Annotated in this window: 66 protein-coding genes (1 of these 66 running past the window's edge); 52 read left to right on the forward strand and 14 right to left on the reverse strand. The window is 61.0% G+C overall.

Going from position 1 to position 53,493, the window contains the following annotated elements; all coding sequences use genetic code 11:
• Positions 1-385, forward strand: the final stretch of a protein-coding gene (gene ettA / locus AC0N03_RS09870; RefSeq protein ID WP_474288542.1) for an energy-dependent translational throttle protein EttA. Its footprint begins 1,268 nt before the window's first position; 385 of the gene's 1,653 nt are visible here — the last part of the coding sequence; its start codon lies off the left edge, out of view; it ends in the stop codon at positions 383-385.
• Positions 386-525: 140 nt separating this feature from the next.
• Here the strand turns inward: ettA and AC0N03_RS09875 are convergent, their stop codons facing one another.
• Positions 526-1,578, reverse strand: a complete 1,053-nt coding sequence (locus AC0N03_RS09875) for an aspartate-semialdehyde dehydrogenase (RefSeq protein WP_474288543.1) — start codon at positions 1,576-1,578, stop codon at positions 526-528.
• Between the two features lie 349 nt (positions 1,579-1,927).
• On the opposite strand from AC0N03_RS09875, the gene AC0N03_RS09880 reads away from it, so the two are divergent.
• Complete coding sequence (locus tag AC0N03_RS09880; RefSeq protein ID WP_474288544.1) at positions 1,928-2,689, forward strand: hypothetical protein; 762 nt, start codon at positions 1,928-1,930, stop codon at positions 2,687-2,689.
• 13 nt (positions 2,690-2,702) lie between these two features.
• Here the strand turns inward: AC0N03_RS09880 and leuB are convergent, their stop codons facing one another.
• The 3 genes from leuB to AC0N03_RS09895 all read right to left on the reverse strand — a co-directional run bounded on the left by leuB (position 2,703) and on the right by AC0N03_RS09895 (position 5,363).
• Positions 2,703-3,806: a 3-isopropylmalate dehydrogenase gene (gene leuB / locus AC0N03_RS09885; protein ID WP_474288545.1), complete on the reverse strand. Its 1,104-nt coding sequence runs from the start codon at positions 3,804-3,806 to the stop codon at positions 2,703-2,705.
• Between the two features lie 124 nt (positions 3,807-3,930).
• Positions 3,931-4,596: a response regulator transcription factor gene (locus tag AC0N03_RS09890; protein WP_474288546.1), complete on the reverse strand. Its 666-nt coding sequence runs from the start codon at positions 4,594-4,596 to the stop codon at positions 3,931-3,933.
• Positions 4,597-5,042: 446 nt separating this feature from the next.
• Entirely contained in the window at positions 5,043-5,363 is a 321-nt protein-coding gene (locus AC0N03_RS09895; protein ID WP_474288547.1) for a hypothetical protein, read from the reverse strand.
• A gap of 140 nt (positions 5,364-5,503) precedes the next feature.
• Between AC0N03_RS09895 and AC0N03_RS09900 the strand changes: the two genes are divergently transcribed.
• From AC0N03_RS09900 to AC0N03_RS09965, 14 genes are all read left to right on the forward strand, one after another.
• Positions 5,504-6,757: a flagellar hook protein FlgE gene (locus AC0N03_RS09900; protein WP_474288549.1), complete on the forward strand. Its 1,254-nt coding sequence runs from the start codon at positions 5,504-5,506 to the stop codon at positions 6,755-6,757.
• A 13-nt stretch (positions 6,758-6,770) separates the two neighbouring features.
• Positions 6,771-8,228: a flagellar hook-associated protein FlgK gene (flgK, locus tag AC0N03_RS09905; RefSeq protein ID WP_474288550.1), complete on the forward strand. Its 1,458-nt coding sequence runs from the start codon at positions 6,771-6,773 to the stop codon at positions 8,226-8,228.
• Positions 8,225-9,271, forward strand: coding sequence for a flagellar hook-associated family protein (locus AC0N03_RS09910; RefSeq protein WP_474288551.1), 1,047 nt, complete (start codon positions 8,225-8,227; stop codon positions 9,269-9,271). The genes flgK and AC0N03_RS09910 overlap by 4 nt, the downstream gene beginning before the upstream one ends.
• A gap of 41 nt (positions 9,272-9,312) precedes the next feature.
• Complete coding sequence (flaF, locus tag AC0N03_RS09915; protein WP_474288552.1) at positions 9,313-9,660, forward strand: flagellar biosynthesis regulator FlaF; 348 nt, start codon at positions 9,313-9,315, stop codon at positions 9,658-9,660.
• Positions 9,661-9,669: 9 nt separating this feature from the next.
• A complete protein-coding gene (gene flbT / locus AC0N03_RS09920; RefSeq protein ID WP_474288553.1) occupies positions 9,670-10,077 on the forward strand; it encodes a flagellar biosynthesis repressor FlbT in 408 nt (135 codons plus the stop codon).
• Between the two features lie 18 nt (positions 10,078-10,095).
• A complete protein-coding gene (locus tag AC0N03_RS09925; RefSeq protein ID WP_474288554.1) occupies positions 10,096-10,392 on the forward strand; it encodes a flagellar hook capping FlgD N-terminal domain-containing protein in 297 nt (98 codons plus the stop codon).
• The gene (gene fliQ, locus AC0N03_RS09930) at positions 10,389-10,655 is read left to right on the forward strand and encodes a flagellar biosynthesis protein FliQ (protein ID WP_474288555.1); all 267 of its coding nucleotides are present in this window, start codon (positions 10,389-10,391) and stop codon (positions 10,653-10,655) included. Before AC0N03_RS09925 ends, fliQ begins: the two co-directional genes overlap by 4 nt.
• 110 nt (positions 10,656-10,765) lie before the next feature.
• On the forward strand, positions 10,766-12,823 hold the full coding sequence (gene flhA, locus AC0N03_RS09935) for a flagellar biosynthesis protein FlhA (RefSeq protein ID WP_474288743.1): 2,058 nt from the start codon (positions 10,766-10,768) through the stop codon (positions 12,821-12,823).
• A complete protein-coding gene (locus AC0N03_RS09940) occupies positions 12,820-13,572 on the forward strand; it encodes a flagellar biosynthetic protein FliR (RefSeq protein ID WP_474288556.1) in 753 nt (250 codons plus the stop codon). Before flhA ends, AC0N03_RS09940 begins: the two co-directional genes overlap by 4 nt.
• Positions 13,573-13,574: 2 nt before the next feature.
• Positions 13,575-13,985, forward strand: coding sequence for a hypothetical protein (locus AC0N03_RS09945; protein WP_474288557.1), 411 nt, complete (start codon positions 13,575-13,577; stop codon positions 13,983-13,985).
• Between the two features lie 42 nt (positions 13,986-14,027).
• Positions 14,028-14,498: a rod-binding protein gene (locus AC0N03_RS09950; RefSeq protein ID WP_474288558.1), complete on the forward strand. Its 471-nt coding sequence runs from the start codon at positions 14,028-14,030 to the stop codon at positions 14,496-14,498.
• Positions 14,499-14,501: 3 nt separating this feature from the next.
• Positions 14,502-14,885: a flagellar protein FlgN gene (locus AC0N03_RS09955; RefSeq protein WP_474288559.1), complete on the forward strand. Its 384-nt coding sequence runs from the start codon at positions 14,502-14,504 to the stop codon at positions 14,883-14,885.
• Positions 14,879-15,325 carry a hypothetical protein gene (locus AC0N03_RS09960; RefSeq protein ID WP_474288560.1) on the forward strand — a complete coding sequence of 149 codons (447 nt, stop codon included), beginning with the start codon at positions 14,879-14,881 and terminating at the stop codon, positions 15,323-15,325. The genes AC0N03_RS09955 and AC0N03_RS09960 overlap by 7 nt, the downstream gene beginning before the upstream one ends.
• The gene (locus tag AC0N03_RS09965; protein WP_474288562.1) at positions 15,322-15,912 is read left to right on the forward strand and encodes a hypothetical protein; all 591 of its coding nucleotides are present in this window, start codon (positions 15,322-15,324) and stop codon (positions 15,910-15,912) included. Before AC0N03_RS09960 ends, AC0N03_RS09965 begins: the two co-directional genes overlap by 4 nt.
• A gap of 54 nt (positions 15,913-15,966) precedes the next feature.
• On the opposite strand, the gene AC0N03_RS09970 is transcribed toward AC0N03_RS09965, so the two are convergent.
• Positions 15,967-16,260, reverse strand: coding sequence for a hypothetical protein (locus AC0N03_RS09970; RefSeq protein WP_474288563.1), 294 nt, complete (start codon positions 16,258-16,260; stop codon positions 15,967-15,969).
• 223 nt (positions 16,261-16,483) lie between these two features.
• Between AC0N03_RS09970 and AC0N03_RS09975 the strand changes: the two genes are divergently transcribed.
• From AC0N03_RS09975 to AC0N03_RS10020, 10 genes are all read left to right on the forward strand, one after another.
• Positions 16,484-17,119 carry an N-acetyltransferase family protein gene (locus AC0N03_RS09975; protein ID WP_474288564.1) on the forward strand — a complete coding sequence of 212 codons (636 nt, stop codon included), beginning with the start codon at positions 16,484-16,486 and terminating at the stop codon, positions 17,117-17,119.
• A 376-nt stretch (positions 17,120-17,495) separates the two neighbouring features.
• Complete coding sequence (locus tag AC0N03_RS09980) at positions 17,496-17,876, forward strand: STAS domain-containing protein (protein ID WP_474288565.1); 381 nt, start codon at positions 17,496-17,498, stop codon at positions 17,874-17,876.
• Complete coding sequence (locus tag AC0N03_RS09985) at positions 17,876-18,241, forward strand: response regulator (RefSeq protein ID WP_474288566.1); 366 nt, start codon at positions 17,876-17,878, stop codon at positions 18,239-18,241. The genes AC0N03_RS09980 and AC0N03_RS09985 overlap by 1 nt, the downstream gene beginning before the upstream one ends.
• A gap of 22 nt (positions 18,242-18,263) precedes the next feature.
• A complete protein-coding gene (locus tag AC0N03_RS09990) occupies positions 18,264-20,420 on the forward strand; it encodes a chemotaxis protein CheA (RefSeq protein ID WP_474288567.1) in 2,157 nt (718 codons plus the stop codon).
• 5 nt (positions 20,421-20,425) lie between these two features.
• On the forward strand, positions 20,426-20,893 hold the full coding sequence (locus AC0N03_RS09995; protein WP_474288568.1) for a chemotaxis protein CheW: 468 nt from the start codon (positions 20,426-20,428) through the stop codon (positions 20,891-20,893).
• The gene (locus AC0N03_RS10000) at positions 20,890-21,786 is read left to right on the forward strand and encodes a CheR family methyltransferase (protein ID WP_474288569.1); all 897 of its coding nucleotides are present in this window, start codon (positions 20,890-20,892) and stop codon (positions 21,784-21,786) included. The genes AC0N03_RS09995 and AC0N03_RS10000 overlap by 4 nt, the downstream gene beginning before the upstream one ends.
• Positions 21,783-22,820 carry a protein-glutamate methylesterase/protein-glutamine glutaminase gene (locus tag AC0N03_RS10005; RefSeq protein ID WP_474288570.1) on the forward strand — a complete coding sequence of 346 codons (1,038 nt, stop codon included), beginning with the start codon at positions 21,783-21,785 and terminating at the stop codon, positions 22,818-22,820. Before AC0N03_RS10000 ends, AC0N03_RS10005 begins: the two co-directional genes overlap by 4 nt.
• A 5-nt stretch (positions 22,821-22,825) precedes the next feature.
• Positions 22,826-23,215, forward strand: a complete 390-nt coding sequence (locus AC0N03_RS10010; protein WP_474288571.1) for a response regulator — start codon at positions 22,826-22,828, stop codon at positions 23,213-23,215.
• Positions 23,212-23,787: a chemotaxis protein CheD gene (locus AC0N03_RS10015; RefSeq protein WP_474288572.1), complete on the forward strand. Its 576-nt coding sequence runs from the start codon at positions 23,212-23,214 to the stop codon at positions 23,785-23,787. The genes AC0N03_RS10010 and AC0N03_RS10015 overlap by 4 nt, the downstream gene beginning before the upstream one ends.
• Before the next feature lie 2 nt (positions 23,788-23,789).
• The gene (locus AC0N03_RS10020) at positions 23,790-24,161 is read left to right on the forward strand and encodes a hypothetical protein (protein WP_474288573.1); all 372 of its coding nucleotides are present in this window, start codon (positions 23,790-23,792) and stop codon (positions 24,159-24,161) included.
• Here AC0N03_RS10020 and fliI read toward each other — a convergent pair.
• On the reverse strand, positions 24,143-25,489 hold the full coding sequence (gene fliI / locus AC0N03_RS10025; RefSeq protein ID WP_474288574.1) for a flagellar protein export ATPase FliI: 1,347 nt from the start codon (positions 25,487-25,489) through the stop codon (positions 24,143-24,145). The two genes, AC0N03_RS10020 and fliI, sit on opposite strands and share 19 nt — an antisense overlap.
• On the reverse strand, positions 25,486-26,211 hold the full coding sequence (gene flgF / locus AC0N03_RS10030; protein ID WP_474288575.1) for a flagellar basal-body rod protein FlgF: 726 nt from the start codon (positions 26,209-26,211) through the stop codon (positions 25,486-25,488). Before flgF ends, fliI begins: the two co-directional genes overlap by 4 nt.
• A 165-nt stretch (positions 26,212-26,376) precedes the next feature.
• Between flgF and motA the strand changes: the two genes are divergently transcribed.
• The 22 genes from motA to AC0N03_RS10140 all read left to right on the forward strand — a co-directional run bounded on the left by motA (position 26,377) and on the right by AC0N03_RS10140 (position 45,059).
• Entirely contained in the window at positions 26,377-27,234 is an 858-nt protein-coding gene (gene motA, locus AC0N03_RS10035) for a flagellar motor stator protein MotA (protein WP_474288576.1), read from the forward strand.
• A gap of 26 nt (positions 27,235-27,260) precedes the next feature.
• Complete coding sequence (locus tag AC0N03_RS10040) at positions 27,261-28,193, forward strand: FliM/FliN family flagellar motor switch protein (protein ID WP_474288577.1); 933 nt, start codon at positions 27,261-27,263, stop codon at positions 28,191-28,193.
• Between the two features lie 30 nt (positions 28,194-28,223).
• Complete coding sequence (gene fliN, locus AC0N03_RS10045; RefSeq protein WP_474288578.1) at positions 28,224-28,559, forward strand: flagellar motor switch protein FliN; 336 nt, start codon at positions 28,224-28,226, stop codon at positions 28,557-28,559.
• Between the two features lie 21 nt (positions 28,560-28,580).
• Positions 28,581-29,603, forward strand: coding sequence for a flagellar motor switch protein FliG (locus AC0N03_RS10050; protein WP_474288579.1), 1,023 nt, complete (start codon positions 28,581-28,583; stop codon positions 29,601-29,603).
• Between the two features lie 13 nt (positions 29,604-29,616).
• Positions 29,617-30,696 carry an EscU/YscU/HrcU family type III secretion system export apparatus switch protein gene (locus tag AC0N03_RS10055; protein WP_474288580.1) on the forward strand — a complete coding sequence of 360 codons (1,080 nt, stop codon included), beginning with the start codon at positions 29,617-29,619 and terminating at the stop codon, positions 30,694-30,696.
• A gap of 82 nt (positions 30,697-30,778) precedes the next feature.
• Positions 30,779-31,150 (forward strand): flagellar basal body rod protein FlgB, encoded by a 372-nt coding sequence (gene flgB, locus AC0N03_RS10060; protein ID WP_474288581.1) that lies wholly within the window; start codon positions 30,779-30,781, stop codon positions 31,148-31,150.
• A gap of 10 nt (positions 31,151-31,160) precedes the next feature.
• The gene (gene flgC / locus AC0N03_RS10065; RefSeq protein ID WP_474288582.1) at positions 31,161-31,583 is read left to right on the forward strand and encodes a flagellar basal body rod protein FlgC; all 423 of its coding nucleotides are present in this window, start codon (positions 31,161-31,163) and stop codon (positions 31,581-31,583) included.
• Entirely contained in the window at positions 31,580-31,882 is a 303-nt protein-coding gene (gene fliE, locus AC0N03_RS10070; protein ID WP_474288583.1) for a flagellar hook-basal body complex protein FliE, read from the forward strand. The genes flgC and fliE overlap by 4 nt, the downstream gene beginning before the upstream one ends.
• A gap of 39 nt (positions 31,883-31,921) precedes the next feature.
• A complete protein-coding gene (gene flgG, locus AC0N03_RS10075) occupies positions 31,922-32,710 on the forward strand; it encodes a flagellar basal-body rod protein FlgG (protein WP_474288584.1) in 789 nt (262 codons plus the stop codon).
• A 6-nt stretch (positions 32,711-32,716) separates the two neighbouring features.
• On the forward strand, positions 32,717-33,202 hold the full coding sequence (flgA, locus tag AC0N03_RS10080) for a flagellar basal body P-ring formation chaperone FlgA (RefSeq protein WP_474288585.1): 486 nt from the start codon (positions 32,717-32,719) through the stop codon (positions 33,200-33,202).
• The gene (gene flgI, locus AC0N03_RS10085; protein ID WP_474288586.1) at positions 33,202-34,299 is read left to right on the forward strand and encodes a flagellar basal body P-ring protein FlgI; all 1,098 of its coding nucleotides are present in this window, start codon (positions 33,202-33,204) and stop codon (positions 34,297-34,299) included. Before flgA ends, flgI begins: the two co-directional genes overlap by 1 nt.
• Positions 34,300-34,392: 93 nt before the next feature.
• Positions 34,393-34,932 carry a MotE family protein gene (locus AC0N03_RS10090; protein WP_474288587.1) on the forward strand — a complete coding sequence of 180 codons (540 nt, stop codon included), beginning with the start codon at positions 34,393-34,395 and terminating at the stop codon, positions 34,930-34,932.
• Between the two features lie 8 nt (positions 34,933-34,940).
• Positions 34,941-35,609, forward strand: a complete 669-nt coding sequence (gene flgH, locus AC0N03_RS10095) for a flagellar basal body L-ring protein FlgH (RefSeq protein ID WP_474288589.1) — start codon at positions 34,941-34,943, stop codon at positions 35,607-35,609.
• Between the two features lie 8 nt (positions 35,610-35,617).
• Positions 35,618-36,130, forward strand: coding sequence for a flagellar basal body-associated FliL family protein (locus AC0N03_RS10100; RefSeq protein WP_474288590.1), 513 nt, complete (start codon positions 35,618-35,620; stop codon positions 36,128-36,130).
• Positions 36,127-36,882, forward strand: a complete 756-nt coding sequence (gene fliP, locus AC0N03_RS10105; protein ID WP_474288591.1) for a flagellar type III secretion system pore protein FliP — start codon at positions 36,127-36,129, stop codon at positions 36,880-36,882. The genes AC0N03_RS10100 and fliP overlap by 4 nt, the downstream gene beginning before the upstream one ends.
• A gap of 183 nt (positions 36,883-37,065) precedes the next feature.
• Positions 37,066-37,953 carry a flagellin N-terminal helical domain-containing protein gene (locus tag AC0N03_RS10110; RefSeq protein ID WP_474288592.1) on the forward strand — a complete coding sequence of 296 codons (888 nt, stop codon included), beginning with the start codon at positions 37,066-37,068 and terminating at the stop codon, positions 37,951-37,953.
• 121 nt (positions 37,954-38,074) lie between these two features.
• Complete coding sequence (gene fliF / locus AC0N03_RS10115) at positions 38,075-39,748, forward strand: flagellar basal-body MS-ring/collar protein FliF (RefSeq protein ID WP_474288593.1); 1,674 nt, start codon at positions 38,075-38,077, stop codon at positions 39,746-39,748.
• Positions 39,745-40,455, forward strand: a complete 711-nt coding sequence (locus AC0N03_RS10120; protein ID WP_474288594.1) for a hypothetical protein — start codon at positions 39,745-39,747, stop codon at positions 40,453-40,455. Before fliF ends, AC0N03_RS10120 begins: the two co-directional genes overlap by 4 nt.
• Positions 40,452-41,639, forward strand: coding sequence for a flagellar motor protein MotB (locus tag AC0N03_RS10125; RefSeq protein WP_474288595.1), 1,188 nt, complete (start codon positions 40,452-40,454; stop codon positions 41,637-41,639). The genes AC0N03_RS10120 and AC0N03_RS10125 overlap by 4 nt, the downstream gene beginning before the upstream one ends.
• A gap of 9 nt (positions 41,640-41,648) precedes the next feature.
• Positions 41,649-42,818: a hypothetical protein gene (locus AC0N03_RS10130; RefSeq protein ID WP_474288597.1), complete on the forward strand. Its 1,170-nt coding sequence runs from the start codon at positions 41,649-41,651 to the stop codon at positions 42,816-42,818.
• Complete coding sequence (locus AC0N03_RS10135) at positions 42,815-44,506, forward strand: flagellar hook-length control protein FliK (RefSeq protein ID WP_474288598.1); 1,692 nt, start codon at positions 42,815-42,817, stop codon at positions 44,504-44,506. Before AC0N03_RS10130 ends, AC0N03_RS10135 begins: the two co-directional genes overlap by 4 nt.
• 76 nt (positions 44,507-44,582) lie before the next feature.
• Complete coding sequence (locus AC0N03_RS10140; protein WP_474288599.1) at positions 44,583-45,059, forward strand: transglycosylase SLT domain-containing protein; 477 nt, start codon at positions 44,583-44,585, stop codon at positions 45,057-45,059.
• Between the two features lie 75 nt (positions 45,060-45,134).
• Here the strand turns inward: AC0N03_RS10140 and AC0N03_RS10145 are convergent, their stop codons facing one another.
• The 6 genes from AC0N03_RS10145 to AC0N03_RS10170 all read right to left on the reverse strand — a co-directional run bounded on the left by AC0N03_RS10145 (position 45,135) and on the right by AC0N03_RS10170 (position 48,712).
• Positions 45,135-45,575: a hypothetical protein gene (locus AC0N03_RS10145; RefSeq protein ID WP_474288600.1), complete on the reverse strand. Its 441-nt coding sequence runs from the start codon at positions 45,573-45,575 to the stop codon at positions 45,135-45,137.
• Positions 45,576-45,784: 209 nt separating this feature from the next.
• Positions 45,785-46,126 carry a tRNA-binding protein gene (locus tag AC0N03_RS10150; RefSeq protein ID WP_474288601.1) on the reverse strand — a complete coding sequence of 114 codons (342 nt, stop codon included), beginning with the start codon at positions 46,124-46,126 and terminating at the stop codon, positions 45,785-45,787.
• A gap of 16 nt (positions 46,127-46,142) precedes the next feature.
• Complete coding sequence (locus AC0N03_RS10155; protein ID WP_474288602.1) at positions 46,143-46,793, reverse strand: TetR family transcriptional regulator; 651 nt, start codon at positions 46,791-46,793, stop codon at positions 46,143-46,145.
• A 90-nt stretch (positions 46,794-46,883) separates the two neighbouring features.
• Positions 46,884-47,693, reverse strand: a complete 810-nt coding sequence (proC, locus tag AC0N03_RS10160; RefSeq protein ID WP_474288603.1) for a pyrroline-5-carboxylate reductase — start codon at positions 47,691-47,693, stop codon at positions 46,884-46,886.
• Positions 47,694-48,194, reverse strand: coding sequence for a type III secretion system chaperone family protein (locus AC0N03_RS10165; RefSeq protein WP_474288605.1), 501 nt, complete (start codon positions 48,192-48,194; stop codon positions 47,694-47,696).
• Positions 48,195-48,457: 263 nt separating this feature from the next.
• Positions 48,458-48,712, reverse strand: coding sequence for an accessory factor UbiK family protein (locus AC0N03_RS10170; RefSeq protein WP_474288606.1), 255 nt, complete (start codon positions 48,710-48,712; stop codon positions 48,458-48,460).
• Positions 48,713-48,855: 143 nt separating this feature from the next.
• On the opposite strand from AC0N03_RS10170, the gene lgt reads away from it, so the two are divergent.
• From lgt to pgeF, 3 genes are read left to right on the forward strand one after another with little or no spacing between them, the layout of a single operon-like run.
• Positions 48,856-49,692, forward strand: a complete 837-nt coding sequence (lgt, locus tag AC0N03_RS10175) for a prolipoprotein diacylglyceryl transferase (protein WP_474288607.1) — start codon at positions 48,856-48,858, stop codon at positions 49,690-49,692.
• Positions 49,689-50,774 carry a class I SAM-dependent methyltransferase gene (locus tag AC0N03_RS10180; protein WP_474288609.1) on the forward strand — a complete coding sequence of 362 codons (1,086 nt, stop codon included), beginning with the start codon at positions 49,689-49,691 and terminating at the stop codon, positions 50,772-50,774. The genes lgt and AC0N03_RS10180 overlap by 4 nt, the downstream gene beginning before the upstream one ends.
• Positions 50,771-51,532 carry a peptidoglycan editing factor PgeF gene (pgeF, locus tag AC0N03_RS10185; RefSeq protein ID WP_474288610.1) on the forward strand — a complete coding sequence of 254 codons (762 nt, stop codon included), beginning with the start codon at positions 50,771-50,773 and terminating at the stop codon, positions 51,530-51,532. The genes AC0N03_RS10180 and pgeF overlap by 4 nt, the downstream gene beginning before the upstream one ends.
• Before the next feature lie 7 nt (positions 51,533-51,539).
• Here the strand turns inward: pgeF and carA are convergent, their stop codons facing one another.
• Positions 51,540-52,775 carry a glutamine-hydrolyzing carbamoyl-phosphate synthase small subunit gene (gene carA / locus AC0N03_RS10190; protein ID WP_474288613.1) on the reverse strand — a complete coding sequence of 412 codons (1,236 nt, stop codon included), beginning with the start codon at positions 52,773-52,775 and terminating at the stop codon, positions 51,540-51,542.
• 79 nt (positions 52,776-52,854) lie between these two features.
• Between carA and AC0N03_RS10195 the strand changes: the two genes are divergently transcribed.
• Positions 52,855-53,301, forward strand: coding sequence for a GatB/YqeY domain-containing protein (locus AC0N03_RS10195; protein ID WP_474288614.1), 447 nt, complete (start codon positions 52,855-52,857; stop codon positions 53,299-53,301).
• The last annotated feature ends 192 nt before the right edge of the window (positions 53,302-53,493 follow it).

Raw genomic sequence — 53,493 nt, forward strand, 5'->3', positions numbered from 1 at the left:
CTCGGCGTTTAATTTCAAGGGCGGCGACCAGCAGAAGAAAGTGGGCATGCTTTCGGGCGGCGAGCGCAACCGCGTGCACCTTGCCAAGATGCTGAAGAGCGGCGCCAACGTGCTGCTGCTCGACGAGCCCACCAACGATCTTGATGTCGATACCTTGCGCGCGCTGGAAGAGGCCCTGCTCGATTTTGCCGGCTGCGCCGTCATCATCAGCCATGATCGCTTCTTCCTCGACCGCATCGCCACCCATATGCTCGCGTTTGAAGGCGACAGCCATGTGGAATGGTTCGAGGGCAATTTCGCCGATTACGAGGAAGACAAGAAGCGTCGCCTTGGAATCGATTCCGTGATCCCGCACCGGCTGAAATATAAGAAATTCAGCCGCTGAGGGCGCTCGGCATATGGGTTGCAGCCAAGAGCCCCGGGGATTGTCCCCGGGCACTGGCGGCCCCGAAAATCGCAGCATAGCGCGCCGAATTTTTGATTGTGGATGGCCGGATCAGGATCCGGCCATGACGCATCGCGCGCTTAAGCGGCCTTGGCAGCCTTCGGCTTGATCAGGCCGCGGTCCACCAGCACTTCGGCGATCTGCACTGCATTGAGCGCGGCGCCCTTGCGCAGATTGTCCGAGACGCACCAGAAATTGAGGCCGTTCTCCACCGTGGCGTCCTCGCGGATGCGCGAGATATAGGTTGCATCCTCGCCAGCCGCCTCGTGCGGGGTGATGTAGCCGCCCGGTTCGCGCTTGTCGATAACGAGGCAGCCCGGCGCGGCCCGCAGGATCTCGCGTGCTTCCTCGGCGCTGATCGGCTTTTCGAATTCGACATTCACGGATTCGGAATGGCTGATGAAGACCGGCACACGCACGCAGGTGGCGGTGAGCTTGATCTTCGGATCGAGGATCTTCTTGGTCTCGGCCAGCATCTTCCACTCTTCCTTGGTATAGCCGTCCTCCATGAAGACGTCGATCTGCGGAATGAGGTTGAAGGCGATGCGCTTGGGGAACTTCTTGTTCTCGAAGGAATCCGAGGTGAAGATTGCGCGGGTCTGCGAGAACAACTCGTCCATGCCGTCCTTGCCGGCGCCCGAAACGGACTGATAGGTTGAAACCACGACGCGCTTGATGATGGCGGCATCGTGCAGCGGCTTCAGCGCCACGACAAGCTGTGCTGTCGAGCAATTCGGGTTGGCGATGATATTCCGGCGCGAAAAGCCGGTGATGGCGTCGGCATTGACCTCAGGCACGATGAGGGGCACGTCGGAATCGTAGCGCCAGGCCGATGAATTGTCGATGACAACGCAGCCCTGCGCGCCGATGCGCGGCGAAAATTGCTTTGAGACTTCGCCGCCTGCGGACATCAGGCAGATGTCGACATTGGAAAAGTCGAATGTATCGAGCACCTTGCAGGTCAGGGTTTTGTCGCCGAAGGAGACTTCCGTGCCGTTGGAGCGCGAAGAGGCGAGCGGAATGACCTCGCTGACCGGAAATTGCCGCTCGGCCAGAATTGCGAGCATTTCACGACCGACATTGCCGGTTGCGCCCGCGATCGCAACCCGAAAACCTGACCCCTGACTTACCATGATTTGATCCTCTTATTGTCTCTCCCGGCCTGACGACACCTTCAAGCGGTGGGCCCCTTCCCCCGCCGAGAGAGAACCAGGGACGAGGACGAGCTTTAGCGTGCGACCCGTTTTGGGGTCGTTGATGGTTTGGCCGGTTTTTTCAAATCCGCAAAAAGCATCAGGCTATCGCATTTCAAGAGAACGCCTCTCCAAACACCTATTGGCAGGAAAAGTCAAGCCGTGACGCCGCGCAGATGACGTTGCGCTAACGAATCGTTCACCCTGTTCAGCTTCGCAACAGCTTTCGTAACCAATCTGTTAACAAATCGGATCAGATTGCTCGCATCGAGGTTTTATCCAGAGGCTCATGACATCCGTCTTTCTCCAGGAACAACGCCAATCGCCGCTGCCGCATGTACTGCTGGCGGTGCTGACGGCGTGCACGATCGCCGTTGTCGCCGTCATGGTGACGCGGCGCATGCAGCCTGCTGCAACCGCCCCGCAGGCTTCTGCGCCGCAAATTCCGGTCTGGGTGGCGCGGGACGGGCCGGAGGCTTTCGCTCTTGATGCCTCTGGTTATGGCTTTGGCGCGCCGAAATATCTGGCGCAATCGCTCATACCCGGCCAATCCTTGCGCGATACGCTGCTGTGGGGCGATGAGCGCCGGTTCCTGCGGCTGGTGATCCAACGCGGGGCGCCCGGCCATTTTTCCGATTTTTATCTGGAGATGGTGCGCCGCAGCGCCGATGCGGGGCTTGCTCTGGTCAAAGCCGGTGAGCCGGTGCCGGTACATACGCGGCTGGGCCGTGCCGAGGCGGCTGCTCTGGCGCTGGCCGGCGCCCCGGGATCATTGGCCTGCGAGGGTTTTCGCCTGCTCGATCACGGACCCGGGTTCAGGCTGGCCGGACTGATGTGCGGCATGGACAGCCAGATCTCGGCGCAGCAGGTGGCGTGCATGATCGATCGCATCGAACTGAAGGACATTTCCGATCCGGGCATGATCGATATATTCACCACGGCCGGGCAGGCCAGCGATTGCCCCGCCAGAGGCCCTGATCTGGGTGATTTCATGGCGCCGCTGCCGGTGGCGCCCGCGCCGGTCAGACCGGCGCGGATCAAGAAGCGTTAATCGGCGGGCCCGATCAGCCTTTGGCAAGTTCGGCGAGAATGGCGTCGCCCATTTCGCGCGTGCCGACAATGCTGGGCGCAGAGCCGCGGATGTCCGCAGTGCGCAGTCCCGCCGCCAGAACGGCGGCAATGGCGGCTTCCAGACGGTCGGCCTCCGCGCCAAGCCCGAATGAATAACGCAGCGCCATGGCGAAGGAGCCGATCATCGCGATGGGATTGGCAAGACCCTTGCCGGCAATGTCGGGCGCCGAGCCATGCACCGGCTCATAGAGCGCCTTGCGGCGTCCGTTTGCATCTGCCGCGCCCAGCGAGGCCGAGGGCAGCATGCCCAGTGAACCTGTCAGCATCGCGGCCACGTCCGAGAGCATGTCGCCGAACAGATTGTCGGTGACGATGACGTCGAACTGCTTGGGCGCGCGCACCAGCTGCATGCCGAGCGCGTCGGCCAACTGGTGTTCGAGAATGACATCTGCATATTCGCGCTTATGCAGTGCGGTGATGACCTCATTCCACAGCACGCCGGATTTCATCACATTGCGCTTTTCGGACGAGGTGACCTTATTCTTGCGCTTGCGCGCCAGTTCAAAGGCGACACGGCCGATGCGCTCAATTTCATAGGTGTCGTAAACCTGCGTGTCGATGCCGCGCTTCTGCCCGTTGCCCAGATCGATGATTTCCTTCGGCTCGCCGAAATAAACGCCGCCGGTGAGTTCGCGCACGATCATGATGTCGAGGCCCTCGACAAGCTCACGCTTGAGCGAGGAGGCGTCGGCGAGTGCCGGATAGCAGATGGCAGGGCGCAGATTGGCGAAAAGCTTGAGATCCTTGCGCAGGCGCAGCAGGCCGGCCTCCGGGCGTACATCATAAGGCACGCTGTCCCATTTCGGGCCGCCAACAGCTCCGAAGAGCACGGCATCGGCGCTTTGCGCCAGCGCCATGTCGCTCTCTGAGATGGCCTTGCCATGCGCATCATAGGCAGCGCCGCCGACAAGACCCTTCTCCATGTCGAAATGCACAAGTCCAGCCTTCGAGAACCAGGCCGCCACGCGCTCGACTTCGGCCATGACCTCGGGGCCGATTCCGTCGCCGGGCAGCAGCAATAATGTGTAATTTTTCATTGTCTCAATCCCTGATGAGCCTGCTCTGAATATCCATTTGTGCATAAGGGCGCGAGGGCAGGCTCGTCAACAGGAAACCCCGGCACAGGGCCGGGGTTTGGCGTTTTGCAGGCAGGAAGGCCGTTCAGTCGAACTGGTAGCCGAGATAGCGCTTGGAATCGATGGGATCGCAGCCAAGATGCTGGCGCAATTTCTTGCGCAGTTTGCTGATGTGGCTCTCAATGACATTTTCGTCGACTTCCTCGTCAAAAATGCCATAGACGGCATTGAAGATCTGGGATTTGTCGACGCGCCGGCCCCGGTTGGCGACGAGATATTCCAGAATGCGCCGCTCGCGCCGCGGCAGGGTGAGCACCTCGCCGTTGATGGTTGGGTCGTGCCCATCGAAGAATACTTTCATCGTGCCATAGGTGGCATAATCGCGCGTGGCTTCCGCACGCCGCCGGATCGCACCGACGCGCGCCATGATTTCCCGCACATGTACGGGCTTGCGCACGACATCGTCGACACCCGCCGCGAAGAGCTGAAGGGTTTGTTCCAGCGACTGGCTGTCGCTCATGGCGATGACCGGCGCATCGGAACGCTCGCGGATGATGCGCGGGATCAGCTCGCGCTCGCGGCAGTCGCCGAGCAGAAAGCCTTCGATCGCGTTGAGATCGGTGGAGGCGACGGAGCGAACCCAGTCGCGGAATTCGTCCGGGCAGAAGCCGGTAGCGGCGACGCCCTCACTGTTGAAGCCTGACGCGTAGCCGGCGGTGACCATTTCGCGGTGATCGACAATGACCAACATTGCTTTCCTCGAATCAGAATAGTGAACTGATGTATTGTTTATTCATATTCGAAGAGTCGTCAATTTTTGTTTATGAAATGAATCTCAATTTATTGATTTTATTACTGTATATTCAAAGTATAAATTGAAAAATACATCAAAAATTAATAAAATATTAACTAATAATACTATTTTAATACATTATTATATATTCTATACTTATATTATACTATGAATGATCTCTTCAATTAACGATTTTTGTGGCTTTGATTGGCAAGAATTGCGCGCGGCCGTTACGGCACGTTTTAAGCATTCCGGCTTATGTTGCTGTTTGGAATTGACGGAGAACCTAACGTCATTGCCCGCAGGCGAAGAAAAACTCGGTGAAAAAATTATTTACGGGCAATGGCTATATTAATAACCGGAGCTGCTTTTTCAGCAATTTCGGAGATTTACTTCAGATTATTTCAGGCAACACTTTTGATCTTCGGGTGTTTTGGTGCATTTCCGGTCTCCTGACCGGCTGAATTCTGGCTCATCTCTGCGCGGTCCAGATCAGGCTCGAGAAGCAGGCTCAGCTTGGCGATCATGTCGGCGCGCGAATCGCAGGGGCGGCTGGCAATGGCGAGGCGCAGTTCGCTGGCGGTTTTCATCGCCCTGGCGCGCATGTCGGTGGGAAGGTTGGCCCGGTTCAGCAGCAACTGAACCTCCAGCAGCCGCAGCCGCAGCACCGCGGGGCCGAAATCGGCTGCCGCAAGCCATTTTTCATCCAAGAGCATAGTCGTCATAATGGCGCCTCCTCTGACTAACCATGAGGCAGGCGGCTTTCGCGAGGCTGACCTTCGTTCTTTGCCCTGTTCCGGCTGCACAAGTCTCACGCAAGCCATTGTGTGTTTTCTCAGCTCATTCATTCTGGAGGAGAAAAGCGATGAGCTTGCTGGGCGTGTTGAATTCTGCTGTGTCGGGCATGACGGCGCAGAGCCAGAAACTCACCAATGTCGGCAGCAATATCACCAATTCCGATACGGTGGGCTACAAGCAGGCCTCAACCGAATTCGAAACCCTGCTTGGCGGCGCAGATCCCGGCGGCGCGGTGGCGGGCGGCGTGCTCACCTCGACACGAAACATGATTTCCGGTCAGGGAACGTTGATCACAACCAGTTCGGCCACCGACCTTGCAGTCAATGGTCAGGGCTTTTTTGTGGTCTCAAACGCGAATGATGACAGCTATCTGACGCGGGCGGGCTCGTTTTCCCGCAATTCGGACGGATATCTTGTCAATACCGCCGGCTTCAAGCTGATGGGCTACAGCCTTACATCCGGCACCACCACCGGCGCGCTCAACAGTCTGGCCGGACTGACCGCCATCAATATCGGACAGGCGGCCCTGACCGCCACGCCCACCACATCGGCAACCTTGTCCGCCAATCTGCCATCGAGCGCGTCCATTGTTCCGGCTGCTCTTTTGCCGTCGGTCAACGGCGCCTCCTCGACCTATACCGACAAAAGTTCGGTTATTGTCTATGACAATCTGGGCAGCCCGGTCACGCTCGATATCTATTCCACCAAGACTGCCGCCAACACATGGGAAATGTCGGTTTACAATCAGGCCGATGCGACAAGCGGCGGCTTTCCCTATTCGTCTTCTGCGCTGGCAAGCGTCACCTTGAATTTCAGTGCATCGAACGGTTCTCTCAGCAGTCCGGCATCGATTTCTGTTGCCGTGCCCGGCGGCGCGACGATGACGATGGATATATCCGGCATGACCCAGCTTGCCGCGGCTTATACGCCGATCAGCGCGGTGGCGAACGGCAACAGCCCGAGCGCATTCGATCATGTTTCGATCGGGCCGGACGGCACGCTCTCGACAGTTTATGCCGACGGTACCACGCTCTCCAATTACCGGATTCCGCTGGCTAATGTCGCCAGTCCTGATCTGATGACGCCCCTGTCCGGCAATCTTTTCCAGCCAAGTCTTGAATCGGGCGGCGTGATGGTCGGAACCGCCGGTCTGGCGGGGCTCGGCACAATCAAATCGGCGGCGCTGGAGCAGTCCACCGTCGATCTTGCCAGCGAACTCACCAATATGATCGTGGCGCAGCACGCCTATCAGGCCAATTCCAAAGTGTTCCAGACCGGCACCGACATGCTCGACATTCTCATGACGCTCAAGCAGAACTGAACGGGATTTCACCATGAGCCTGACAACGGCTTTTCAGATCGCGCAATCCGGGCTGGCCGTTACGGCGGCCCAGTCCGGCGTCGTGTCAGGCAATATCGCCGGCGTTAATGACCCAGATTATGTGCGCAGGGTTGCGAATGTCGTCACCGACGGTACAGGCATGGCCGTGGTGGGCTCAATCTCGCGCATGTCTGATTCAAGCCTGCTCGATAAATTATTGTCCACGACTGCCGCGTCGCGTGCCGCCAGCGCCCTTGCCGACGGCCTCGACCAACTGGCCACTTCGGTGGGAGACACGTCCAGCGGGCAATCGCCCGCCGCGCTGCTCGGCACCATGGCCAATGCCCTGCAAGGCTATATTTCGGCGCCTGACAATGCGGCACAGGGTCAGGAAGTTGTCAATGATGCCAAGGCTCTGGCCGGAGCGCTGAACGGGGCGGCAACTCTGGTGCAGTCGGTTCGCCAGTCGGCCGATAGCAGCATCGCGCTCGCCGTCACCAGCATCAATGCGGATCTCGCCAGATTCGAGCAGGTCAATACCGCCATCATCGCCGGGACAGCCAGTGGCGGAAATGTCAATGACGCCCTGAACACGCGCGACGCGCTGCTTAAGGACCTGTCGCAATATATGGGCATTTCAACATCGCAGCAGGCCAATGGCGGCATGGCCATATATACCGACAGCGGCGTTACGCTGTTTGAGACGCGTCCGCGCTCAGTCGTCTTCACGCCAACCTCGTCTCTGCCCGCAGGGTCGAGCGGCAATGCGGTGACTGTGGATGGCGTGCCTGTCACCGGCGCATCTTCAACAATGCCGCTCCGCTCCGGCTTGATCGCGGGGCTGGCGCAATTGCGCGACGCTATTGCCCCGACCTATCAGAGCCAGCTCGATTCGATCGCCAATGGCCTGATTTCAGCCTTTGCCGAAACCGATGCCAGCGGCGGCGGCCTGCCGGCGCAGGCGGGTCTGTTCAGCTGGAGCGGCGGGCCGTCGCTCCCCACATCCGCGACCGGGCTGGCCGCATCGCTCAAGGTCAGCGCCAGCGTTGATCCCACGCAGGGCGGCAGCGTGACATTGCTGCGCGATGGCGGCATCGCCGGCATCGCCTACAGCGCCAACAGCACGGGATTGGCCGGCTATACCGCGCATCTGCAGGCGCTGGCGGATGCGCTGTCCGCCAGCCAGAGCTTCAGCGCGGCCGGCCAGATCGGCACTTCAATGAATCTGGCAGGATATGCGGGGGCGTCGGCAGGCTGGATTGAGGCGCAGCGCCAATCGGCCAGCACGCAGACAACCTATCAGGCGACCTTGCAGACAAGCACGGCACAGGCGCTTTCCAATGCGAGCGGCGTCAATATCGATACGGAAATGACCAAGATGCTGTCGTTGGAAAATTCCTATCAGGCCTCTGCGAAGCTGCTTTCAACCATCAATGCCATGTTTGACAGCCTGATGCAGGTGACGCCATGAACGCCAATCTCATTTCCTCGTCGGCGCTGTATCTTTCGCTCGCCGAGCCGCTGCAAAGGATGCAGAAAAACCTGCAGCAGACACAGACTGAACTCACCACAGGCCGATCTGCCGATGTCGGCCTGAAGCTCGGCGCACAGGTGCAGCAATCGGTGGCTCTGCATGTCAGCGTCGATGCGCTGGAGTCGATGCAGGCGACGAATAATTTCGCCACCACGCGGCTGGCCACGACGCAGAATGTTCTCAGCAGCCTCATCGGCAATGCGCAGGCGCTTGTCGAGAATATCACCGGCGGCAGCAGCAACGGCGATGCGGGCGCATGGGCGACAACCGCTGCGGCGGATCTGCGCGACATGGCGGCGCGGCTCAACACCAGCATCAACGGCAGCTATATTTTTGGCGGAATCAATTCGGGCGCCGCGCCCCTGACCGATTATACGTCCTCGCCAACCTCGCCGGCCAAATCGGCGATGGATGCCAGTTTTCAGGCAGCTTTCGGCATGTCGCAGACCAGCGCTGCGGTCTCCTCCATCACGCCGGCACAGATGCAGGCCTATCTCGACGGCCCGTTTGCCGCGCTCAATCAGGGGGCGGGCTGGAGCAATTCGTCGCGCGCCTCCAGCACCGTGTTTCAGACACAGATCAGCCCGGGCGAGACGCGGCCCACCTCGGTCAGCGCCAATGAGACGGCCTTTCAGAAACTGGCCACGGCCTTCACCATGGTGGCGGAGCTTGGCAACGGCAATTATGCACAGGACACCCGGCAGGTTATCTCCAATTCCGCCATAAAATCTCTCGCGGGGGCGATCGGCAGTCTGCAGGCGCTGGCCGCTGGCGTCGGGGCGGTGCAGGGCGATGTATCCTCTGCGGATGAGCGGATGACGGCGCAGATCGATATTTTCAACACCCAGATCGGAAATCTCGAAAATGTCGATCCCTATGCGGCCCAGACACGGCTCAGCCAGCTCACCACGCAAATTCAGGCGGCCTACAGCCTCACGGCGCAGGTCGAGCAATTGTCGATCGTGAAATATCTGCCGTGAACGGCAAGGGTATCGCATCAGCAATCAGGGCGGAAAATTGAATGTATCAGCTTTCTTATGACGATGTGATGGGCGAATCCGGCGAGCGGGCGCGGGACAATGAATATCGCGCCTTTGAGCGGGCCATAGAGCTGCTGCGGCAGGCTGAGGACAGTGGCCGGGGGCATCCTTCCTGGAGCGAGGCGCTGGATTTTGTTGTCCAGCTCTGGAAAATTCTGCTCGAAGATCTGGTGCACCCCGATAATTCCCTGCCGGAACTGCTGCGCGCCCAGCTCATTTCCATCGGATTCTGGATGATCAGGGAGGCCGAGGCGGTACAGAAGGGCCGCTCCGACAATATTGCCGGCCTGATCGAAATTTGCGCCATCATCAAACAGGGGTTGAAATAAGCCGTGTCCATGAACATCACCCTCCGCGCGGGCGAAAAAATCTACATCAATGGCGCGGTGCTGCGCGCGGACCGCAAAGTGTCGCTCTCTCTGCTCAACGATGCGCATTTTCTGCTGGAGGCGCATGTCCTGCAGGCAGCCGATGCCACAACGCCCATGCGCCAGCTCTATTTTCTGCTGCAGCTGATGCTGATGGAGCCGGGCGGCGCACAGGAGGCCAAACGGTTGTTCGAGGTTTTTCATGGTCAGATTCTTCAGGTGCTGCGCGGCAGCGCGCTGGCTGACGGCCTTGAGGACGTCGGAATTCTTGTGCGCGAATCCCGCTATTTCGAAGCGCTCAAGGTTATCCGCGCGCTTTATCCGCTTGAGGCGCAGCTGCAGGCCGAAGCCGCGCAGGGTCCGGTCAAGGCCGCCTGAAACCGAAAGGATATCAACATGGTCACGCTGTCTTCCGCCACATCGGGCTCCACCGCCTCCGCACCGGCGAGCACTTCCTCATCGGGTTCAGTCGTCAGGCAGGCGACGGTGAACTACAATCAGTTTCTGCAATTGCTGGTGGCCGAGATGCGGAATCAGGATCCCACCAATCCGATGGATCCGACACAAACCGTCAGCCAGCTTGCATCCTTCTCTTCCGTTGAGCAGCAGGTCAGAACCAACAGGACGCTGGATAATCTGCTGAGCGGGCTCAACCTGCCCAATCCCGCGACGGGCGGAACCAGCAGCGCATGAACGAGAGCGACGCCCTCGATCTTGCCGAAAAAGCGCTCTGGGCCATTATTCTAGGGGCCGGCCCGGCCGTTACGGCCGCCATGCTGGTCGGTCTGGCAATAGCCCTGTTTCAGGCCCTCACCCAGATTCAGGAAATGACGCTGACCTTTGTGCCGAAAATTCTGATTGTGTTTTTTACGTTCGGTTTCAGCGCCTCGTTCATCGGCGCGCATCTGGCCGCGTTCACCAGCTTTGTCTACAGCCATATCGAGAAAGGCTTCTGAGCCGCAGTCCGCATCTGTCCATGTCAAGACCGGCGCAAGCTTGGCCCCGCACATTCGGGTGAATGAAGGGGAGTCAGGTGACAGAGGAGAGGCACGTTTCAGGCGACAAGATGGTGGCCGCCAGCAGCCGCGACATCGGCTTTGCCGCCGCGATTGCGGCGATCATTTCAGTGTTCTTTCTGCCGATACCGGCGGTTCTGATCGATCTCGGTCTGGCCTTTTCCATCGCGCTGTCGGTCGTTATTCTGATGGTGGCCCTGTGGATTCAGCGTCCGATTGAATTTTCAGCTTTTCCGGTTGTACTGCTGGTGGCGACGTTGCTGCGCCTGTCGCTCAATATTGCCACGACGCGCCTCATTCTCTCGCATGGGCCGGAAGGGGTGACGGCGGCAGGCTATATCATCGGTGGCTTTTCGCGCCTGCTGATGAGCGGTGATTTTGTTATCGGGCTGATTGTATTCGCCATTATCATCACCATTAATTTTCTGGTTATCACCAAGGGCGCGACCCGTATTGCCGAAGTGGGGGCGCGGTTCACGCTGGATTCCATTCCCGGCAAACAGATGGCCATTGACGCCGATCTCTCCGCCGGGATGATCGACGAGCGCGAGGCGCGCCAGCGCCGGCGCGAGCTTGAGGAAGAAAGCGCGTTTTTCGGCTCGATGGACGGCGCTTCCAAATTCGTGCGCGGCGATGCGATCGCCGGCATCATCATTCTTGCGGTGAATATATTCGGCGGCATGATCATCGGCGTAACGCGTCACAGCATGGCGCTGAGCGACGCCGCCGATGTCTTCACCAAATTATCGGTGGGCGACGGCCTTGTTTCGCAGATTCCGGCGCTGATCACGTCGCTGGCCGCCGGTCTGCTTGTCTCGAAGGGCGGCACCCGCGGCGCAGCGGAAAAGGCCGTCATCGACCAGCTGGTTTATTACCCGCGTGCGCTTTATGCCGCTGCCGCCTTGATGCTGATTTTTGCGCTGGTGCCGGGGCTGCCCTTCCTGCCCTTCGCCGTGCTGGCCGCCCTTCTGGGCTTTACCGCCTATCTCGTGCCGCTGCGCAAGGCCGAGGCGCAGGCGCAGGCGGAACAAGCGCAAAGCGCCGCCAGACAGGAGGCGCGGGCCGGCTCGCGCGAGGGTCTTGTCGAACATCTGCGTACGGCCGACATAGAATTGTGTCTGGGCAAGCAGCTTGCCCTCAATATTCTGCCGCGCCGAGCGGAAATTGCGGGCCGCATGACCAAGATGCGGCGCAAATTCGCCCGTTCCTATGGCTTCATCATTCCTGAAATTGCATTGACCGATTCTCTCAATCTTCCGGCCAAGACTTATGAAATCCGCATTCATGGCACGATGGTGGCGCGTCAGGAGATGCATATCGGCGAACTGATGGTGCTGATCGGCGACAGGCCAAAGCCCGATATAGTCGGCGACATGACGCGGGACCCGGCCTTCGGCATGCAGGCCATCTGGGTGGCTGCGGCGCTCAAGGGCGAATTGCGCCGCCTCGGTTTTGAGGGCGTCGACAATACGTCGGTGATCCTCACCCATCTGAGCGAGGTGATCCGGCAGAATCTGAGCCGGCTCTATTCCTACAAGGACCTGCGCACCATGGTCGACCAGTTGGAGCCTGAATATAAGCGGCTGGTCGATGATATCTGCCCGGCGCATATCTCCTATTCCGGCCTGCAGGCCGTCATCAAACTGCTGCTGGCCGAGCGGGTGTCGATCCGCAGCTTTCCGCTCATTCTCGAGGCCGTGGCTGAAATTGCGCCACATGTGCGCCGCGCCGAGCAGATTGTGGAGCATGTGCGTCTGCGCATGGCCGCGCAGATCTGCGGCGATCTGGCCGACGGTGGCGTGCTGAAGATTGTCCGCCTTGGCCCGCGCTGGGATCAGGTTTTCCGGCAGAGCCTGCGGCGCGATGCCAAGGGGGAGGTGGCGGAATTTGATCTGGAGCCGCGGCTTGTCGAGCAATTCAGTCAGGAAGCCTCTGCGCTTATCCGCCAGCGCATGGATATGGGCGACAGTTTCGTACTGGCGACGACGGCCGATGCCCGGCCCTTCGTGCGGATGATCATCGAGCGGCTGTTCCCGAATCTTGCGGTGCTGGCGCAGGTTGAAATCGCCCGCGGCATCGCCACGCAGGTTATCGGCTCCCTTTTATGAGCGATATGCTGCATGACGTGATCTTCCGCGGCTTTGCCATTTTCTGCCGTGTCGGCGCCTGTCTGATGCTGATGCCGGGCTTTTCCTCGCCCCGCATCGGCGTCATGGCGCGGCTGTTTCTGTGCCTTGCCGTTTCGCTGGCGCTTTATCCGCGCCTTGCGCCGATCATGGACCCGGCACTGGCGGGCCAGCCGGATTATCTGCGCTACCGGCTGCTGCTTTCCGAATGCGCCATCGGCGGCTTTATCGGCCTAAGCGGGCGATATTTCTTCTTCGGTCTTGAATCGGCACTGGTTCTGGGCGCGAATGCCATCGGCATGACCAATGCGTTCATTGCCCAGATCGCCGACGAGGAATTGGCGCCCGCCTTCGCATCGCTGGCCATGCTCTGCGCCACCATGCTGTTTTTCGCCAGCGATCAGCATCTTGAGGTCGTCAGGGCGCTGGTGCAATCCTATGATGCGATACCACCTTCCGGCGGATTTTCGCCGCGCTCCGCCCTCATGCAGGTTGTTGACGCGCTGGCGCAGGCTTTTGTGCTGGGACTGCGGATCGGCGCGCCGTTTTTCGTATATGGCATGGTGATCAACGTCATTTCCGGCCTGCTGAACCGGCTGGTTCCGAATATTCCGGTTTTCTTCATCATGACGCCGCTGATCATCGCGCTGGGGCTGTTTCTGGCCTATTTCGCGCTCGGCCCATCGCTGGCCCTGTTCAATCTGGGCTTTGCCCTCTGGCTGAAAGGGTAGGCATGGAACAGGGCAGACGTCTTGCCGCGATGAAGCGGATCATGAGCGTGCGGGAAAATCAGCATCTTCTGCAGCAATGGCGCGCGGCGCGGGCACAGCAGGAACTTGACCGCGCCGTGAGCCGTCTTGATGCTCTTGCACAGCTGATGATGCAGGAAGGCGCTGGCGGGGCAGATTACGCCTTCCTGCTGCGCCAGCAGGAGCGCCGCGGCCATGCGCGGGAAGCCGGCGCGTTGCTTGAAAAGTCCGCGGCGGAGGATCTCCTGCGGCAGATGTCGATGAAGCTGGAACAGGCGCGTCATGCGGTGCGCCGTCACGGTGCCCTGGCCGCAGCCGAGGCCGAATTGCGCGATTTTGACGCTCTGCTCGACGAGATGGCGCAAAGACATCCGGCAAGCTCCGATCCAGCTTGAATTCCTAAGTTTGTTTCAGAAAATGTGAGAGAGGACTCATCGGTGGCGATACAGCCCGTTTCGGACCTTGTGCTCGATGTTGCCAATGCCGCCGATCCGGTTCGCCGGCAGAGCGCGCTGGACCGGCTTGACCGGCTGGGCGCCGGGTTGGTGTCCGGCCCTGCTTTTTCGGATTTGCTTGACGCCGCGCCGGTCCCTGTTCTTCCGCTCAATCCCGGCGCGGCTCAGATGCACGCCGCGCTGGACAACATACGCGATCACCATCTGCCATCCGATGCCTCGCGCACCGGCACATTGCAGAAGTTCGAGGCTTTCGTCCTTGGCAATTTCATCGGTCTGATGCTGCCCAAGGAGTCGCAATCGGTTTACGGCTCGGGGCTGGCAGGAGAAATGTGGCAATCGCTCATGGCGCAGGATCTGGGGGAGGCTCTGGCCAGGCGGGGCGGTATCGGGATTGCCAGCCGTATTGCCAGCGCTTATCCGGTTGCCGTCGCCGCTCGGAAAGGGGGATGAGTCATGTCTGATCTTGACGGCGAACAGACGGGGGCGCCGGTTCCGCCTGTGCCTTGGGCCGTGCTCCAGCGGCTGGAGCAGGTCATCGACGAGGAAAACGAGGCCCTGGCCCGGCATGATGTCTCGCGCTGCGAAGAGTTCAACCAACGCAAGCGCCTTGCACTGCAGGAGCTCAGCCGGCTGATGGGCGGCCCGGCCATTGCACCCGGCCCCGGCTGGCAGGAGGCGGGCACCGCCTTGCGCGCCAAGCTGCGCCGCAACAGCCATCTGCTGCGTAATCATCTGCTCGCCGTGGCCGAAATTGCCGATATTCTGACGATCGGCCTGAATGAAGCTGAATCGGACGGCACATATACCGAGCTGCGCAAGGCCGGAGCGCCATGCTGAAAACGCTTCTGCTCGGCGTCTGGGTGAGTTTGGTCGTGGCTGGTTCCGCCATCGGCGTCGGCCTGTTTGCGATGCAGCCGGACAAACCGGCGCAGGTCGAGGCAAAGGCAACAGAATACCGCAAGATGAACGCCATCTCCGTTCCAAAAATTGCTGACGGGACCATGCAGGGCTATGTGGTTGCGCGTCTGGGCCTCACGCTTGACAGCGATCTGGCCAAACGTCAGCCGATTGCGCCGGAAATACTCATCGCGCAGGACGCATTCCGCATTCTCTATTCGGATGCCAGGCTGGATTTTCGCAATCTCAAGGCCTATGACATCGCCGGACTGACCAAGTCCCTGACGGAAAACGCCAATAGGCGGATGCAAGCCGAGGTTGTGCTCGGCGTTGCGGTTGAGGATCTCAATTATTTCACCAGTGCCGAGGTCAATAAATGAAACGGATGAGCGGGCATCAGCCGGCACATGGTGTATCGCGCGCGCCTGTGGCTGCACCGAGGCGTCGCGAGCGGGCGTCGTTGCGTCCGTTCTGGGCTGTGGCTGCGGCGCTAGTCCAGATGTCGGTTGCCGACCGCCTGATGACGATATCCGGCTTTGCGCTCGCCCTTGGCAGCAGCACTTTCGCCGTCACCATGATCGCGCGCAACGCCGATACGCCGCCCGTTGCCATGCGGCATTATGCCGATGCCTATGGGCCGCTCTACTGGAAGAAGCCGATCGAAATCGTCGCGCCGGAGCTTTCTCCCGATGCGCTCTCGGCGGCTCTTCTGTCAAAGGCGCGCAATATCGACATGACCCCGCTCGGTTCGGTTGCGGCAAAGGCGGAGCCTGAACCCAGCCTGCCGGGCTACAGTCTGGTCGCGGCCAGCAGCGATTCAGCCGTTCTGGAAGGGCCGGACGGTTTCGTGCAGGTTCGCGCCGGGGCGCAGCTTGCGCCGGGCTGCATCGTGCAGCAGATCGAACAGGAAAACGGGGTCTGGGTGGTTCGAACCAGCCAGGGTGCCATCAGCGGCCCGGGCTCGTGAAACAGCAATGTCCGGCACGTGAAAGTGCCGGACATATTGCTTGTCTGCCGATACTTACGCGACGCGATGGGCGGGGAACAGCGGCGCCGTATTCAGCTTGGGCGCGGGCTGACGCTGCGCGTTGATGGCAAGCTCGGCGATGCTGGCCGGGTCCTCGTAATTTGTCATTTCCTTGCGGGGCGGCGGGGCTGCAGCGGGCATTTTGTGGGCCTGCGCCTCGTTGATGGCGATAATGTCGTTGATTGTTTTGTCGATGGCGCGCAGAGCGCGGTAATCCGGATTGACCAGAAGGCGCTCGAAGACCTGATCCCTGATTTTTTGCAGGCCTTCCACAATCTCATTGTTCATCGGACACTCCGTCAGCTCAGTTTCCCCACCATCGCGCCGGGAACTTGCGTCAGGCTGAATTGCGCGAGGATCGCCGCGCCATCCTATCTGCTGGGACAAGCGCGCAACAGACTGGCGCAAGGATGGCGGGCACATTCTTTGGATGCCGGGGTGTTTTCCCGGTCAGAGCGGCAATGCCCTGCATGGGCGGCCGTTCAGTTCTGAGTTGTGGAGAAAGTCTGCCATGTCAGCGTTGCACAAAATCCGGTCGAGCCCGGATTTGGAAAATTTCAATATCCGTCCGCGTCAGCCCGCTGATACCGAGGCACTGTTCGCGCTTTTCAGCCAGCCGGGATGCCGGCAAGGCATGGTGACGGAACCGTTTCGCTCGGTTGAGGAAATCAGCGCATGGTTTGCGCTGATCGGCACGCATTATGATCTTGTCGCGACGCGGGCCGATCAGCCGATTGGTTACGCCGGCCTCAAGCCCCGGCGGGGCGGGCAACGCCATGTCGGCGCCCTCAGTCTTTATGTGCACGATGCCTTTCAGGGGCGCGGTATCGGCACTTTGCTGCTGGCCACCGCGCTGGCGACAGCGGATCAATGGCTCGGGTTGGATCGTATTGAACTGGTGGTTTTTTGCGACAACCGGCAAGCTATCACGCTTTACAGCCGGTTCGGATTTGAGGTCGAGGGCCGGCACCGCGCCTTCGCCACCCGGGACAGCGAGTTTGTCGATGCCTTCACCATGGCGCGCCTCGCCAGGGGAAGACAGGCGCAGGTGCGGCCCCGCGCGCATCGCTGCGGCAGGAAAAAGCCGGTCCGGATGTTGAGCTTGCCAGACGCCTACACAGCCGAGCCGCATGAAAATTGCGGATAATCTGCATACGCCAAATATTTATCTGCTTCCGACAGCCAATAATCCGAATTATTACTACGGTATATGTATTTTTTATAGATGATACAATTCAATATTTTCAATTTTGCAGTCTTCTGCGAAATTATAATACATAAAATTGCAACAATATTCTCAGAAAGAAACTGAAAAGAAAAGTTTTGTTAAGTATTTCCCTTATAAAGTGCAAATTAAGTATATAGCAACTATGAATTGTATCAATTCATATAATGAGAATGCGGATCAGTTGTGTTGCGGCGCGCGCCCCGAAGCCGGTGGCCCTTCCGGCTGACGACAGCTTCGGCAACGCGGTCTGTGTCCGGGTTGAAGCGGGCTGCTCATAATCAAAGCAGGAGTATTCATGACAGAAGACAGCATAAGTTCTGACGCCGGAGAGGGCGTGGCTTCTCTCGTTCCGGCTGGTGCCGCCGCAGCTTCTCCGCCGGATGCGGGCGCGGCCCCCGGTCCGGTCACAATCGAGCTGCGTGAAATCCTGAACATGAATGCCGCCTTGCCGATGGCGCGCCTGCTGTTTGAGCATCGCGGCAATGATGTGGTGCTCAATGCCTCGAAAGTTCGCCATCTTGGCGGGCAGATGCTGCAGATCATGCTCTGCGCCGCGCGCACGTGGGCAGGGGACGGACGTTCATTCTCTGTGAAGGACCATTCGGACCGCATGGTCGAAGATCTCAAATTATTCGGACTCGAACCCCGTGACCTCAGCTTTGTGGAGTCAGACTGATGAGTATGACCGTATTGACCGTAGATGATTCCCGAACCATGCGGGACATGCTCAAATTCGCTTTGGTGAATGGCGGTTACAATGTCGTCCAGGCAGTGGACGGCATGCATGGCCTCGAAGTTCTCGAGCAGGAAAGCCCCAAGGTTATCATCACCGATATCAACATGCCCAATCTCGATGGCTTCGGCTTCATCGAGCATGTGCGCCGCAATGACCGGTTCCGCTCCGTTCCCATAATCGTCCTGACCACTGAGACGGATGCCGAAAAGCGTAATCAGGCGCGTCAGGCCGGGGCAACGGGATGGGTGGTCAAGCCGTTTGATCCGGCCAAGCTGCTCGACATCATTCGCCGCGTTTCGCCCTAAACCCAGTTCGGAGACCCCCATTATGGACGCAATGGCTGCGATCAAAGAGACGTTCTTTCAGGAATGCGAGGAACAACTCGCCGAACTGGAGACGGGCCTGCTCGCCATCGAGCAGGGCGAAGCGCAACTGGAGACGGTGAACGCGATTTTTCGCGCTGTTCACTCCATCAAGGGCGGGGCGGGTGCTTTCCAGTTGCACAGGCTGGTGCGGTTTGCCCATTCGTTTGAAAGCACACTTGATCTCATGCGCTCGGAGCGGCTGGAGGCAACCGACATCGTTATGAAAACCATGATGCGGGCGGCTTACGTGCTGTCCGATCTGGTCAAGGCGGAGCGCCTTGGCGATTCCGTTGACGAGGAGCGCTGCGACGCGGTCGTCGCCGAACTGAATGCCATCAATACCGGCGCAGGGCTTGACGACGAGGAATCCGGCGGGGAGGAGGTGGACGATTTCCAGCCCATTGCCCTTTCCCTCGACATGTTCGGCCCCGACGCCGCGGAGGAAGAGCCCGCCGGGGATCGCTTCCGCATCACGTTCAAGCCCTTTGCCCGGCTCTATCACAACGGCAATGAGGCTGCCTTCCTGCTGCGCGAGCTCTCGCAGCTCGGCGCCATGACGGTTACATGCCATCGCGAAGATCTGCCTCTTCTGGGCGAACTTGATCCGGAAGGCGCCTATCTGCACTGGACGATCGTACTCGTGACTTTGAAGAGCGAGAATTCGATCCGAGAAGTATTTGAATTTGTTACCGGCGATTGCGAACTGACGGTCGAGAAAATAGAGACGCCGGTGGCGGCGGATACAGCCGCGCCCCACGAACCTGCTCCGCTTCAGGCGGAATCCAGCTCCGGGCCCGCCATATCGGCAGGTGGGCCTGCGCCATCGCAACCGGCGGCCAGATCGAGTGTAGAACACGTGCCTGAGCCGGCGGAAAAGCAGCGCGCGGAGGCATCGCCCGGCGATTCCTCGATAAATGCGACCATCCGCGTCGATCTTGATCGCGTTGACCGGCTGATCAATCTGGTCGGCGAGCTTGTGATCAATCAGGCGATGCTGTCACAACGGGTGATCGAGGGCGGCATGGCCCGCTCGTCCAATGTGCTGGCGGGCCTTGGCGCGCTTGAACAGCTGACGCGCGAAATTCAGGAAAGCGTCATGGCCATCCGCGCGCAGCCGGTCAAGCTGCTGTTCCAGCGCATGTCGCGCATCGTGCGTGAGGTGGCTGACGCGACAGGCAAGGCCGTACGCCTCAAAACAGAGGGGGATTCGACCGAGGTCGACCGCACCGTTATCGAACGGCTTGCCGACCCCCTGACCCATATGATCCGTAATGCCGTCGATCATGGTCTGGAAAAACTGGAGAAGCGGCTGGCGGCGAACAAGCCCGCTCAGGGCGAAGTGCGGCTTTCGGCCACGCACCGTTCAGGGCGTATCGTTATTGAAGTGGCCGATGACGGCGGCGGCATCGACCGGGCGCGCGTCAAGCAGATCGCGATCGACAAGGGTCTTATTCCGCCTGATTCCGCGCTCAGCGATTCGGAGATCGACAACCTCCTGTTTCTGCCGGGATTTTCCACCGCGGACACGGTCTCGGCCATTTCTGGGCGCGGCGTGGGCATGGATGTTGTCAAAAGGTCGATCCAGTCGCTCGGCGGCCGCATCTCTATTGTCTCGCAGCCCGGCAAGGGTACGACCTTCTCTCTCAGCCTGCCGCTGACGCTGGCCGTGCTCGACGGCATGGTGGTGAGCGTCGCCGACCAGACGCTGATCATCCCGCTTGCCGCCATTGTTGAGACCCTGCGTCCGAAGGCGAGCGATGTGCACCAACTGGGTGTCTATACGCAGGTTATGGCCGACCGCGGTGGTTTTGTGCCGCTCATCGATGTGGGCCGCGCGCTTGGATATCGTGCGGCGCCCTCGGACCCGCTCAATTCCGTGGCGCTGCTCGTGGAAACGGATTCCAGCACACGCAGTGCGCTGATGGTGGATGCGATTCAGGATCAGCGGCAGGTGGTGATCAAGAGCCTCGAAGCAAATTACCGCCATGTGCCGGGCATCGCCGCCGCCACCATTCTGGGCGATGGGCGCGTCGCGCTCATTCTGGACATCGATTCCTTCGTGGCGCACTCAAGCCAGAAGATTCCCCTCTTCGATAATTCTCTCGCAGCTACAGGTTAAGGCCCATGAGCAAGACTAACAGCAATGACACACATGCCGCCTCGGAGTTTCTCGCCTTTCGTATCGGCGTTCAGGAATTCTGCATCGACATCATGTCCGTGCGCGAAATTCGCGGCTGGAGCCCGGCAACAAGTCTTCCTCATGCCCCGCAATACATATGCGGCGTTATCAATCTTCGAGGTACTGTATTACCTATTGTGGATCTTGCAGACAGGCTTGGCCTGCCGCCTGCGGAACCCACCGCCCGCCATGTCATCATCGTGGTGCAGGTTGGCCGTCAGAGCATCGGCCTGCTGGTCGATGCCGTTTCCGACATATTGATGCAGACTGCAGATACGATTCAGCCAACGCCGGATGTGGCTTCTGGCGGGTTTGCCTCGTTTATTCAGGGTGTGCTGGCGACGGAAGGTCACATGATCAGTGTTATCGGCCTTGATGGCCTGATTCCTCAATCGCTTGGAGAGGTCGCATGAATATGTCCCTGCCGCAGGCATCCCGCTCTCCGGGCGGCTCCATTGTTGCCGGCGAATTCGAGATGACCAGCGTCGATTTTCAGAATATTGCCGATATGCTGTATCAGGATGCAGGTATAGAATTACCTCAATCCAAGGCCATGCTGGTTTATTCGCGCCTTGCCAAGCGCCTTCGGGAACTGCAGCTTGGCAGCTTTGCAGAATATTGTGCGCTGGCCGCCGGGCCCAATGGCGCGGAGGAGCGGCGCAAGATGCTCTCGGCGCTCACCACCAATGTGACGGCCTTTTTCCGCGAGAAGCATCATTTCGACCATCTGCGCGATCAGGTGTTGCCGGATCTGGTGCAGGCGGCGCAAAAGGGTGCGCGTGTGCGGATCTGGTCGGCGGGCTGCTCCACCGGGCAGGAGCCTTATTCCATTGCGCTGACCATCCTCGGTGTGGAGCCGCGCGCGGCGCAGCTTGATATACGCATTCTGGCGACAGACATTGACCCTCAGGTTCTCAAGACCGGTGCGACAGGCCATTATGACGCAGCCTCGGTTCAGACCATTCCGGCGGAGCTGCGCCGCTCGCATGTGCTGGCTCTTGCCGGGTCCGGAGGGCAGATGTTCCAGATGGGCGAGGACGCCCGCCGCCTCATTTCGTTCCGTGAGCTAAATCTCAACGGCGCCTGGCCGATGCAGGGTTCGTTCGACGTGATCTTCTGCCGGAACGTCGTGATCTATTTCTCGTCCCAGACCCAGCAGGTCATCTGGACGAAAATGGCGACGAAGATGAACCCCGTCAGCTGGCTCTATATCGGCCATTCCGAGCGTGTGAGCGGCCCGAGCGCCGGCCAGTTCGCCAGCGCGGGCATCACCACCTACAAATTCGGCGGAGGGGCTGCGCGATGACAGCGGTTAAAGTTCTTGTCGTTGACGATTCTCCGACCATGCGCGGCCTGATCAAGGCCAGGCTGAGCAGCGATCCCGGTATTCAGGTTGTGGGCGAAGCCTCCGATGCGTTTCAGGCGCGCGAGGCGATCAAGGCGCTCAATCCCGATGTGATGACGCTGGATATTGAAATGCCGAACATGGACGGGCTGGCCTTTCTCGAGAAAGTGATGCGGCTGCGTCCGTTTCCGGTGATCATGGTCTCGACGCTGACCCAGCGCGGCGCGGGAGCGACGATCAAGGCGCTGGAGATCGGCGCAGTCGATTACATCAGCAAGCCCTCGTCCGGCTCGCCAGACGCATTTGACGAACTGATCGGCAAGGTGAAGATGGCGGCGCGGGCCAAGGTCGGCGTGGCAGGCGGCGGGCAGGCGAACAGGCAATCGACGGCTGGCGCGCCGTTTCAACCGGACGGCAAGCTTGTCGCCATCGGCGCGTCCACCGGCGGTGTGGATGCGCTCATCGAAATCATCTCCCGTTATCCGGCTATGTGCCCGCCCACGGTGATCACCATCCACATGCCGGCGCTGTTCACCAAATCCTTCGCCAACCGGCTCAACAACCTGTGCGCCGCGCAGGTTTCCGAGGCGGTGGAAGGCGCAATTATCCGGCCGGGGCATGTCTATCTCGCCCCCGGCGGCATTGCGCATCTCGAGGTGGTGCAGGCAGACCAGCTCCGCTGCCGGCTTCGCCAGAGCGATCTGGTCAACGGGCACCGGCCCTCTGTCGATGTGCTGTTTTCTTCCGCAGCAGCGGCGCGCAGGGCCAATGCCGTGGGTGTCATCCTGACCGGCATGGGCAATGACGGCGCTGCCGGACTTCTGGCCATGCGGCAGGCAGGGGCGCGCACGTTGGGCCAGAACGAAGCCACATGCGTTGTCTATGGAATGCCCAAAGTGGCGTTCGAGCGCAATGCAGTCGAGAAGCAGCTGCCTCTTGGAAAAATTGCCGCGGAAATTCTCGCACTGACATCATCGTCGAATCGGAAGGGTTAGAGCCAATGTCGATCGCTCAGAATTTGCAGGTCATCGTCGTCGATGACACCTATGTCAGCCGAACGCTGATTGTTGATACGCTCGATCAGCTCGGCATCCGCAATGTCGCCATGGCCAAGGACGGCGCGGAAGCCCTCAAGGCGCTGATGGCAAAGCCGGTTCATCTGGTCATTTCGGATATGAACATGCCCGGCCTCGACGGGCTGGGGCTGCTCAAGGCCCTGCGGGAGCACAAGCCCACAAGCCGGATCGGCTTTATCCTCGTGACGGGCAGCGCCGACAAGACGCTGATAGACCGCGGCCGTCAGATCGGCCTGAACAATTACGTCAAGAAGCCGATCACCACGGCATCGTTGAAGACGGCGATTGAATCCGTCGTCGGGCGGCTCGCATGATTGCGGCGACATCAGCAGAGCAGCGTCTGCACATCGTCCAGGGGGAGTTCCGGGTCAGCCGCAATCCGCAGGTGGTTCTGTCCACGCTGCTTGGCTCCTGCGTCGCGGCCTGCGTGCGGGACCCTGTCGCGGGTGTCGGCGGCATGAACCACTTTCTGCTGCCCGGCGATGCCGACCGCAACTCTCAGGCCTATGCCGAACAATATGGCGTGCATCTGATGGAGCTTCTCATCAACGGGCTGATGCGCGAAGGCGCCAAACGCGAGCGGCTGGAAGCCAAACTGTTCGGTGGCGCGCGCATGATGCGCGGACTCTCCGATATCGGCCAGAAAAATGCCGAATTTGCCACCAAGTTCCTGCGCCATGAGGGCATTCAGGTGCTGAACAGCGATCTTGGAGGGGAGCGGGGCAGGCGCATCCTGTATTCTCCGGTGTCCGGGCGGGCGCGCCAGACCTATGTCGGTGTGGAGAGCGCCGAGCAGATGGAACCGCGCATCATCGCCCCCGCGCCGGCGCCTGCCGATGATTTTGAACTGTTCACACCAAATTTGCCGCCAGTAAGGAGAACATAGATATGACAGCCGCTCAAGCTGCCCGTCTGGAACCCGTCGATCAGGTGCTCAGCCGCACCAGTGACGAATTGCGGCTTATCCAGACCAATATCGTGCGTTTGCAGGATGCCGTCGGCGCTCTGGTCGAGCAAGGCGTGCGCACGCATATCGCCGATGTGCAGGAACTGCAATATCTGGATCATCTGGCGCAGGAAGTGGCTGCGGTCGCGGATTTTCTCGGTTCTCTCTCCGCCAATCTGCCCGGCAATGTCCTCGTCGACACAAATGAATCGGCACTTTCTCTGACTCTGGGACGGCTGGCCTCCCGCTTGCGCGGGCTTGAGAGCGCAGGGCATCATGATCTGCCGCCCGATGATTACGAGCTGTTTGGCTGAGGCAGGCCGCGCAGCTGATCGGCAAGCTCGCGGAAGGCGTCGTGGCTGGGCGGAGAGAAGGGCGACTGGCTCATGGCTGCATAAATGCGCGGCACCAGTTCAACGGCGCGGTCAAGGTCGGCATCCTGCCCCGGCTGGTAGCCGCCCATCAGCCGCAGGTCGCGCGTATCCTCGAAGCGGGCGATCAGCGCCTTGAGCTTGAGTATGAGTTCGCGTTCCTCCGGCGACCAGACCTGCTGCGCCAGACGCGAGATGGAACTGAGAATGTTCATGGCGGGATAGCGGCCCTGATCGGCAATGGCGCGCTCAAGCACGATATGGCCGTCGAGCGTGCCGCGAATGGCATCGGCAACCGGATCGTTATGATTGTCAGCGTCGATCAGCACAGCATAAATGCCGGTGATGCTGCCCTGTCCGTGCGCGCCCGGGCCGGAGCGCTCCAGCAGAAGCGGCAGATCGCTGAAGATGCTGGGCGGGTAGCCCCGCGCCACAGCAGGCTCGCCCGCCGCCATGGCCACATCGCGGGCGGCATGGGCAAAGCGCGTCACGGAATCGAGGATGAGCAGCACATTCTCGCCTCGGTTGCGGAAGAATTCGGCAATCGTCGTCGCTGTTTGCGGCGCAAGGCGGCGCATCATCGGGCTCTCGTCGCCGGTTGCGACCACGGTCACCGTATTGGCCCGGTTTTCGCCCAGCGCATCCTCGAGAAATTCGCGCACCTCGCGCCCGCGCTCGCCGATAAGGCCGATAACCACCGCATCAAAGCCCGCCGCCCGCGAGATCATGCTCAGGATGGTCGATTTGCCGACGCCGGAGCCGGCAAAGATGCCGAGGCGCTGGCCGGAGCAGATGGGCGTAAAACAATCGATCACCCGCACGCCGGTGATAATGCGCGCGCCAATGCGGTTGCGCCGCAGGGCATTGGGCGGGCCCGCGTGGACGCTGAAGCTCTCGGAGCCGGAAACCAGCGCCGGGCCGTCGTCGACCGGCTGGCCGAGAGCGTTGATGACGCGGCCTTTCCAGCTTGTGTGGGGACGCAGCGCCAGTCTGCCGAAATGCTGCACCAGCGTACCCAGCGCCAGCTCCCGCGGCGCATTGAAAAACTTCACCGTGACGCTGTGCGCGTCGATCCGCAGGATTTCGCCCAATATCGGCCCGTCACGTCCCGTAACCGCGACATAATCCCCGAGCGTGACATGGTTGGAAAGTCCGCCGATCCGGCAAGAACTGGCGGTGATCTCAAGTACGGGGCCGTGCAGGGTGACGGTTTTTTCTCCGCCCTCATAGCTTTCCACCAGCCGGGCAAGCCGCGCCAATGCAGCGCTCATGCGGTATTGCCCAGCGTCTTGATGGCATCGCTCATCGACTGGTCGGCGAGCTGCCCGGAACTGGAGACCTGCTCGAAGGCGCGGCTGATCTCGATCATTTTGGCCATTTCCAGAACGGGATTGATGTTGGCGCCCTCGACAAAGCCCTGCAGCACACCGTTTCCGGAGAAATCGACAATGGGGGTGGCCGGTTTGTCTGAGAGCACCGAGGACGTCTCGCCGCGCGTGAGCCGTGCGCCCGGATCAAGCGCGAACAGGCCGATCGCGCCAACCTGCGTCTTGCCCTGTACGATCATCCCGTCGCGCATGATGCTGGGCGCTCCGCCGGCCGGATCAAGCCGGATCGGCGCCAGGCCGGCATCGAGAACCGGGCGGCCGGTCAGGGTCTGCAATTCGCCCTCCGGGGATATCTGCATCCGGCCGTCATGGGTATAGGCGGTGCCTTGCGGCGTGCTGATGGCAAGCCAGCTGTTGCCGATGGGGGCAACATCGAGCGGATTATCGGTTTTGGTCATTTCTCCGCTGGCCTGCGAAATATATTCGCCGCGCGGCACCGTGTAGGACACGCCAAGGTCGGCGCCGCGTGAGACAAAGGCGGAAAAACTCTCGCCTTCGGCGCGGAATCCCGCCGTGTTCATATTGGCGAGATTATGCGCCACCGTCGCGAGGCGGCGTTCCAGCGCGATCTGGGCGGACAGGGAAACAGCGGAATTTATCTGCATTGCACATCGGCTCCGGGGCGCGGCCCATCGGGGCCGGGCGGACTGGACGAGGGATATGGGGCCAGTCTGGCGTGGCGAGCTTGCTCAGGGCTTGAGGCGCTCTGGCCAGCCCCGCGCAAGTCTCGCTGCCTAGACCTAGGCCTGCTCTTTCTGTGGAGACGCCAGTTGAATTTCGTTCTCGGTCTTATTGTGGCGCTTGCTTCCATGCTGGGCGGTTATGCCGCCATTGGCGGCAACCTCAGTGTGATCTGGCAACCTATGGAACTGGTCATCATCGGCGGTTGTTCGCTCGGCACGTTCATTGTTGCCAATTCGATGAGCACGATCAAGGACACGGGGCGCAGCTGTTTTGAGGCCATCGGCGGCAAGGGCGTCAAGCAGCAGGATTATCTCGATGTTCTGGGCGTGCTTTACGTGCTGATGCGCGATCTGCGCTCCAAGGGCCGGAACGAGATCGAGGGACATGTCGACAATCCCAAGGAATCCTCGATTTTTCAGAGCTTTCCCAAGGTTCTGGCCAATATGGAACTGACCTATTTCATCTGCGATTATTGCCGCCTGATGATCATCGGCAATGCCCGCACCCATGAGATCGAGGCGCTGATGGATGAGGAGATCCAGACGATCAAGCGCGACAAGCTCAAGCCCTATCAGGCGTTGACGGCGGTCTCGGACGGTCTGCCGGCGCTTGGCATCGTTGCGGCGGTGCTGGGCGTGGTGCATGCGCTGGGCGAACTCGACAAACCGCCCGAGCATCTCGGCCATCTGATTGCCGCGGCTCTGGTCGGAACGTTCTCCGGCATTTTCATGTCTTACGGCATCATCGGACCGCTGGCGCATTCCGTGAAGGTGATGCGCGAGAAGCGCTGTCGGCTCTATGTCATCGTCAAGCAGACTTTGCTCGCCTTCATGAACGGCGCGATGCCGCAGATCGCGCTGGAGCATGGCCGCAAAACCATCTCCGCCAATGACCGGCCCTCGATTGATCAGGTCGAGAGCGCGACGGTTTCCGCAGGAAACTGAGCCATGCGCCGTATTGGTCCATTGCCATGAGCGACCTTCCCGATACATCCCGCGAGATTGCCGAGGACAGTGCAAGCCGCCTGTTCGAGCCATCAATGCCGGCCGACCGCTGGCCGATGATCAAGGTGGTGTTTGAACGGCTTGCGCTCGATTGTTCGCAGGCCATGCGTCAGATCGCCTCCATCCCTACTTTCTTTGCTGTTCCGCATATCAGCATTGTCAGTCTGGATACGGTGCTGAGTAGCTGGAGCGATGATATTCTGGCAGGTGTCGTGCATGTGCCGGAGTGGGATCAGCCGGTTTATGTCGGGCTGGACAAGCCCCTCATCCATTCCTTTCTCGAGGTTGTGCTGGGCGCGCAATCCGTGACAACGGGGCTTTATTCCAGGCCTCTGACGGCGCTCAGCATCCGTGTAGCCGAAATCATGTATGAGCAGATCGCGCGTTCTCTGGCCGCCGCCTTCAGCGAATTTACCGCGATTGCCCCCAAATATCAGAAGATCGAGACCCGCCTTGATCTGATCGGCTCGGCGCAGCGGGTCATGCCGATGCTGGTGGCGGATGTCACCTTTCAGGCGCTGGGCGCGCAGGGACATATCTACATCGTCATTCCGCAGGCCGTGCTTCTGCCGCTGAAATCCGTGCTGACGCGGCGCGATGCAGCACCCTCCTTCGTCGATGCCAACTGGCAACAGAAAATCGAGCGCGAGATTCAGCGCACACTGGTCAGTGTGCGGGCCGTCATCGAGCGCCCCAACATGACCCTCGGCGAGATCGCCGGGCTCGATATCGGAACGGTTCTGCTGTTGCCCTCCACAACCAATCTGCGCGTCAAGCTGATCAGCAATGACCAGTCGCTCTTCTGGTGCGAACTGGGGCAGATCGACGGCGGATATACGGTGAAGATCGAGGAGAGCATCGACGAGCAGACCGAATTCATGAACGGCCTGATGGCCTGACCCTGTGTTGCTTTGATTGAGGAGACCGGCATGAACATTGAGGAAAACATGTTTGACGAGGACCCGCTCAAGCCGGCCGCCGCAACGCGCAGCACGGATGCCAGCCCCAATATCGAGGGGGTGATGCGCATTCCGGTGACGGTGCAGGTGGTGCTGGGAACGGCGGTCATGCCCGTGGCGAATTTGCTGCGCCTCGGGCGCGGCGCTGTTGTGCCGCTTGACCACCGGGTGGGCGAGCCTGTGGATGTGGTGGTCAATGGCCGGGTGATCGCGCGTGGCGAGGTCGTGGTCGTGGAGGAGGATTCTGCCCGCTTTGGTGTATCCCTGACTGAAATCATCGGCTCTTCGCCGGACGAACGCGATTAAAGACAGAGCAAAGCAGGTGACATGACTTCTCGCGTCAAGGTGGTTTCCGATGAAAAGTTCAGGCATCTGGGGGGAGCCGACAAAGCGGCGGCCCTGTTGCTTGCCATGGGGAAGCCGCTTGCGAGCCAGCTGATCAAACATTTCGATCCGGCCGAACTGCGCGATATTTCCCGCTCCGCAGCCAGTCTCGGGGCCTTGCCCGTGCATGTGCTCGAGGATCTTGTCGAAGAATTCGCCGGCCAGTTCTCCAGCGGCGTCGATCTGGAAGGAACGGTCGAGCAGGTTGAGCAGTTGCTGACGGGCGTGCTGCCGCCCGAGCAGATTTCTGAAATCATGTCTGAGGTTCTGGGCAGTTCGAACCAGTCGATCTGGCAGCGCGTTTCCGCCGTCTCGGAGACGGTACTCGCCGCCTATCTTGAAAAGGAGCATCCCCAGATCATCGCGCTCATCCTGTCGCGGCTGGCTCCGGCCTCTACCGCAGCGGTCATCGGCAGGCTGCCGCGCGACCTGCGCAATGAACTGGTGGGCCGCATGCTCAATCTGCGCCCGGTGATGGAGAGCGTGCTGCGGGTGCTCGAAAAGCGCCTGCATGAGGATTTGCTGTTGTCGCGTCCATCCAACGCCAGCCTCGATGCCGTGATCCGGCTTGCGGATATCCTGAATCGCATGAGCCGGCCCGACATGGAGGATGCCGTACGCACCATTGAGGCGGCTGATCCGGCCATGGCCATAGAATTGCGCAAGAGATTGTTCAGCTTCGAGGATATCGGCAAGCTCGGCGCCAAGGCGCGTGTGGCGCTGTTTGAAAAGATCGCGACAGAAACTGTCGTTATGGCGCTGCGCAAAGCCAACGAGGCCACAGCTGAGGCCGTGCTCTCCTCGCTTGCGGCGCGCGGACGGCGCATGGTCGAGGCGGAACTGGCGGCGGGCAGCGAGGCGCGTCCGGCGGAGATATTGAAGGCGCAGAGCGCCATTGCGCAGGTGGTGCTCGACATGCTGGCGCGCGGCGAGGTTGAATTATCCGAGGAAACTGCCGACGGCTGAAGCGGAGTAAGCCATGGCCGAGGCCGCGGACAAGGACAGCAAAACCGAACAGGCCAGCGAAAAGCGCATCAGGGATTCGCTCGACGAGGGCAATGTGCCCTTTTCGCGCGAGGCGGGCGTGCTGGCCAGTTTTGGCGGCTTGCTGATCGCGCTGATCTTTTTTCTGCCAAATGAGGGACCACGTTTTTTTCTGATGCTGGGGCGCCTGCTGGACGAGGCGGGCCGGATGGAGTTTCCCGGCGGTCCCGATGCGATGAGCCTGCTGGCTGCGCTCGGCTGGGAAATGCTGAGGCTGATTCTGCCGCTGCTCCTGCTGCTAATGCTGGGCGGCGTTCTGGCCAGCGCGCTTCAGAACCCGCCGCAGCTCATTCTCAAGCGCATCACGCCCGATCTGAGCCGCATCTCGCCGGTGGCGGGGTGGCGACGGCTGGCGAGTCTGGCCGGGCTGGTGGAATTCGGCAAGAATCTGTTCAAGCTTTTCAGCGCCGCTATGGTTGTGCTTATTGTGCTGCAGGCCCGGCGGAATGAATTCCTGCAGCTTTCGCAGCTTGATCTTCGCGCTGTTCCGGCCTTTCTGCAGCAGACCATGGTGCGGCAGCTGGCGCTGCTGTGTGCCATACTGGCGGTGCTGGTGGGCGCGGATCTGGTATGGGCGCGTCTGCGCTGGCGGGCCGACCTGCGCATGACGCGGCAGGAACTCAAGGACGAACTCAGGCAGCTGGAAGGCGATCCGATGGTGAAGGCGCGCCTGCGCTCGCTTGCTCAGGCGCGGGCGCGCAAGCGGATGCTTGCCGCCGTGCCGCGCGCTACGCTGGTTGTTGCCAATCCGACGCATTTTGCTGTGGCGCTCTATTACAAGAGCGAGGAGGGCGGCGCGCCCAAGGTGCTGGCCAAGGGGCAGGATCTTATCGCGCTGCGCATCCGCGCTGTTGCCGAGAAACACGGTGTTCCGGTCTTTGAGGACAAGGCGCTTGCGCGCTCGCTTTATGCGCAGGTTGAGGTGGATCAGATGATTCCGCCGGAATTCTATCGCGCCGTGGCGCGACTTATCACCTATCTCAACCGCAAGCGCGGCGCGCGGCGCACATCCTGATCGCTTCCTGCGTACAGGCCAGTTTCAGGCAAGTTTTTCCATTTATGGTTAATGCATTCTCAACAACAAGGGCTGATTTGTGATGACATCGGTTCTGGCGCTGGCTTCGCGTCATCTGGACTGGCTCGCTGTCCGTCAGGTGGTGGTTGCGCGCAATGTGGCCAATGCCAGCACGCCGGGCTTTACGGCGCAGGATGTGCAGCCCTTTTCGGCTCTGGCCGACGACGGCGCTGCCCGGCTCGATACGACGCATGCCGCGCATTTCACACTCGATCCGTCGAGAGAAACGGCAACGCGCGTCGTGGAGGGCAATTCGTGGGAAATCACCCATTCGGGAAATTCGGTGACCCTTGAGCAGGAAATGATCAAGGCGGGGGATATTCACCGGGCCTATGCACTGGACACAGCGATTTCGCGCGCGTTTCACCAGATGCTGAACATGGCCGCAAAATGAGGACAGACAGATGATCGATCCGCTTCAGGCCTCCCTGACCGTGGCCGGCTCCGGCTTGCAGGCGCAATCGGCCCGCATCCGCATCGTTTCGGAAAATATCGCCAATGCCCAATCGACCGGCCTGACGGCGGGCTCCGATCCCTATATGCGCAAGACCATCACCTTCGCTTCGGCGCTTGACCGCGCCAGCGGCGTGCCCAAAGTCGAAATCCGCGCCATCGGTTTCGACAACGCTGCATTCCCGGTGGTGCACGAGCCGGGAAATCCGGCGGCCGATGCAAACGGCGATGTCAAGATGCCGAATGTGAACATTCTGACCGAGATCGCCGATATGCGCGAAGCCAATCACGCTTATGAGGCGGATTTGCAGGTGGCGCAGCAATCACGCCAGCTCATATCCATGACCATCGACCTGCTGAGGACCATGCCATGATTTTTCCTGTCGCACCTGTTGTTTCTGCCCTATCCGCCGTCACCGGCGCGGGCGTTGCGCCGTCCGGCGCAAGCGCGGGTCTGTCCGGCGCTGGCGCTGAATTCTCCAGAATGATCTCGGATGCAGTTTCGGGACTGCACACTGCCGAATCAACGGCCATTTCCGGCATTGAGGGCCGCACAGGCGTACAGCAGACGGTGGATGCTGTGATGGATGCCCAGACCACCTTTCAGGTGGCGCTGTCCCTGCGCGACAAGGCCGTAAGCGCCTATCAGGAACTGGCGCGCATGGCGATCTGATGCCTTTTGAGAACATTGACATGAAGTGGAGCAGATTTGATGAGGGCCCTTTCCATAGCGGCGACAGGCATGAACGCGCAGCAGCTCAATCTGGAGGTGATTGCCAATAATCTTGCCAATATCAACACCACGAGCTTCAAGCGCACGCGGGCCGAATTCACGGATCTCATGTATCAGACCATGCGCCTTCAGGGCGTCTCCAGCCGGGGCAATGACGCCATCGTGCCGGAGGGCGCGCAGCTCGGGCTCGGTGTCCGGGCGGCGGCCATCCGCAAGCTCAATATTCAGGGCGAACTGGCGCAGACCGGCAATCAGCTTGATCTGGCGCTGAGCGGGCGCGGCTGGTTTCAGGTGACAGATCCCGCCGGCGAAACGGTTTATACCCGCGCCGGTGCGTTCAATACCAATGCGAAGGGCCAGTTGGTGACAATGGACGGCTATTCTGTATCTCCGTCGATTACCGTGCCAACAACAGCGACAAGCGTTTCGGTGAGTGAATCAGGTCTGGTGACGGCGGTTGTGCCGCCCGCGACCACGCCCGTGACGCTGGGCCAGCTGACTATTGCGACATTTGCCAATGACGCCGGGCTTGAGGCGCTGGGCAATAATCTGGTGCGTCCCACCGACGCCAGCGGTTCGGCCGTCGTCGGGGTGCCGGGCGATGCCGGATATGGCACGATCAAACAGGGTTTTCTCGAAAATTCAAATGTCGATCCGGTTTCGGAGATAACGACAATGATTGCAGCGCAGCGCGCCTACGAAATGAACTCCAAGGTGATTCAGGCTGCGGACCAGATGGCGCAGACGCTCACTCAGGCCATGCGGTAGGGTATCATGGGCGTGATGTTCCGCTGTCCGGTGTGGCTTGGATTATGGTACGGCGCAGGCCTGCTGGCCGCGCTGGCTGCGGCCTTGCCAGCCCTTGCCGCCGGGGATGGCGCGCGCCGTGCGCCTGTGCCCAATGCGGTCATCTATCCGGGGCAGATCCTGCAGGCGGATATGTTCACCGAGCGCGAATTCGAGGTCCTGCCCGCGGGTGCCATCGAGACACAGGCCGCGCTGATCGGACACGTGGCGCGCCGCACCCTGCTCACTGGCCAGCCGGTAACCCGCATCGCCATCGGCGAGGCCAATGTCATTGTCAACGGCCAGCGCGTGCAGGTCATCTACCGCGAGGGCGGGCTGACCATCGTGACCTATGCCACGGCGCTGCAATCCAGCGCGCCCGGCCAGCCGGTGAGCGTGCGCAACACCGATTCGGGCCGCACCATTTCGGGGATTGTGCAGCCAGACGGCACGGTGCTCGTGGGGCCGGGCTGATGCGGCGGCTGATTCTGGCGTTGTTGTTCGGGCTGGTGCATTTTTCGGTGCAGGCGGAGGTCCGCCTGAAGGATATTGTCTCGCTTCGCGGCGTGCGCGAAAACCAGCTTGTCGGTTACGGCCTTGTTGTCGGCCTGGCGGGAACGGGGGATTCGCTGCGCAACGCGCCGTTCACCGATCAGGCGATGCAATCCATGCTTGATCATGTCGGCGTCAATGTGCGCGGCGCGTCGCTGCGGGCGCGCAACGTCGCCGGTGTCATGGTGACGGCAGACCTGCCATCGGGTGCGGGCAGGGGCTCGCGCATCGATGTCTCGGTTTCGGCGATCGGCGATGCCGCTTCGCTGCTGGGCGGCACGCTGATCATGACACCGCTTCAGGGGCCGGATGGCGAGGTTCATGCCGTGGCGCAGGGGGCGCTTGCGGTTTCCGGCTTCGCCTCGCAGGGCAAGGCCGAAACCCTGACGCAAGGCGTGCCGACCGTCGGACGCATAGCCAACGGCGCCATGGTGGAAAAAGAAGTGCCCACTCAGTTTCAGGATGTGCACTCGCTGGTGCTCGATCTGAAAAATCCGGATTTCAAGACGGCTATCCGAATTGCCGATGCGATCAACCAGTATGCCGAGTCGCGCTACCACATGCAGAGCGCGCGCGAGAGCGATATTCATGCGGTCAATGTCCGTATTCCGCCCGGTGTCGGGCCGGTGCGGTATATGGCGGAAATCGGCGACCTGCCGGTTGTGCCGGATGTGCCGGCCCGTGTGGTGGTGGACGAGCGCACGGGAACCATCGTCATCGGGCAGGACGTGACCATTTCCACCGTCGCCGTCACCCATGGCAACCTCACCGTGCGCGTGACGGAACAGCCGAAGGTGTCGCAGCCCGGCGCGTTTTCTAGAGGCAAGACAGCCATTGTGCCCAATACGCAGGTCAGCGCCACGCAGGATGGCGGGCAACTGGCGATCCTGCACGGCGTCAATCTTCAGGATGTGGTGCGCGGGCTGAACGAGATCGGGCTCAAGCCGGTGGATATCATTGCCATCCTGCAGGCGATCAAATCCGCTGGGGCGTTGCAAGCCGATCTCGTGGTGCAATAGCGCCAGCCTCGCGCAAGATTTGGCCGACATGGTTAATTCATGGAAACGATTTGCGCCGGACGACGGCGCGCAGCCGCTCTGTTCCGGACTCCGATGCATTATCGACAAATATCAACCGCCGCTGTTCTTGCTTCTGGCCTGATGTTCGCCAGGCCGGGCTTCGCCAATGAGTCAGGTGCGCCAGCCTCGCCGCCGCAGCAGGCGGCGTCCGCCCCTGCGCCCGCGCCGCCGGCCGTAACGCAGGATGTAGCCAATTATTGCCGCAGCCTCGTTCCGGTCATGACGGACGCCAAGGCCAGAGCCGAGAAGGCCGAACTCAAGGCGCTGAGTGATGAGATCGCCGCCCGCATGGCGGCTCTGGAGGCCAAGCGCGCCGAAGTGGAGGACTGGGTCAGGCGGAGGGATGCGTTTCTGAAGCAGGCGGATACAGATAAGGTGCAGATCTATCAGAAAATGAAGCCGGATGCCGCTGCCGCGCAGCTTTCCGTCATGGACGAAGGCATGAGCGCGGCCATACTGGCAAATCTTCCGGCGAAAAGCGCCAGCCTCATTCTTGCCGAAATAGAACCGGCGCGCGCCGCGCAACTCGTGACGCTCATCGGCAGTACGGCCGCTTCCGGTCCGCGCCCATGAGATTGCGGATGTTTCTCGCCATTGTGCCGCTTCTTGCCGGGTGCAGCGAGTCGATGCGGGATTTTCATCGTGAACCCGGCATGTCGCCGGTGGGCAGCGGCATGGATATGGCGGGCGAACTGCCCGACCGGCTTGTGACGCCGCCGCCCCGTCATGGCCTGTCGCTCTGGGACGAGCGCAGCGCCAGCCTCTATAATGACGGGCGCGCGTCGCGGCCGGGCGATATTTTGACGATCAATATCGCCATCAACGATAAGGCGACGTTCGACAACACATCCACGCGCTCGCGCGAGGCCAAGGCCACCTCGGGCTGGAGCCTGAACCTGCCCGCAGCCATATCCGGCGACACCAGCCTGACATCGCAATCCTCGACCAATGGCACCGGGACTGTGAACCGCGCCGAAAAGATCCAGCTCTCGGTTGCCGCTGTCGTGACTCAGGTTCTGCCCAACGGCAATCTCGTCGTTTCCGGCTCGCAGGAAGTACGGGTCAATTTTGAGATGCGCGTGCTGCATGTGGCGGGCATTGTGCGCCCGAGCGATGTCGGCAAGGACAATATGATCTCCTACGACAAGATTGCCGAAGCGCGGATTTCCTATGGCGGGCGAGGACGCCTGACCGAAGTGCAGCAACCGTCAATCGGACAGGAGCTTTATGATCTTGTCTGGCCGTTCTAGGAGGCTGAATGGCTGAAGCCGGTGCATCAGGCGATAAGCCGCAGGCATCCGCCGCCGGACGCATGATCGGTCTGGCGGCGCTGACCCTGCTTGCGGCGGGGGCGGGTGGCGGCTCTGCCTATTATCTTGTCAAAAAGGCCATTGCGGCGAACCCGCCTGCAGCCGCCGCACCCGAAAAGGCGAGTGTGCCTGCAGCGGAGGCCGCGCCTGCGCCTTCCGCAGGCGGGGATGTCGTCAACGTGCCGGTTCCGGTCGTGCTGACCAATCTCGCCGATCCGCCCGGCGTATTCGTGCGGCTCGAGTCGGAGATCGTGCTGGATGCGAAGACGGCCAAGGGCTCCGCCGTCATGGCCGCTGAAATTTCCGGAGATTTCATGGCTTTCCTGCGCAGTCTTTCTGTCAGAAATCTCGAAGGGCCGAGCGCCTTCACCCAGCTCAAGGAAGACCTCACCGACAGGGCGCAAATTCGCTCCAAGGGGGCGGTGCGTGAAATCATTATCAAGGGGCTGGTGGTGAAATGAGAGCTGCTTCATGCATCATCTGTATTTTTCTTGGCGCCGTGTTCGTTCTGGCCATGGCGGCTTCGGCCCATGCCGAGGGCGCATCCGGCAATCTGCTGACCAACGCGCCCGCTTCGAGCCGCGCCATCGAACTGGCCGCGGCGATGACGCTCCTTTCGGTTGCGCCGGGCCTCATCGTGATGATGACCAGCTTCACGCGCTTTGTCATCGCCTTTTCCTTCCTGCGCTCAAGCATGGGTTTGCAGAGCACGCCGGCGAATCTGGTGCTGATCAGCCTGTCCATGTTCATGACCTTTTACGTCATGGCGCCGACATTCGATAAGGCCTGGATGAACGGCATAAAGCCGCTGCTCAATGCCGAAATCAGCGAAACGGAGGCCTATGCGCCCATTTCCGCGCCGTTTCGCGCCTTCATGCTGACGCAGGTGCGCCCGAAGGACCTTGCGCTCTTCGAAAACCTGAGCGGTTCCGCCCCATCCGCTTCCGGCAAGGACGGCGGGGCGGCGGATCCGGATATGCGCATGCTCATTCCGGCCTTCATGATTTCTGAATTGCGGCGGGGGTTTGAGATCGGCTTTCTTATTTCATTGCCGTTTCTGGTCATCGATATGATTGTGGCGACCGTCACCATGTCGATGGGCATGATGATGCTGCCGCCTTCGGTGATCGCTCTGCCGATCAAGGTTCTGTTTTTCGTTCTCATCGACGGATGGAATTTGCTGACGGGCAGCCTCATCCGCTCAGTTCTGTAATTTGTCAGTCTTGCCCGCAAAATTTTGCGGCGCGATAAGATTTCTTTAATTTTTACAACCTATAGTTGAAATACAAAGAGTTGATGGCCATTCCGAGTGGCGCAAAGGCATGATGCCGCCTCTTTGTTCCGGTGCAAGCCCGGTATGTCCTTAAGCAAATCTCCAACATCAGGGACATTTACCATGAGCAGTCTGTTAACAAACGTTTCCGCCCTCACCGCCCTGCGGACGCTTTCCAATACGCAAAAGGATCTCCAGAAGATTCAGGGTGAGATTTCAACCGGTCTGAAAATCGGCAGCGCCTCCGATAATGCCGCGGTCTGGTCGACGTCCGAAGCCATGAAGTCGGACAATGGCGCCCTCGGCGCAGTGGGCAGCGCCTTGTCCTATGCCGGATCGATGCTGGACACGTTCACCGCCGCATTTCAGCAGGTGATCAGCGTCGTCAACAACATCAAGAACGACCTTGTCTCGGCGCAGACACCCGGCGCCGATCTGTCGAAAATCCAGACCGATATAGCTGCGCAGCAATCCGGCCTCAAGAGCATCACCTCGGGCGCCAATTTCAATGGCCAGAACTGGCTCTCCAATGCCGGCGCATTGTCGTCGGCCAGCATCACCTCGTCATATGATTCAACCAATGGCGTAGGCTCGCTGAGCGTCGATCTGACCAAGGTTCAGATGGTGGACACCAGCTCCACCTCTACTGCAAACGGCATCCTGTCGAAGAACGGCACCAATTATACCGGCGCCAGCATCCTGACGCTTGACGTGAGTTCGGCCACGTCCACCGATCTGCAGAACATGCTCAAGGATGTCGATGCCGGCCTGAAAAAGCTCGAAACCGGCGCGGCCAGCATCGGCGCGGCAAAAACCAACGTCACAACCCAGCAGTCGTTCATCACCAGCCTGCAGGACTCGCTGACCGCAGGTGTGGGCGCGCTTGTCGATGCCGATATGAATCAGGCCTCGACACGTCTGCAGGCCCTGCAGACGCAGCAGTCTCTTGGCGTGCAGTCGCTCTCCATCGCCAACCAGAATACCCAGATGATCCTGAAGCTGTTCCAGTAAACCTGGCGGCGGGGCAGAACCCGGCGAAGGCCGCGGCTCGCAGGAGTCGCGGCCTTTTGCAACGTCCACGCAAGGTTCGGCGGGCAGATTCAACTCTGGCAACCGTTGAATCGTGGATGAAATGGCTTTTCTGGTCCAGCTTGAAAAATTGAGACAAAGTCTGCTCGCGCTGGGGACGCGCCGGCTGCTTGCGCTCGCTCTTGTCGGTCTGGCCATATTTCTGTTCGTGGGCGGCGCGAGCTATTATCTCAGCCGTCCAAGCGAGGAAGTGCTCTATTCCGGCCTTGCCCGCGACGATGTCAGCCGGATCGGCGCCGCCCTGAAGGATGCCGGCATTGCGTTCAACGTCAGCGCCGACGGCACTGCTGTGATGAGCCGTTTCGGCGAGGCGGCGCGGGCGCGCATGCTGCTGGCGGAAAAGGGCCTGCCGCACGGCTCCAACACCGGCTATGAGCTTTTCGACAAGGTTGGCTCCCTCGGTCTGACATCGTTCATGCAGGATGTGACGCGCGTACGGGTGCTTGAGGGCGAGCTTGCCCGCTCCATCCAGTTCATCAACGGCGTTGACGCGGCGCGCGTGCATATTGTCATGACGGATGAAGGCTCGTTCCGCCACGCGCCGCGGCCGCCCTCCGCCTCCGTCATCATCCGCACGCGTTCGCCAAACCCTGGCGAGATCGGCGCCAGCATCAGGCATCTGGTTGCGGCGGCGGTGCCGGGCCTTGCAACCGACCAGATCACTGTGCTGAACACCGATGGTCATCTGCTGGCATCCGGCGCGGATGCAAGCGAAGGCACGGCCTCGGCCATGCTCAATCTGGAACACAGCGTCGCGCAGGATCTTCAGGACAAGATCACTCGCACGCTGGCGCCGTTTCTCGGGTTCCGGAATGTCGAGGTCAGCGTCGCCACGCGGGTCAATACCGACAAGCGGCAGATCAACGAAACAACCTACAATCCGGATGGGCGGGTGGAGCGGTCCTCCCGGGTCATCAAGGAAACGCAGACGGCACAGAATTCCAATGCGCAGGCATCGGCCAGCATCGATAAGAATCTTGTTCAGGAGAAGACCTCGCCGTCCGACGGCAAGCAATCGAATGAAGACAATCAGAAACGTGAGGAAATTACCAATTACGAAGTGTCCTCAAGGACAATATCGACCGTGAGCAATGGATTTGCCGTGCAGAATGTTTCTGTTGCGGTGCTGATCAACCGCGCGGCACTCGTCAAGGCGCTTGGCGACAATCCGACGCCCGAAGCCGTCGATAAGAGGCTCAATGAGCTTGAGCAGCTTGTCGTATCGGCGGCGGGCCTGCAGAAAGACCATGGAGACACGGTCAAGCTGACAGCCGTCGACTTTGCCGAGGCCGCGCAGGATCTGGCCCCCGTTGCCGGCCCGTCGATCGTTGAAATTCTGCTGCGCCAGTCAGGCATGTTCATCAATGCGCTGGCCTTCATTGCGGTGGCTTTCATTCTGATCCGCTTTGGCCTGCGTCCCGCGCTTAACGCGATCATGGCCAATGCGCCCGCCGCGGGCGAGGCCGAGATGACCGAGTTGCCGATGGCCGATGGCCTGCCGGCGCTCGCCGATCTTGGCGGCATGGACGGAATGCCTGATTTTTCTGTCAGCACGCCCGCTACATTCGAGAGCGAGGGCGAGCCCAATCTCATCGAAGACCTGATGCAGAGGCCCCGCCGCTCGCCGCAAAAGCGGCTTGAACAGCTCGTTCAATATGACGAAGAGCAGGCCGCGGCAATTCTGAAACAATGGATCCAGCGAGGGCAGGCCGCATGATCGAGCGCTCGATCGTTCATTATCTGGCCAATCATGACAGGCGCAGGGAGCAGGACTCGCCGCGTTCTGTCTGGCCGGGGCTCGCTCAGGAAGCCGGCTACATTGATGTTGGCGTTGCGCAGGCGGGGCTCCCGCTGGCCGATGAGGCCGAATTTGCGCATGACATGAGTCCTGATGCGCCCGCTGGTTCGGACGAAGATTTGAGTGGTGTCCACGTGCCGTCGCCTGATGAGCCGGCCGGACAGGAAGCTGCATCCGATTTGCCGGATGAAGATCAGAACCAGCAGGCGATGACCGCGGCACATATCGAGCAGGCGCGGCAGGACTGGGTGCAGACCGAGTCCGCGGCGTTGGCCCGGCAGCTTGCGGATGCTCTGGCCGGGCTTGAGACGCGCATATCCAACGCGGTTGCGGCAATATTGGCGCCGCTGGCCGATGTGGCCGTGCGCGAGCGGGCGCTGGATGGGCTGGCGCGGCGTATCAGGACTTTGCTCGCGGGGCAGAGCGGCAAGCTCCTTCATATATCCGGCCCGCGCGATCTGCTTGAGGCGATCCATGCCCGGGCAGGCGACGAGGTCGGCGCGATTGTGTTCGAGGCCGCCGACGCCAGCGTAGTTCGTGTGGTCGCCGGTGCACTGGTGATCGAACTCTCGCTGAAGGATTGGGAAGCGGAACTGAAAGCCATAATGCACGAGGCCGCACCATGAGCGATGAGCACGCCCACGAGATTTTCATTGTCCGGCACGGCCATGACGACCATGAGGACGGCCATCACGGCGGGGCCTGGAAGATCGCCTTTGCCGATTTCATGACGGCGATGATGGCGCTGTTTCTGGTGCTTTGGCTGATGAGCGCCAATGACAAGAACAAGGAAGCCATTGCGCATTATTTCAATCCCGTGAAGCTGCAGGAAATGTCGAAAAAGCAGCCTGGCCTCAGCGATGCGGATGAGACCCCGGCAAGCGCGTCCAAATCGGACGCGGGCACCGGCACCGGCCCGAAGCCGCATCCGCCGACAGAACAGAAAATAAGCGACAAGCCGCCGGGGCATGAGACGCCGCAGCAGGAAAAGCCTGAGGACTCAGCCGACCGGGCGACGACGCCGGACGGAGAGCCCCTGCCCAGATTTTCGCAGGCGGAGCTTTTCCGCGATCCCTTTGCCGTTCTTGACAAGATAGCCGCTCAGGCGCCCGCTCCGGAGAGCCCCGCGCCAAAAGCCGACGCCAGCCCGCAATCATCGCGCAGACCGCCGCCGGTTGCTTCTGCTGCTCTGTCCGGGCATGCGGCGCAGGGGGCCTTTGCCGATCCGTTCGCGCAGGTTGCGCCGGTGAAAGAGGTGAAGGAGGCCAAGCCGGCTGAACCGCCGTCCGCTGCCAGCCAGACGTCTGCGCCGGTTCAGGGCAGGTCTGGCGAAGCTGAAGCGCCTAAAGTTACGGCAAAGGCCGAACAGACCGGTCTTGTCGCCGCGATTCAGCAGATTGCGCAAAGTAGCGGCGGACATGTCGAGATCAAGCTGACGAGCGAGGGTGCGCTGATTTCAGTCACTGAAGGTGCTGACTTCCCGATGTTCGCCAGCGCTTCGGCGGAACCTCAGCCCCGGATGGTGCAACTGATGACCAGCGTCGGCGCCATTATCAAAAATGCAGGCAAGCCGGTGGTTGTGCGCGGATTTACCGATGCCCGCAATTTCCGGTCGAGCGGTTATGACAACTGGCGCTTATCCGCCGACCGGGCCAATATGGCGCGGCTGATGCTGCAACGCGGCGGCATGCCGGAAAAATGGGTGGAGCGCGTCGAGGGACGGGCCGACCGGCAATTGAAGGATTCTGCCCATCCGGATTCGGCGCAGAACCGCCGTATTGAAATCCTCATTCTCGATCAGAAGCCATAGGAGGGGCGGATGCGATTACCGGCCCTCCTGCTGTCCGGCTTTCTGTCTGCCTGCGAGGCCTATGCGGCGCAGGCGCCGCAGCAGCCGGAGCCTTTTGCACTGGTGCGCTCGCTTCAGGTGCTTCAGGACCGGATCGCGACAGGCGATCAGGCCATTCTTGAGGCAAGGCCGGATCTGATCCGCCGGATCGCCGTAAATTTCAGGACGGCGTCCGCCGCTGTCTGGCAGGATATGCGCAACAGGCGCGCGCTCGCTGCCTATCTGCTCAATGGCGGCGATCGCGCCAGTATTGAGGCCGTGCGCAATGCGGAAGGTCTGCCCGGCACGCCGGATGCGCTTCTCGAAGGCGCTCTGGCCTATGTCAGAGGCAATTTTGCCGATGCGGCGCGAGCATGGGCGGATGTCGATCCTTTCGCTCTTCCTGCATCGCTGGGCGCGCATGTCGCCTTCACCAAGGCGGCGCTGGCGCTGCGCGACGATCCGAAAAAGGCGATCGCGGCGCTCGATGTCGCCCGCCTGCTTTCGCCCGGCTCCCTGATGGAAGAAGCCGCGCTGCGGCGCGAGCTGGTCGTGCTGCGCCGCGAGGCGCTGGCGGACCGTTATCTGCTGCTGGCGTCGCAATATCTGCGCCGTTTTGGCCGGTCGCTCTACGCGGACGAGGTGCGGGGCGAGCTTGCGGCGGCGATGCCGCTTCTGTTGTATCAGCGCAGCAGTGACCAGCGCGTTTCGTCCATTCTCGATGAACTGCGGCGCGCAAGAGCTGCGCAGATCTATCTTGCGGCTGCCGGACTGGCAGTGACCCATGCCGATGCGGCCAGAGCCGAAGCCTGGGCGCGTATCGTGCAGGATATGCAGGGCATGGACGATCTGATCCGTGGCCGCGCCGCGCTCTATCTTGCCGCAGCCGCCGTCAACCGCATGGATTATGCCGCCGGGCATTCCTGGCTGAAACAGGCCGAACCGGCGCTATTGAGCGGAGCAGATGCGCAATTGCGGGGGGCCGTTGCCGCTGTTCTGGCGCTTGATCCGCCGCCCATCCTCGCCATGGCTGAACCCCGGACAGAGCAGGGCGTGGCTGCGCCGTCCACCAGCAATCAGGAGCCGCCGGACAAGCTGGTCGCGCAGGCACGCGGCCTTCTTGACGGCATTGACCGGCTTCTGCGTGAGAAACAGCCATGAGCATCATTGTCAGCGCAGGTTTGAGCACTCCGACTCAGGCTCCCGATATCCGGTCCGCCGCTGGCGCGCGCGCCGCTCCGGAAGACAAGCTTTTTGCCCGTGAACTCGATCATCAGCAAGCGGCGCAGCCGGACGAGATGCCACAGCCCGGGGCGGGGACGGCGACCAGCGATGCCTCGAAAAACCGCGACGCTCCGCGCTGGCCGGCCTTGCCGGAAAATCTGCCGGACGACGCCAATTCCGGGATGCCGGCGATGACAGCCTCCGGATCGGAACAGGTAATATCCACCTCTGCGCAGATGGCTGCTGGCAGGCTTCCGGCGCTGACGCCCGGGCAAACGGCTCCGGCGGCAGGCCTCGGGGCGCAATCAGACTCAGATGCGGCGGGCGCGATAGCCGCTTTGCCGGTTGATGTGCAGCCAGATACGGGCGAAAGCAGGGCAAAACCTGCCGGAACCGGCGCATCGCCGCAGACGCGAAAGGCCGGTACGGATGCGGAAATGACCGCGCCGCTAAGGAAACTCCCCCCGCCGATGCCGTCAGCCCTTCCGGGCAGAAGCGGTGTACGGCGGGACCTTTTGCGGTCCGCCGACGCACAGCCGGCTGCGACGCAGGCCGATGGGGGATTGACCGGAATTTTGGCCGGACCGGAGGCGGGTGCAGATCGTCCGCATGAAGCCGACGCGCCGAAGAAGGCCGATATTGCCGCCCCTGCGGACGTAAAGGCGGATGCCAGCGCCGTCATGCCGCCAGAACAGATACAGCCGGCGCTGCCGCAGGTTTTACTGGCGCAGGTGCTGCCACCACCCCCATTGTCCGGCGCGCCGTCCGGGCAGGCGTCGCAGAGCGGGCCTGTCACGCGCTCTTCAGCGGTCCGGGCACCCTCTGTACAGCCCGATACGGCCAGCGCACCGGATGGATTTTCGGGCATGACGCCGCCTTCGCCGCCCAATCTTTCGTTCGGCATTCGTGAGGCCATGGCTCCGCATATCGTGCCGGGCCATGCGCACGAGGCATCGGCACCGCCAGCGCATATGTCTCCAGCCATGCCTGAGACGCCTGACGAAAGCGCGGCGGCGCAGGCCGACAGCGGCTCCGCCGAGGCACCTGCCATGCCGCCGATCGGTGTTGAAGTTACGCAGGTTGCGACGCATTTCCCGCTTGCTGCCGAAGCGCCGTCAATTCAGGGCGGATCGGACGGCAGCTCGCGATCCAACGCGGCCAGCGCCGCGCCGCATGCAGGAAATGTTTCAGCGCCCGCTTCACCCGGTCTGAACCTCGACCTGCATCAGGCCGCCCTGCGCACATTGAATCTTGCGCTGACGGGCGAGGACATCGGCGCAATGTCGGTCCGGATGCGGCTGCGCGGCGATCAGCTCAATGTCGCGATCTCGTCCGATCACGCACAGACAGTTGCCGCGCTCCAGCGTGATCAGACAGGCCTGTCGCAGGCACTTGTGAGTTCCGGTTATCACCTCGATGCCCTGAGCGTGCAACTAACATCGCCCGCACCTAATGGCGGCGACCCGGGCCCCGGTTCGGGCGCGGGCGGGCGTCCGTCCGGTGACAATTCCGGCCAGACCTCGAGAGACCAGCCGCATGCAAGACAAAATCCGTCCTATGGCAGTTCCGCGCGCAGGGAGGCGCCCGCGCCGGGCCTTGCCCCACGCCGGCGCGATTTTATCTAGCGCCGTCGTCGTTCTGGCGCTGAGCTTTTGTGCAGGCCATGTACAGGGCGCGCCAGCGGGGCGCTGCGAGGCGGAAATGAACCGCGCGGCCCGGCTGCACCATGTGCCGCTGCCGGTTCTCTATGCCGTCGGCCTGACCGAAACAGGCAGGCGCGGCTGGCTTGATCCATTTGCCATGAACATTGAAGGCAAGGCCTATTTCGCGTCGGATTTTGCCAGCGCCGAGCGTGCTTTTCAGGCCGCCCGGCGGCGCGGCGCGAAGCTGATCGACATTGGCTGCATGCAGATCGATCATCATTATCATGCCGGGCATTTCCGTTCGCTGGCCGATATGTTCGACCCGCATCAGAATGTCGCTTATGCCGTCGGCCTGTTGCAGCAGCTTAAAGACAGATATGGCAACTGGACTCTGGCCGTGGCCTTCTATCATGCCGGGCCGGGTCGCACCGCCGAGCAGAAACGCTATGTCTGTTCTGTTATCGGCAATATGGTGGCGAGCGGTCTGGGCGCGTGGACGGCAACAGCCAGACAATTTTGCGCGCGCGGCGGCTGATGGCGGAACCGCGATAATCTTCGCGCCTCCTCTTTTCCGGCGGAGTCATGCGGCTTTCGGATATCCCTTCTCCGCTCAGCCGGAATGTGACGTGTCCGGAAGCGGATCGCGCCGGCACTGCCTGAAGAAGGCCTCAAACTGGGCGAGCGCATCGCCCGTGAGATCGAAGCCCGTAAGCTGACCGATGTTCACTTCGGCAGTAGGCTGGCCGAGACGCAGTTCGAGCGCGATGCTGCGCTCTGCATGATGCAGGATCAGATTGAGCGCGACGCGCGGCCTGCTGTCCCAGTCCAGTTCATAATCGGCCTGATCGGCAACAATCAATGTATCCGGCGCGAGATGGAGTTCGCTGGAGGAGGCGACAATGTCGCGGATATTGGCGATCTGTCCGTTCTCGATATGGGCGATGTATTGACCCGGCTCGACCAGCATCAGTTCGGCGATCACATCGCGCAATATGGCTCCGGCCATGGCCGAAACCGTTGCGCGCAGCTGGGGTGGCAGGCGCATGCTCATGTGAGCTCGCCGCCGGTGAGGCAGAAGCGCGCATGTGCATTCAGTTCGCGGGAAGGCTGGGGTTTCACAGGCATTGAGGCATCAGGCGGTTCGAGCGGCGGCGCGGGTGTCCGGGCTGCCTTTTCCAGCATTTATACAATAATATAAACAAACGGAATGCAATCGTCGCCAGATAATCTGGTAAACAGCGGCGGCCTGCGGAGGCAGCGTCAGAACAGCCTGCCGCCGTCGGGTACGCCGTGACCGGGACTGACCAGAACGACCTCGCCCGATTCATCGGGAAAGCCCAAAGTCAGAACCTCGGACATGAAAGGGCCGATCTGCCGCGGCGGAAAATTGACGACAGCCGCAATCTGCCGTCCGACGAGCGTCTCGGGCGTATAATGGCGGGTGATCTGCGCCGATGATTTTTTGAGGCCGATTTCGGGGCCGAAATCGATGAGCAGCCTGTAGGCAGGCTTGCGCGCCTGCGGAAAGGGCTCCGCCCTGACGATGGTGCCCACGCGGATATCGACTTTCTCAAAGTCGGAAAACTGGATGAGGCCGCTCATCGGATGACTTTGCCCATCAGATGTCCCGGCGGGCCTCACGCTCGTGCTTGCGCAGGCGCATCACGCCGCCCAGCAGATTGCAGAACGGCGAAGTCAGGCGCTGGAAGTCTTCGGCCCGCGCCACCATCCGGCCGCCGCGCTCCAGCAGGCGATCCAGCGCCGCCATGGTTCTGGCCATATCCTCGTCATCGTCCGTGAGCCAGGTTTCGAGCACCTGCGAAAAGCCGATCACGAGACCCTGCAGTTTCAATGTGCCTACCGGCCCTTCGCTGCTGATGCCTGCCGCTTCCAGCATGAAGCGGTGCGAATTGAGCGCAACCTGATTGAGCGCCATGGCCGCGGCAGGCGAGCGTCTCGCCCATTGCATGATATTGGACAAAGCGGCTTTGTAAGGGCGCAGCGCATCGAGACGGCGCATCAGAATATCGAACAGCCTGTCCTTCGGCGGTTCGCTGGCGAGGTCGGTGTCCAGCGATCTGAGCACGATCATGTCGATCTGCCGCGAAAAGGCGGCCAGAATTGCTCCCTTTGACGGAAATTGCTCACGAAATTCCGCCAGAGACAGGCCAGCTTTGGCGGCGACGTCACTGAGCGTGACTTCATCCCATGGGGTTTCGGCAACAAGTTCCATCAGAGCCGTGATGATGCGTTCGCGCGGATGGGTCATGGCAATCTCCTTGCGCCTTAATTTAGGCTTTTCAATGGGTTTGCCAAGGCGGACTTCATAATAAAGTCAGGCCCGTCCCCGCTCTGCCGGTCAGCCCGCCAATTCTCCGGCGCGCCGCTCCGCGGCGGCGATGGCTTCGCGCATCAGATGTTCGAGACCGTTCTCGCGCATCAGCACGCCGAGCGCAGCGGCGGTGGTGCCGCCCGGCGAGGTGACATTGACGCGCAACTGGCCGGGCGGCGTCTGCTGATCCTGAAACATCAGTTCGCCGGCCCCCTCGACTGTAGCGCGGGCAAGACGCGCGGCCAGATCAGGCGGCAGGCCGATGGCCTCGCCGGCTTTCGCCATGCATTCAGTCAGGTAGAAAACATAGGCCGGGCCGGAACCCGACAATGCGGTCACCATGTCGATCTGCGATTCGTCCTGCAGCCAGACGATCTGGCCTATGGCGCCGAGCAGAGTTTCCGCCAGTTGTTTCTGCGCGCCGGTGACGGCTTGCGTGGGATAAAGCCCGGTGATGCCACGCCCGACGGCAGCGGGCGTGTTGGGCATGGCGCGGATGAGCGCTCCGGCCTGCGGCAGGCGGGACTGGACATCGGCAATAGTCTTGCCAGCCATGACGGATATGACCAGCGCGCCCGCGCCGATCACGGGGGCGATGTCGGGTGCTGCGGCATCGAGCATCTGCGGCTTGATGGCCAGAACCACCGCATCGCTTGGCAATGGCTTTGCCGGATTGAGGCTGCAGCCATGCCCGGTGCAGAAAGCAATCATTTCCGCCGAAGGGTGCGGATCGATGACCTGTGTCCGTCGTGGATCGAGCCCGAGCCTGATCCAGCCGTGCAGCATAGCGCCGCCCATCTTGCCGGCGCCGACAAGCGTCAATGAAATATCCAGCATTCAGGCATTTCCCGAAGTTTCGAACATGGCGAGGTCCAGTGCCTCACGCGCTGTTTTACCGGCCCAGACGACATATTGAAAGGCCTGAAAATAGCGCTCGCAGGCCTCTATCGTCACCTTGATCAGAGCCTCGCATTGCTGGCCGCTTGGCTCCGAGCCGCCGGTGAGCAACAGCGAATGACGGAACATGATGACATTGTCCTTGAGCCAATAATCGAAATGGCCGATCCAGAGCTGCTCGTTGACCAGACTGATCAGTTCGCGCAATTCTCCGCGCCGCGCCTCCGGCCCTTTGAATTCGAAGGCCGAACTGACGTGCAGGGCTTCCATGTCTTCCAGCCAGGTGAAGGCAATGTCGTAGCGGCTGATGCGACCGTCCACCGAGATCGAGATCTCGTCCATTGCCGAACGTTCAAAAACCCAATCGTTCAGGGAGGCCATCTGTTCAACAATATCGACCGGATGCGTCGGCTTCCGGGGATCTGCGATATTCAAAGACATTCAAATCTACCTTGCACAGCTGTTTTGCGCATTTCACGGGGGTGAAACGTCGTGCCAAACGCATTGATACGGAAAACCCGGCGCGGATGAGCGCCAACTCAAAACAAATCACTTAATGTAAATTGGAGAGTCACGTATTTGCGGTGCGAGGTCTACAAGAGCGTCGTGCTGCCGAGGAAACTATCCACAGAATCAATCATTTTTACGCAGAAATTATGTCTGGCTGCGTCTCATCACTGTGATTGTGGCAATGCCATGCCGTTTTATTTGTCTGCGAGGCGCGATTCAAGCTCGGCAAGACGGGCGCTGAGGCGCTCATTTTCATCGCGCGCCCTGGCCGCCATTTCGCGCACGGCCTCAAATTCCTCGCGCGTCACAACGTCCATGGTTGAGAGCAGCCGCTCGGCCTGAGTCCGGAACAGGGTCTCGGCTTCGCGCTTGACACCTTCGGCCATGCCGGCCGCATCGGTGGCAAGGCGGGCCAGGTCGTCAAAAATACGTCCGCGGGTCTCGTTCATGCTTTTCTTCCTTTATCTTTCCTGTTCTCTATCATACCAGTGATTTGCTTCAATGGGAGATGCGGGCAAAAGTCGCAAGAATCCGCCTGCGTCATCGGTCGGTGGCGCAAACGGCTGCATCCGGCTTCGCTAATGGGGAAAAAATGCTGCAGGCGCTGATTTCATATCCCGCAATCAACCCGGTTTTCTTTTCCATTCCCTTTCCCGTCATCGGCCCTCTGCCGATCCGCTGGTATGCTTTGGCCTATATCGGCGGGCTGGTCTGCGGCTGGCTCTATGCGCGCTGGCTGGTGGTGCGCCCGCAATTCTGGGGCGATATCCGCCACCCCGACCTGACAAGCCTCGACGACCTGCTGTTTTACGCGGCGCTCGGGGTGATTCTGGGCGGGCGAATAGGCAATGTCCTGTTTTATTCGCCGGGCTATTATTTTTCCCATCCGCTGGAAATCTTCAAATTGTGGGAAGGCGGCATGGCCTTTCACGGCGGTCTCATCGGCGTCATCATCGGCGTGGTGCTGTTCGCGCGGCGCGAGAAGCTTTCGCCGCTGACCATGATGGATCTTTGCGCGGTGGTTGTGCCGATCGGCCTGTTTTTCGGACGTATCGCCAATTTCATCAAGCCGGAGCTCTGGGGCCGGCCGACAGACGTGCCCTGGGCCATGGTCTTTCCCGGTGTCGACGGGCAGCCGCGCCATCCCAGCCAGCTTTATGAAGCCGGGTTGGAAGGTATTTTAATCCTGTTCATTCTCTATGTCATGGTGCGCAGGGGCGGGTTCCAGCGTCCCGGCCTGCTGATGGGCTCATTCGGCATTCTATACGGGCTGGCGCGCATCATTTCGGAATTTTTCCGCGAGCCGGACCCGCAGCTCGAAGCGCTGGCTCATGGCCTCACTATGGGCATGGTTCTGTCTTTTCCGCTGATTGTGATCGGCGGGGCTTTTGTGTTACGGGCAATCAAGAGGGCGGGGGCGCGCATTTGACAGCTTTGGAACAGGAACTCATCCGCATCATCGGGCAGGAAGGGCCGATATCGCTGGAGCGATATATGGGGCTTGCGCTCGGTCATCCCGCATATGGCTATTACATGACGCGCGATCCGTTCGGACAGCGCGGAGATTTCATCACTGCGCCCGAGGTCAGCCAGATGTTTGGCGAGCTTCTGGGGCTTTGGTCGGCAGAATTATGGGCCCGGATGGGCTGTCCGTCGCGGGTTCTGCTGATCGAACTGGGGCCGGGGCGCGGCACGCTGATGGCCGATGCCCTTCGCGCGCTTCGTGCCGTGCCGGATTTTCTGCGCAGCGTCGAAGTGCATATGGTGGATACGAGCCCGGTGCTCAGGGAGCGTCAGAAAAAGACGCTGGAGCGCGCGGCCGTGCCCGTAACCTGGCATGAACGGCTCGATGATGTGCCGGAGGGGCCGTGCATCATCCTCGCCAATGAATTTTTCGACGCTTTGCCGGTCCGGCATTACGTACAGACGCAGCGCGGCTGGTGCGAGAGGCAGGTGGGGCTGGATGCGCAGGGGCGTCTGGCCTTTGGTGTTGCCGCCGATCCGGAGCCGACTTTGCAGATGGCCGCGCCCATCGGCGAAATTCTTGAAATCACGGCACAGAGCCAGTTTGTCATGCGTGAAATCGGCCAGCGGCTGAACCGGCAGGGCGGTGCGGCGCTGGTGATTGACTACGGCCACCTTGAGACGGGTTTCGGCGAGACGTTTCAAGCTCTTAAAGGGCATGAATATGTGCACCCGCTGGCCTATCCCGGCGAGGCGGATCTGACGGCCCATGTCGATTTTGCAGCTCTTGCGCGGGCCGCGCGCTCAGTTGGCGCTCAAGTTTTCGGGCCGGTGCAGCAGGGAGATTTTCTGATGGCGCTTGGCTTGGCCCAGCGTGCCGAGGCGCTGAAGCGGCGCGCCACCGAAGCGCAGGCGGCGGAGATCGATGCTGCACTGGAGCGTCTGAGCGGCAGCGCCCCGCAGAATATGGGGGTTTTGTTCAAGGTGATGGCTGTGGCCTCGCCGGGCCTCGCCGGCCTGCCCGGCTTCCCCGAGGACGAGCCATGATCGCGCTGCGCTCCGGCCTGCTTGCCGGCGAAGGACTCGTACACGGCTTCTTTACCCGTCAGGGCGGTGTCTCCGAGGGCATTTACGGCTCGCTCAACGGCGGTGTCGGCTCGCAGGATGCGCCCGCACATGTGCAGGAAAACCGCCGTCGCATGGCCGCTCATCTGGGTGTGCAGGCGCAGCATCTGCTTGTGCCTTATCAGGTGCATTCGGTGGACGTGATAGCGGTGGATGCGCCCTTTGCTGAGCGGCCGCGTGCCGATGGGCTTGTCACCCGCACGCGGGGGCTTGCGCTGGGCGCGACGGGGGCCGATTGCGGCATGATTCTGTTTGCCGATGCCGATGCCGGCGTGATTGGCGCGGCGCATTCGGGCTGGAAGGGCGCGCTTGACGACATTGTCGGGCAGGTTGTTGCCGCCATGGAAAATCTGGGGGCCAGACGCGCCCGCATCAGCGCAGCGCTGGGCCCCTGTATCCAGCAGGCGTCCTATGAGGTCGGCCCCGAGTTTCACGCGCGCTTTGTGAACCGCGACAGCAGCTTTGCCGGCTTTTTCCGGCCGTCGGAACGCGCCGGACATCATTATTTCGATCTGCCGGGCCTGATCGCGCTGCGGGCGGGGCAGGCCGGCATCGGCCGGTTTGAAAGCCTCGGCCTCGACACCTATTCCGAACCGGAACGGTTTTTCTCCTATCGCCGCAGCACACATAAAAACGAGCCGGATTATGGCCGGCTCGTCTCCGCGATTGCATTGGCCTAAACCGGCTTCAGGCGCTGGCGTCCTGCTTCGCGCTGGCCATCATGGCCACGAAGCGCTTGAACAGATAGTGGCTGTCCTGCGGGCCGGGCGAGGCTTCCGGATGGTGCTGCACCGAGAAGGCCGGGCGGTCGGTGAGCGATATGCCGCAATTGCTCCCGTCGAACAGCGAGCGGTGCGTTTCCTTCGCATTGGCGGGCAATGATGCCGGATCAACGGCAAAGCCATGGTTCATCGAGACGATTTCCACCTTGTTGGTGGTGAAATCCATCACCGGATGATTGGCGCCGTGATGCCCCTGATGCATTTTCACGGTCTTTCCGCCGACGGCCAGCGCCAGCATCTGGTGGCCGAGGCAGATGCCGAAGGTGGGGATGCGCTTGTCCAGCAGCGCGCGGATGGTGGGCACCGCATATCTGCCGGTCTCGGCCGGGTCTCCCGGGCCATTGGAGAGAAATACGCCATCGGGCTTGAGGGCGAGAATATCCGCGGCGCTTGTGGTGCTGGGCACCACGGTCACGCGGCACCCCTCATCGGCAAGAAGCCGCAGAATATTGCGCTTTGCGCCGAAATCGACCGCGACAACATGATATTTGCCGTCTTTGGCGTGGCCATAGCCCTTGTCGAGCGACCATGTGGTTTCATCCCAGGCGAGCTGGGTGCGGCTGGTGACGTCCGGCACAAGATCCATGCCCTCAAGGCCCGGCCATCCTGCAGCTTCGGCCTTCAGCCGCGGAATGTCGAATTTGCCGTCGGGATGATGGGCGATGACGGCGTTCGGCATGCCTTTCTCGCGGATCAGGGCGGTGAGCGCGCGCGTGTCGATGCCGGAGAGGCCGATGATGCCGCGTGCCTTCAGCCAGTCGTCGAGATGTCTGGCCGCGCGGTAATTCGACGGATTGGTCACGCCGGCATGAACGATGAGTCCGCGCGCGCCGGCGGCGGTTTTCATATCGATGGTCTCGATATCCTCGTCATTGGTGCCGACATTGCCGATATGCGGAAATGTGAAGGTGACGATCTGACCGGCATAGGAAGGGTCGGTCAGAATTTCCTCATAGCCGCTGATGGCGGTGTTGAAGCAGATTTCGCCGACAGCCTCGCCGGTGGCGCCGAAACCGAAGCCTTCGATCACGGTTCCGTCGTTCAGAACGATGCAGGCGGTGGGCACGCGCGGCGTCCACGGCGCAGGGCTGGCGGCAGCGGCCGCGGCACTTTGTGTGACTTTGTCTTGAACAGAGGTCATGGTCGTCCTAGAGATGTGCAGATTTGCCCCATGCTTTGAAGCAGCAACGGGCCCACGTCAAGTAAAAGAGGAAAAAGCCATGCGTGACAAATTGATGGAAAATCTGAAAGCGGCCATGAAAGCCGGCGACAAGGCGCGTATTTCCGCTGTGCGCATGATCCAGTCGGCGCTCAAGGATAAGGATATCGAGGCGCGGGGCCTCGGCAAGACCGTCACGCAGGACGATATCCTCGCCCTGTTGCAGAAGATGGTGAAAAGCCGGCAGGAATCTCTCGCCATATATGAAAAGGCCGGACGCGAGGATCTTGCCGCCGTCGAGCGTGGCGAAATCGCCGTCATCAGCGAGTTTCTTCCCCGCCAGATGTCTGAAGAAGAAGCGATTGCCGCCATCCGGGCCGAGATCGAGGCGCTTGGCGCGAGCGGCATGAAGGATATGGGCAAGGTCATCGCCGCGCTGAAGGGCAAATATGCCGGGAGCATGGATTTCGGCAAGGCCAGCGCGATCGTCAAGGCGCAACTGAGCTGAGCCTTGCCGCTGGGTGCCTGATTCGGGCAAGGCGGGGGCGGCGTGCGGCAGGCATTCGGGTGCCCGTGTCCGCATCCTGCCGGCGCCGGGCACGAAAAAAATTCCGGCAGCATGAGGAATAATGCGCCCCTGTCTGGACAATCGCTGAGAAGGGTGCGAAATAACGGGAAAATTTTGGCTGGATGATAGGCG

The sequence above is a fragment of the Methylocystis sp. sgz306128 genome (genome assembly GCF_056032725.1).

Coding starts and splice junctions, on each gene's coding strand:
- AC0N03_RS09875 (WP_474288543.1), bottom strand. CDS start 1,578: ATGGTAAGTCAGGGGTCAGGTTTTCGGGTTGCGATCGCGGGCGCAACC.
- AC0N03_RS09880 (WP_474288544.1), top strand. CDS start 1,928: ATGACATCCGTCTTTCTCCAGGAACAACGCCAATCGCCGCTGCCGCAT.
- leuB (WP_474288545.1), bottom strand. CDS start 3,806: ATGAAAAATTACACATTATTGCTGCTGCCCGGCGACGGAATCGGCCCC.
- AC0N03_RS09890 (WP_474288546.1), bottom strand. CDS start 4,596: ATGTTGGTCATTGTCGATCACCGCGAAATGGTCACCGCCGGCTACGCG.
- AC0N03_RS09895 (WP_474288547.1), bottom strand. CDS start 5,363: ATGACGACTATGCTCTTGGATGAAAAATGGCTTGCGGCAGCCGATTTC.
- AC0N03_RS09900 (WP_474288549.1), top strand. CDS start 5,504: ATGAGCTTGCTGGGCGTGTTGAATTCTGCTGTGTCGGGCATGACGGCG.
- flgK (WP_474288550.1), top strand. CDS start 6,771: ATGAGCCTGACAACGGCTTTTCAGATCGCGCAATCCGGGCTGGCCGTT.
- AC0N03_RS09910 (WP_474288551.1), top strand. CDS start 8,225: ATGAACGCCAATCTCATTTCCTCGTCGGCGCTGTATCTTTCGCTCGCC.
- flaF (WP_474288552.1), top strand. CDS start 9,313: ATGTATCAGCTTTCTTATGACGATGTGATGGGCGAATCCGGCGAGCGG.
- flbT (WP_474288553.1), top strand. CDS start 9,670: ATGAACATCACCCTCCGCGCGGGCGAAAAAATCTACATCAATGGCGCG.
- AC0N03_RS09925 (WP_474288554.1), top strand. CDS start 10,096: ATGGTCACGCTGTCTTCCGCCACATCGGGCTCCACCGCCTCCGCACCG.
- fliQ (WP_474288555.1), top strand. CDS start 10,389: ATGAACGAGAGCGACGCCCTCGATCTTGCCGAAAAAGCGCTCTGGGCC.
- flhA (WP_474288743.1), top strand. CDS start 10,766: ATGGTGGCCGCCAGCAGCCGCGACATCGGCTTTGCCGCCGCGATTGCG.
- AC0N03_RS09940 (WP_474288556.1), top strand. CDS start 12,820: ATGAGCGATATGCTGCATGACGTGATCTTCCGCGGCTTTGCCATTTTC.
- AC0N03_RS09945 (WP_474288557.1), top strand. CDS start 13,575: ATGGAACAGGGCAGACGTCTTGCCGCGATGAAGCGGATCATGAGCGTG.
- AC0N03_RS09955 (WP_474288559.1), top strand. CDS start 14,502: ATGTCTGATCTTGACGGCGAACAGACGGGGGCGCCGGTTCCGCCTGTG.
- AC0N03_RS09960 (WP_474288560.1), top strand. CDS start 14,879: ATGCTGAAAACGCTTCTGCTCGGCGTCTGGGTGAGTTTGGTCGTGGCT.
- AC0N03_RS09965 (WP_474288562.1), top strand. CDS start 15,322: ATGAAACGGATGAGCGGGCATCAGCCGGCACATGGTGTATCGCGCGCG.
- AC0N03_RS09970 (WP_474288563.1), bottom strand. CDS start 16,260: ATGAACAATGAGATTGTGGAAGGCCTGCAAAAAATCAGGGATCAGGTC.
- AC0N03_RS09975 (WP_474288564.1), top strand. CDS start 16,484: ATGTCAGCGTTGCACAAAATCCGGTCGAGCCCGGATTTGGAAAATTTC.
- AC0N03_RS09980 (WP_474288565.1), top strand. CDS start 17,496: ATGACAGAAGACAGCATAAGTTCTGACGCCGGAGAGGGCGTGGCTTCT.
- AC0N03_RS09985 (WP_474288566.1), top strand. CDS start 17,876: ATGAGTATGACCGTATTGACCGTAGATGATTCCCGAACCATGCGGGAC.
- AC0N03_RS09990 (WP_474288567.1), top strand. CDS start 18,264: ATGGACGCAATGGCTGCGATCAAAGAGACGTTCTTTCAGGAATGCGAG.
- AC0N03_RS09995 (WP_474288568.1), top strand. CDS start 20,426: ATGAGCAAGACTAACAGCAATGACACACATGCCGCCTCGGAGTTTCTC.
- AC0N03_RS10000 (WP_474288569.1), top strand. CDS start 20,890: ATGAATATGTCCCTGCCGCAGGCATCCCGCTCTCCGGGCGGCTCCATT.
- AC0N03_RS10005 (WP_474288570.1), top strand. CDS start 21,783: ATGACAGCGGTTAAAGTTCTTGTCGTTGACGATTCTCCGACCATGCGC.
- AC0N03_RS10010 (WP_474288571.1), top strand. CDS start 22,826: ATGTCGATCGCTCAGAATTTGCAGGTCATCGTCGTCGATGACACCTAT.
- AC0N03_RS10015 (WP_474288572.1), top strand. CDS start 23,212: ATGATTGCGGCGACATCAGCAGAGCAGCGTCTGCACATCGTCCAGGGG.
- AC0N03_RS10020 (WP_474288573.1), top strand. CDS start 23,790: ATGACAGCCGCTCAAGCTGCCCGTCTGGAACCCGTCGATCAGGTGCTC.
- fliI (WP_474288574.1), bottom strand. CDS start 25,489: ATGAGCGCTGCATTGGCGCGGCTTGCCCGGCTGGTGGAAAGCTATGAG.
- flgF (WP_474288575.1), bottom strand. CDS start 26,211: ATGCAGATAAATTCCGCTGTTTCCCTGTCCGCCCAGATCGCGCTGGAA.
- AC0N03_RS10040 (WP_474288577.1), top strand. CDS start 27,261: ATGAGCGACCTTCCCGATACATCCCGCGAGATTGCCGAGGACAGTGCA.
- fliN (WP_474288578.1), top strand. CDS start 28,224: ATGAACATTGAGGAAAACATGTTTGACGAGGACCCGCTCAAGCCGGCC.
- AC0N03_RS10050 (WP_474288579.1), top strand. CDS start 28,581: ATGACTTCTCGCGTCAAGGTGGTTTCCGATGAAAAGTTCAGGCATCTG.
- AC0N03_RS10055 (WP_474288580.1), top strand. CDS start 29,617: ATGGCCGAGGCCGCGGACAAGGACAGCAAAACCGAACAGGCCAGCGAA.
- flgB (WP_474288581.1), top strand. CDS start 30,779: ATGACATCGGTTCTGGCGCTGGCTTCGCGTCATCTGGACTGGCTCGCT.
- flgC (WP_474288582.1), top strand. CDS start 31,161: ATGATCGATCCGCTTCAGGCCTCCCTGACCGTGGCCGGCTCCGGCTTG.
- fliE (WP_474288583.1), top strand. CDS start 31,580: ATGATTTTTCCTGTCGCACCTGTTGTTTCTGCCCTATCCGCCGTCACC.
- flgG (WP_474288584.1), top strand. CDS start 31,922: ATGAGGGCCCTTTCCATAGCGGCGACAGGCATGAACGCGCAGCAGCTC.
- flgA (WP_474288585.1), top strand. CDS start 32,717: ATGGGCGTGATGTTCCGCTGTCCGGTGTGGCTTGGATTATGGTACGGC.
- flgI (WP_474288586.1), top strand. CDS start 33,202: ATGCGGCGGCTGATTCTGGCGTTGTTGTTCGGGCTGGTGCATTTTTCG.
- AC0N03_RS10090 (WP_474288587.1), top strand. CDS start 34,393: ATGCATTATCGACAAATATCAACCGCCGCTGTTCTTGCTTCTGGCCTG.
- flgH (WP_474288589.1), top strand. CDS start 34,941: ATGTTTCTCGCCATTGTGCCGCTTCTTGCCGGGTGCAGCGAGTCGATG.
- AC0N03_RS10100 (WP_474288590.1), top strand. CDS start 35,618: ATGGCTGAAGCCGGTGCATCAGGCGATAAGCCGCAGGCATCCGCCGCC.
- fliP (WP_474288591.1), top strand. CDS start 36,127: ATGAGAGCTGCTTCATGCATCATCTGTATTTTTCTTGGCGCCGTGTTC.
- AC0N03_RS10110 (WP_474288592.1), top strand. CDS start 37,066: ATGAGCAGTCTGTTAACAAACGTTTCCGCCCTCACCGCCCTGCGGACG.
- fliF (WP_474288593.1), top strand. CDS start 38,075: ATGGCTTTTCTGGTCCAGCTTGAAAAATTGAGACAAAGTCTGCTCGCG.
- AC0N03_RS10120 (WP_474288594.1), top strand. CDS start 39,745: ATGATCGAGCGCTCGATCGTTCATTATCTGGCCAATCATGACAGGCGC.
- AC0N03_RS10125 (WP_474288595.1), top strand. CDS start 40,452: ATGAGCGATGAGCACGCCCACGAGATTTTCATTGTCCGGCACGGCCAT.
- AC0N03_RS10130 (WP_474288597.1), top strand. CDS start 41,649: ATGCGATTACCGGCCCTCCTGCTGTCCGGCTTTCTGTCTGCCTGCGAG.
- AC0N03_RS10135 (WP_474288598.1), top strand. CDS start 42,815: ATGAGCATCATTGTCAGCGCAGGTTTGAGCACTCCGACTCAGGCTCCC.
- AC0N03_RS10140 (WP_474288599.1), top strand. CDS start 44,583: ATGAACCGCGCGGCCCGGCTGCACCATGTGCCGCTGCCGGTTCTCTAT.
- AC0N03_RS10145 (WP_474288600.1), bottom strand. CDS start 45,575: ATGAGCATGCGCCTGCCACCCCAGCTGCGCGCAACGGTTTCGGCCATG.
- AC0N03_RS10150 (WP_474288601.1), bottom strand. CDS start 46,126: ATGAGCGGCCTCATCCAGTTTTCCGACTTTGAGAAAGTCGATATCCGC.
- AC0N03_RS10155 (WP_474288602.1), bottom strand. CDS start 46,793: ATGACCCATCCGCGCGAACGCATCATCACGGCTCTGATGGAACTTGTT.
- proC (WP_474288603.1), bottom strand. CDS start 47,693: ATGCTGGATATTTCATTGACGCTTGTCGGCGCCGGCAAGATGGGCGGC.
- AC0N03_RS10165 (WP_474288605.1), bottom strand. CDS start 48,194: ATGTCTTTGAATATCGCAGATCCCCGGAAGCCGACGCATCCGGTCGAT.
- AC0N03_RS10170 (WP_474288606.1), bottom strand. CDS start 48,712: ATGAACGAGACCCGCGGACGTATTTTTGACGACCTGGCCCGCCTTGCC.
- lgt (WP_474288607.1), top strand. CDS start 48,856: ATGCTGCAGGCGCTGATTTCATATCCCGCAATCAACCCGGTTTTCTTT.
- pgeF (WP_474288610.1), top strand. CDS start 50,771: ATGATCGCGCTGCGCTCCGGCCTGCTTGCCGGCGAAGGACTCGTACAC.
- carA (WP_474288613.1), bottom strand. CDS start 52,775: ATGACCTCTGTTCAAGACAAAGTCACACAAAGTGCCGCGGCCGCTGCC.
- AC0N03_RS10195 (WP_474288614.1), top strand. CDS start 52,855: ATGCGTGACAAATTGATGGAAAATCTGAAAGCGGCCATGAAAGCCGGC.